47 protein-coding genes (1 of these 47 cut by a window edge) are annotated in these 57,671 nt (G+C 38.7%); 22 read left to right on the top strand and 25 right to left on the bottom strand.

Annotation, left to right across the window (positions count from 1 at the left end; translation table 11 throughout):
* Positions 1 to 212: 212 nt before the first annotated feature.
* The gene (locus COCH_RS10650) at positions 213 to 2,558 is read left to right on the top strand and encodes an alpha-ketoacid dehydrogenase subunit alpha/beta (protein WP_015783075.1); all 2,346 of its coding nucleotides are present in this window, start codon (positions 213 to 215) and stop codon (positions 2,556 to 2,558) included.
* Here COCH_RS10650 and COCH_RS10645 read toward each other — a convergent pair.
* Positions 2,553 to 2,939 (bottom strand): RNA-binding S4 domain-containing protein, encoded by a 387-nt coding sequence (locus COCH_RS10645; RefSeq protein ID WP_015783074.1) that lies wholly within the window; start codon positions 2,937 to 2,939, stop codon positions 2,553 to 2,555. The genes COCH_RS10650 and COCH_RS10645 overlap by 6 nt on opposite strands.
* 81 nt (positions 2,940 to 3,020) lie before the next feature.
* Between COCH_RS10645 and COCH_RS10640 the strand changes: the two genes are divergently transcribed.
* Both COCH_RS10640 and COCH_RS10635 read left to right on the top strand, forming a co-directional pair.
* Entirely contained in the window at positions 3,021 to 3,854 is an 834-nt protein-coding gene (locus COCH_RS10640) for an FKBP-type peptidyl-prolyl cis-trans isomerase (protein WP_015783073.1), read from the top strand.
* Between the two features lies 1 nt (position 3,855).
* On the top strand, positions 3,856 to 4,560 hold the full coding sequence (locus COCH_RS10635; protein WP_041546856.1) for a CDP-alcohol phosphatidyltransferase family protein: 705 nt from the start codon (positions 3,856 to 3,858) through the stop codon (positions 4,558 to 4,560).
* Here the strand turns inward: COCH_RS10635 and COCH_RS10630 are convergent.
* The 3 genes from COCH_RS10630 to COCH_RS10620 all read right to left on the bottom strand — a co-directional run bounded on the left by COCH_RS10630 (position 4,546) and on the right by COCH_RS10620 (position 9,958).
* Positions 4,546 to 6,456, bottom strand: a complete 1,911-nt coding sequence (locus COCH_RS10630) for a ComEC/Rec2 family competence protein (protein ID WP_015783071.1) — start codon at positions 6,454 to 6,456, stop codon at positions 4,546 to 4,548. The genes COCH_RS10635 and COCH_RS10630 overlap by 15 nt on opposite strands.
* Positions 6,453 to 7,361 carry a C40 family peptidase gene (locus COCH_RS10625; protein WP_015783070.1) on the bottom strand — a complete coding sequence of 303 codons (909 nt, stop codon included), beginning with the start codon at positions 7,359 to 7,361 and terminating at the stop codon, positions 6,453 to 6,455. The genes COCH_RS10630 and COCH_RS10625 overlap by 4 nt, the downstream gene beginning before the upstream one ends.
* A gap of 65 nt (positions 7,362 to 7,426) precedes the next feature.
* Complete coding sequence (locus COCH_RS10620; RefSeq protein WP_015783069.1) at positions 7,427 to 9,958, bottom strand: ATP-dependent Clp protease ATP-binding subunit; 2,532 nt, start codon at positions 9,956 to 9,958, stop codon at positions 7,427 to 7,429.
* Positions 9,959 to 10,159: 201 nt separating this feature from the next.
* On the opposite strand from COCH_RS10620, the gene COCH_RS10615 reads away from it, so the two are divergent.
* The 8 genes from COCH_RS10615 to rlmH all read left to right on the top strand — a co-directional run bounded on the left by COCH_RS10615 (position 10,160) and on the right by rlmH (position 19,156).
* Entirely contained in the window at positions 10,160 to 10,969 is an 810-nt protein-coding gene (locus tag COCH_RS10615) for a M48 family metallopeptidase (RefSeq protein ID WP_009410124.1), read from the top strand.
* 1,020 nt (positions 10,970 to 11,989) lie between these two features.
* Entirely contained in the window at positions 11,990 to 12,940 is a 951-nt protein-coding gene (locus COCH_RS10610; protein WP_015783067.1) for a membrane protein, read from the top strand.
* A 51-nt stretch (positions 12,941 to 12,991) separates the two neighbouring features.
* Positions 12,992 to 14,074 (top strand): undecaprenyldiphospho-muramoylpentapeptide beta-N-acetylglucosaminyltransferase, encoded by a 1,083-nt coding sequence (gene murG / locus COCH_RS10605; protein WP_015783066.1) that lies wholly within the window; start codon positions 12,992 to 12,994, stop codon positions 14,072 to 14,074.
* Between the two features lie 5 nt (positions 14,075 to 14,079).
* On the top strand, positions 14,080 to 14,988 hold the full coding sequence (locus COCH_RS10600) for a hypothetical protein (RefSeq protein ID WP_015783065.1): 909 nt from the start codon (positions 14,080 to 14,082) through the stop codon (positions 14,986 to 14,988).
* A 54-nt stretch (positions 14,989 to 15,042) separates the two neighbouring features.
* Positions 15,043 to 16,395 (top strand): UDP-N-acetylmuramate--L-alanine ligase, encoded by a 1,353-nt coding sequence (gene murC / locus COCH_RS10595; RefSeq protein WP_015783064.1) that lies wholly within the window; start codon positions 15,043 to 15,045, stop codon positions 16,393 to 16,395.
* Between the two features lie 60 nt (positions 16,396 to 16,455).
* On the top strand, positions 16,456 to 17,871 hold the full coding sequence (locus tag COCH_RS10590; protein WP_015783063.1) for a trypsin-like peptidase domain-containing protein: 1,416 nt from the start codon (positions 16,456 to 16,458) through the stop codon (positions 17,869 to 17,871).
* A 302-nt stretch (positions 17,872 to 18,173) separates the two neighbouring features.
* Positions 18,174 to 18,638, top strand: a complete 465-nt coding sequence (locus tag COCH_RS10585) for a macro domain-containing protein (RefSeq protein WP_015783062.1) — start codon at positions 18,174 to 18,176, stop codon at positions 18,636 to 18,638.
* 44 nt (positions 18,639 to 18,682) lie between these two features.
* The gene (rlmH, locus tag COCH_RS10580; protein WP_015783061.1) at positions 18,683 to 19,156 is read left to right on the top strand and encodes a 23S rRNA (pseudouridine(1915)-N(3))-methyltransferase RlmH; all 474 of its coding nucleotides are present in this window, start codon (positions 18,683 to 18,685) and stop codon (positions 19,154 to 19,156) included.
* On the opposite strand, the gene COCH_RS10575 is transcribed toward rlmH, so the two are convergent.
* The 3 genes from COCH_RS10575 to COCH_RS10565 all read right to left on the bottom strand — a co-directional run bounded on the left by COCH_RS10575 (position 19,157) and on the right by COCH_RS10565 (position 21,840).
* Positions 19,157 to 19,951, bottom strand: coding sequence for a lysophospholipid acyltransferase family protein (locus tag COCH_RS10575; RefSeq protein ID WP_009417311.1), 795 nt, complete (start codon positions 19,949 to 19,951; stop codon positions 19,157 to 19,159).
* Between the two features lie 185 nt (positions 19,952 to 20,136).
* A complete protein-coding gene (locus COCH_RS10570) occupies positions 20,137 to 21,087 on the bottom strand; it encodes an electron transfer flavoprotein subunit alpha/FixB family protein (protein ID WP_015783060.1) in 951 nt (316 codons plus the stop codon).
* Positions 21,088 to 21,093: 6 nt separating this feature from the next.
* Positions 21,094 to 21,840: an electron transfer flavoprotein subunit beta/FixA family protein gene (locus tag COCH_RS10565; RefSeq protein WP_015783059.1), complete on the bottom strand. Its 747-nt coding sequence runs from the start codon at positions 21,838 to 21,840 to the stop codon at positions 21,094 to 21,096.
* A 157-nt stretch (positions 21,841 to 21,997) separates the two neighbouring features.
* Between COCH_RS10565 and COCH_RS10560 the strand changes: the two genes are divergently transcribed.
* A complete protein-coding gene (locus tag COCH_RS10560; RefSeq protein ID WP_015783058.1) occupies positions 21,998 to 22,657 on the top strand; it encodes a class I SAM-dependent methyltransferase in 660 nt (219 codons plus the stop codon).
* Between the two features lie 15 nt (positions 22,658 to 22,672).
* Here the strand turns inward: COCH_RS10560 and COCH_RS10555 are convergent, their stop codons facing one another.
* The 8 genes from COCH_RS10555 to lepA form a co-directional block, all read right to left on the bottom strand.
* Complete coding sequence (locus COCH_RS10555; RefSeq protein WP_015783057.1) at positions 22,673 to 23,407, bottom strand: shikimate dehydrogenase family protein; 735 nt, start codon at positions 23,405 to 23,407, stop codon at positions 22,673 to 22,675.
* A 69-nt stretch (positions 23,408 to 23,476) separates the two neighbouring features.
* The gene (locus COCH_RS10550; RefSeq protein WP_015783056.1) at positions 23,477 to 24,457 is read right to left on the bottom strand and encodes a polyprenyl synthetase family protein; all 981 of its coding nucleotides are present in this window, start codon (positions 24,455 to 24,457) and stop codon (positions 23,477 to 23,479) included.
* Positions 24,454 to 26,304, bottom strand: coding sequence for a DNA topoisomerase IV subunit B (locus COCH_RS10545; RefSeq protein WP_015783055.1), 1,851 nt, complete (start codon positions 26,302 to 26,304; stop codon positions 24,454 to 24,456). Before COCH_RS10545 ends, COCH_RS10550 begins: the two co-directional genes overlap by 4 nt.
* Before the next feature lie 79 nt (positions 26,305 to 26,383).
* The gene (locus tag COCH_RS10540; RefSeq protein ID WP_015783054.1) at positions 26,384 to 27,289 is read right to left on the bottom strand and encodes a phospholipase D-like domain-containing protein; all 906 of its coding nucleotides are present in this window, start codon (positions 27,287 to 27,289) and stop codon (positions 26,384 to 26,386) included.
* Positions 27,290 to 27,322: 33 nt separating this feature from the next.
* Positions 27,323 to 27,604, bottom strand: coding sequence for a DUF6331 family protein (locus tag COCH_RS10535; protein WP_015783053.1), 282 nt, complete (start codon positions 27,602 to 27,604; stop codon positions 27,323 to 27,325).
* Between the two features lie 143 nt (positions 27,605 to 27,747).
* Positions 27,748 to 28,626 carry a hypothetical protein gene (locus tag COCH_RS10530; protein ID WP_015783052.1) on the bottom strand — a complete coding sequence of 293 codons (879 nt, stop codon included), beginning with the start codon at positions 28,624 to 28,626 and terminating at the stop codon, positions 27,748 to 27,750.
* A gap of 7 nt (positions 28,627 to 28,633) precedes the next feature.
* Complete coding sequence (locus tag COCH_RS10525; protein ID WP_015783051.1) at positions 28,634 to 29,479, bottom strand: hypothetical protein; 846 nt, start codon at positions 29,477 to 29,479, stop codon at positions 28,634 to 28,636.
* Between the two features lie 64 nt (positions 29,480 to 29,543).
* Entirely contained in the window at positions 29,544 to 31,340 is a 1,797-nt protein-coding gene (gene lepA / locus COCH_RS10520) for a translation elongation factor 4 (protein WP_015783050.1), read from the bottom strand.
* A 316-nt stretch (positions 31,341 to 31,656) separates the two neighbouring features.
* On the opposite strand from lepA, the gene COCH_RS10515 reads away from it, so the two are divergent.
* A complete protein-coding gene (locus COCH_RS10515) occupies positions 31,657 to 32,841 on the top strand; it encodes an alpha-hydroxy acid oxidase (RefSeq protein WP_009421800.1) in 1,185 nt (394 codons plus the stop codon).
* A gap of 91 nt (positions 32,842 to 32,932) precedes the next feature.
* On the opposite strand, the gene COCH_RS10510 is transcribed toward COCH_RS10515, so the two are convergent.
* The 3 genes from COCH_RS10510 to COCH_RS10500 are packed head-to-tail and all read right to left on the bottom strand — an operon-like array spanning position 32,933 to position 35,825.
* Positions 32,933 to 33,817, bottom strand: coding sequence for a Ppx/GppA phosphatase family protein (locus tag COCH_RS10510; protein ID WP_009417358.1), 885 nt, complete (start codon positions 33,815 to 33,817; stop codon positions 32,933 to 32,935).
* Between the two features lie 7 nt (positions 33,818 to 33,824).
* Positions 33,825 to 34,883 (bottom strand): 4-hydroxythreonine-4-phosphate dehydrogenase PdxA, encoded by a 1,059-nt coding sequence (gene pdxA / locus COCH_RS10505; protein WP_009417349.1) that lies wholly within the window; start codon positions 34,881 to 34,883, stop codon positions 33,825 to 33,827.
* Positions 34,884 to 34,907: 24 nt separating this feature from the next.
* Positions 34,908 to 35,825, bottom strand: coding sequence for a leucine-rich repeat domain-containing protein (locus COCH_RS10500; protein WP_002672389.1), 918 nt, complete (start codon positions 35,823 to 35,825; stop codon positions 34,908 to 34,910).
* Between the two features lie 66 nt (positions 35,826 to 35,891).
* Here COCH_RS10500 and COCH_RS10495 point away from each other — a divergent pair, with 66 nt between their 5' ends.
* Entirely contained in the window at positions 35,892 to 36,791 is a 900-nt protein-coding gene (locus tag COCH_RS10495; RefSeq protein ID WP_015783049.1) for a GYDIA family GHMP kinase, read from the top strand.
* Between the two features lie 328 nt (positions 36,792 to 37,119).
* Here COCH_RS10495 and bshA read toward each other — a convergent pair whose 3' ends face one another.
* Positions 37,120 to 38,244: an N-acetyl-alpha-D-glucosaminyl L-malate synthase BshA gene (gene bshA, locus COCH_RS10490; protein WP_015783048.1), complete on the bottom strand. Its 1,125-nt coding sequence runs from the start codon at positions 38,242 to 38,244 to the stop codon at positions 37,120 to 37,122.
* 100 nt (positions 38,245 to 38,344) lie between these two features.
* Between bshA and COCH_RS10485 the strand changes: the two genes are divergently transcribed.
* Entirely contained in the window at positions 38,345 to 38,773 is a 429-nt protein-coding gene (locus COCH_RS10485) for a hypothetical protein (RefSeq protein ID WP_015783047.1), read from the top strand.
* A 127-nt stretch (positions 38,774 to 38,900) separates the two neighbouring features.
* Here COCH_RS10485 and COCH_RS10480 read toward each other — a convergent pair whose 3' ends face one another.
* The 3 genes from COCH_RS10480 to COCH_RS10470 are packed head-to-tail and all read right to left on the bottom strand — an operon-like array spanning position 38,901 to position 43,258.
* Positions 38,901 to 41,270, bottom strand: coding sequence for an ATP-dependent helicase (locus COCH_RS10480; protein WP_015783046.1), 2,370 nt, complete (start codon positions 41,268 to 41,270; stop codon positions 38,901 to 38,903).
* 32 nt (positions 41,271 to 41,302) lie between these two features.
* Positions 41,303 to 42,514 carry a metallophosphoesterase gene (locus COCH_RS10475; RefSeq protein ID WP_015783045.1) on the bottom strand — a complete coding sequence of 404 codons (1,212 nt, stop codon included), beginning with the start codon at positions 42,512 to 42,514 and terminating at the stop codon, positions 41,303 to 41,305.
* Between the two features lie 18 nt (positions 42,515 to 42,532).
* A complete protein-coding gene (locus COCH_RS10470; protein ID WP_015783044.1) occupies positions 42,533 to 43,258 on the bottom strand; it encodes a copper homeostasis protein CutC in 726 nt (241 codons plus the stop codon).
* A 207-nt stretch (positions 43,259 to 43,465) separates the two neighbouring features.
* Between COCH_RS10470 and COCH_RS12225 the strand changes: the two genes are divergently transcribed.
* From COCH_RS12225 to COCH_RS10435, 7 genes are all read left to right on the top strand, one after another.
* Positions 43,466 to 43,924: a hypothetical protein gene (locus COCH_RS12225; protein WP_041546853.1), complete on the top strand. Its 459-nt coding sequence runs from the start codon at positions 43,466 to 43,468 to the stop codon at positions 43,922 to 43,924.
* 802 nt (positions 43,925 to 44,726) lie between these two features.
* The gene (locus COCH_RS10460; RefSeq protein ID WP_015783042.1) at positions 44,727 to 45,896 is read left to right on the top strand and encodes an AGE family epimerase/isomerase; all 1,170 of its coding nucleotides are present in this window, start codon (positions 44,727 to 44,729) and stop codon (positions 45,894 to 45,896) included.
* Positions 45,897 to 45,902: 6 nt separating this feature from the next.
* A complete protein-coding gene (locus COCH_RS10455; protein ID WP_015783041.1) occupies positions 45,903 to 47,159 on the top strand; it encodes a cyclically-permuted mutarotase family protein in 1,257 nt (418 codons plus the stop codon).
* A gap of 135 nt (positions 47,160 to 47,294) precedes the next feature.
* The gene (locus COCH_RS10450; protein ID WP_015783040.1) at positions 47,295 to 48,527 is read left to right on the top strand and encodes an MFS transporter; all 1,233 of its coding nucleotides are present in this window, start codon (positions 47,295 to 47,297) and stop codon (positions 48,525 to 48,527) included.
* 145 nt (positions 48,528 to 48,672) lie between these two features.
* Positions 48,673 to 49,596, top strand: coding sequence for a dihydrodipicolinate synthase family protein (locus tag COCH_RS10445; protein WP_015783039.1), 924 nt, complete (start codon positions 48,673 to 48,675; stop codon positions 49,594 to 49,596).
* Positions 49,597 to 49,665: 69 nt separating this feature from the next.
* A complete protein-coding gene (locus tag COCH_RS10440) occupies positions 49,666 to 52,998 on the top strand; it encodes a SusC/RagA family TonB-linked outer membrane protein (protein ID WP_015783038.1) in 3,333 nt (1,110 codons plus the stop codon).
* Between the two features lie 12 nt (positions 52,999 to 53,010).
* Complete coding sequence (locus tag COCH_RS10435) at positions 53,011 to 54,588, top strand: RagB/SusD family nutrient uptake outer membrane protein (protein WP_041546963.1); 1,578 nt, start codon at positions 53,011 to 53,013, stop codon at positions 54,586 to 54,588.
* Positions 54,589 to 54,759: 171 nt separating this feature from the next.
* Here the strand turns inward: COCH_RS10435 and COCH_RS10430 are convergent, their stop codons facing one another.
* The 3 genes from COCH_RS10430 to COCH_RS10420 form a co-directional block, all read right to left on the bottom strand.
* The gene (locus COCH_RS10430) at positions 54,760 to 56,466 is read right to left on the bottom strand and encodes a phospho-sugar mutase (RefSeq protein WP_015783036.1); all 1,707 of its coding nucleotides are present in this window, start codon (positions 56,464 to 56,466) and stop codon (positions 54,760 to 54,762) included.
* Positions 56,467 to 56,559: 93 nt separating this feature from the next.
* Positions 56,560 to 57,339 carry a carboxypeptidase-like regulatory domain-containing protein gene (locus COCH_RS10425; RefSeq protein ID WP_223375683.1) on the bottom strand — a complete coding sequence of 260 codons (780 nt, stop codon included), beginning with the start codon at positions 57,337 to 57,339 and terminating at the stop codon, positions 56,560 to 56,562.
* Positions 57,340 to 57,428: 89 nt separating this feature from the next.
* Positions 57,429 to 57,671 carry the 3' portion of a CCA tRNA nucleotidyltransferase gene (locus COCH_RS10420; protein WP_015783034.1) on the bottom strand. The gene runs 1,167 nt beyond the window's last position, so only the last 243 of its 1,410 coding nucleotides appear in the window; its start codon lies off the right edge, out of view — the gene reads right to left on this strand; it ends in the stop codon at positions 57,429 to 57,431.

The following is a 57,671-nucleotide window of genomic DNA, read 5'->3' as shown; positions in this document are numbered from 1 at the left end:
TGTTCAATTTAAAAAATAGTTTATCGAGATAAGAATACGCTTCATATGCAATGATTTCCCATTACTGAAATACAGCTTATAGATTGCAAAAGTAAAAATAAAAACTGTATTATGTTTGTATATTTAAAAAAAAGTAATACATTTGCCCGAGTTTTTATAACAAAACAAAAACGATTGTGAAATAAAACAAATATTATTTTAAGATATAACCAATGAAAAAAGAAGATGTTTTAGAAGACTATGGCATCGCTGTTCTCAGTAGAGAATGTAGCTTGATGGGAAAGAAAGAAGTGCTTACTGGTAAAGCAAAATTTGGTATTTTTGGTGATGGGAAAGAAGTCCCCCAAGTAGCAATGGCGAGAGCCTTTCAGTATGGAGACTTTCGGAGTGGTTATTATCGAGACCAAACCCTTATGATGGCTCTTGGGGTACATACAGTTGAAAATTTCTTTGCTGGACTGTATGCTCACGCTGATATAAAAGCAGACCCCACCAGTGCCGGACGCCAAATGGGTGGACACTTTGCTACTCATAGTTTAGATGAAGAGGGAAATTGGAAAGATTTATTAAAACAAAAGAATAGTAGTAGCGATATATCGTGTACTGCAGGGCAGATGCCTCGTTTATTAGGTTTAGCGCAAGCCTCTAAAGTATATCGTGAGTTACCGAATGCTGAAAGTAAAGGCTTCTCAAATCACGGTAATGAAGTAGCTTGGGGTACTATTGGTAATGCAAGCACCAGTGAAGGACACTTTTTTGAAACTCTTAATGCTGCGGGCGTAATGCAAGTGCCAATGGTAATTTCGGTTTGGGACGACGAATATGGCATTTCAGTCCCTAAGGAATACCACACTACCAAAGAAAGTATCTCTGAAGTGATGAAAGGCTTCCAGCGAGATGCCAACCACAAAGGCTTTGAGATATTCGTTGCTAAAGGTTGGGATTATCCCACTTTGTATGATATTTATCAAAAAGCAGCTAGAATTGCTCGTAAAGAGCACGTGCCTGTGTTGGTACACGTAAAAGAACTTACACAACCCCAAGGGCACTCTACCTCAGGCTCTCACGAACGTTATAAAAGTGCTGAACGTTTGCAATGGGAAAAGGATTTCGACTGTATTACCAAAATGCGTGAATGGATATTAGCGAAAGGATATGCTACTGAAGAGGAATTGCAGACAATAGAAGAAGCAGCTAAAAAGCGTGTACGTGATGGCAAGAAAAAAGCTTGGGAAGCGTATATGAAACCTATGGAAACAGAACGCAAGGAACTTTTACAATTACTCAATAGCATACAACCTAAAACTATCTTTGCTACTGAACTATCTCAGATTCCAACTCTTTCTCGTAAGGTAATAATGAATGTAGCACGTAAAGCATTGCGACAGTTCTTAAAAGAGAATAAAGAAGTATCGAACTTACGTACTTGGATAACTAACTATATAGCAACTAATGAACCTAAGTATAGCAAACACTTGTATACTGAAGGAACTCATAATGTTATGAAAATAGCAGAAGTAGCTCCTATATATGAACCAGATGCTAAACTTGTTGATGCAAGACTGATCTTACGTGAGAACTTTGATGCATTACTTACCAAGTATCCTAACCTTTTGATATTTGGCGAAGATGTAGGTAATATAGGCGATGTAAACCAAGGTTTGGAAGGTTTACAAAAGAAACACGGAGCTATAAAAGTAGCTGATACAGGTATTCGTGAATCGACTATCGTAGGACAAGGAATAGGCTTGGCTATGCGTGGTTTACGTCCTATTGCCGAAATTCAGTACTTAGATTATATTCTCTATGGGCTACAGACCCTCAGTGACGATTTAGCAACCTTACATTATCGTACCTTTGGTCGTCAGTTGGCACCGCTCATTGTGCGCACACGTGGGCATCGTTTGGAAGGAATATGGCATGCTGGTTCTCCTATGGGGGTATTGTTGCACTCTCTTCGTGGGGTTTGTATTCTTACTCCTCGTAATATGGTGAAGGCAGCAGGATTCTACAATACACTCTTAGAAGGTAATCAACCTGCGGTAGTGGTGGAATGTCTTAATGGTTACCGTCTGAAAGAACCAATGCCTACGAATCTCACCGAGTTCAAAACGCCTATTGGAGTAGTCGAAACACTTCGTGAAGGAAAAGATATTACAGTCGTATCTTATGGCTCTACTTTGCGCATCGTATGTGAAGTTGCCGATGAGTTAGCCTCTATGGGTATTGATATAGAGATTATAGATGCACAATCCTTAGCACCATTCGATGTGCGTCATGATATAGTGAAGAGTATACAGAAAACCAATCGACTATTAGTAGTAGACGAAGATATGCCTGGAGCTACTTCGGCATATATTTTGCAGAAGATAGTAGAAGAACAAAATGCTTATCAGTATTTGGACAGTGCGCCACAAACCTTAGCAGCAGGAGAACATCGTCCAGCGTATGCTACTGATGGTGATTACTTTTCTAAACCTAATGCCGATAGCATTATTGAGAAGATATACAGTATAATGCACGAAGCTAATCCTGAAAAATATCCAACCTTGCTATAATTCATTATCTTCTTGAAAGTCATTCAAGAGATTATCAATAGCACGGCGGTCTTTTTTAGTAGGGCGACCTTCACCTTTCTCGCGATAATAGTCTTGCGCAAGTTTTTGTATTTCGGCTTGTTCAAAAGCCTCAGGTGGCGTGTTGTCTTGGCGATAAAGGTCTACTAACTTAGCCCCCACACGGCTCTCAGGGATATCTAAGACCTCTATTTGGTAGTTGATTTGGTTCTTACGCACTACTATTTGGTCGTTTTTGTAAATTTCTCTTGAGGGTTTTGTAGTCTCACCATTCACTTTGATGTGTCCTTTTTTGCAGGCTTCAGTAGCTATATTACGTGTTTTGAAGTAACGCACACACCATAAGTACTTATCAATTCGCATTCTTTTGTGATTTTAGAAAAATAATAAGTGCAAAAATAATAAATTAATTATATCTTATACTAAGAAATAAAGAAATTTTATATGATGAATAAATTTATATTTACTATTAGCACAATAGGTTTACTATTTGCTGTTTCGTGTAAGAAAAATGAAAACTCTAATATAACACCTCCACGTGATGTTACAGAGGTGAGAAATGAGAATAATCAAAGTATTGAAACATTCTTGAAAACGCATACTTACACTTTTTCAGCAACAACTGCTATTTCTGAAACGGTTACCTTTGCAACAACCTCTAGTACTACAGCGTCTATCTTCAATGATAGCAAGCTAAAACGATTGGAATTAGATGTCTATGATGCTAATAATACTCTTGTACGTCATACGCTTTACTATCTTATTTTGCAAGAGGGGACAGGAACTACCACTACTATTGCTGATTCAGTATATGTGAATTATAAAGGACAATTATTAGATTTAAGTGTATTTGATGAAACAACAACACAATCTACTTCTAATTGGATAGATCTTATAGGTAATATTGTTACCAACAAGCCTTCAGGTACTATTAGAGGTTTTAGGGAGGGTGTAGCTCAACTAAGAGCATCGGCTACAGGACTTACAAATAATAGCGATGGTACTCTAAATGCTCCTACTGATGGAGGAGTTGGAGTTTTCTTTATTCCTTCAGGTTTAGGCTATTTCAATAACAGCCAAGCTAAAATACCTGCTTATTCACCTTTAATTTTTACAGTAAGACTTATTGCTACACGTCGTGCCGACCACGATCACGATGGTAAACCTTCTATAAATGAGATTGTGCGTAATGAATATGGCGTGGTAACTTATCCTGATTGTGATGCTAATAAGGATACTTCATACCTTCCAGATTATTTAGATGCTGATTGTAAGTAGAATGAAGAAGTATGTCCCTAATCTTATCACTTTATCCAATCTCTTTTGCGGAACAGTAGCGATTGTCTTTGCCGTAAGAGGAACGATTGATTGGGCTGCTTTGTTTGTGGCAATAGGCATCTTCCTCGATTTTTTTGATGGTTTCTTTGCTCGTTTGCTACACGTAAAATCCGAAATGGGCTTACAGTTAGATTCCTTAGCTGATATGGTTACTTCTGGAGTAGTTCCTGGTATTGCGATGTTTCAGCTGTTGAATAATAGTACCTATGTATTACAAACTGAAGGGACTTTTGTTATGTTGTTGCCTTATGTTGGTTTTCTTATTACTTTAGCTTCTGCCTATCGTTTGGCGAATTTTAATATAGATACACGGCAGACGTCTGGCTTTATAGGGCTTCCTACCCCAGCTAATACAATGTTTATTCTTTCTTTGCCTCTTATATTACAATATCAGCCTACTGAATTATTCGATAGTTTATTGCATAATATGTGGGTCTTGTTAGGGATTACTTTGTTGAGTGCTTACTTGTTGAATGCTGAAATAGCACTCTTTGCGTTGAAGTTTAGCGATTATTCTTTTAAGAATAATGCGTTGAAATATATATTCTTAGCACTTTGCGTCATTTTACTTCTAAGTTTAAAGATAATCGCTATCCCGCTAATTATTTTATTGTACATTATTCTTTCCTTACTACCTAAGCGATAAATCTTGCTTCATTCTATCCAAATTGATTTTAGGTTTTTGTAAGAAAATAACACTATCAATAACTACTTGCTTGGATTTTGGGTATACCCCTAAACTATCCATTAGCAAGTAGTTTTTTTGTTTGAAATGCAATATATAAGGTATCTTCTTAAGCTCGATATTGCTGATACCTTTATTTTTTATATAGTTCATTACTACAGGGTCAGGAGAAATTGTATCTGTTTGATAGATACTTAGTTTATCACCTTGTCTAATGGTGATTACTTTCTGTTTATATTTGCTGAAAACTAGCATTTCTTCAGTTGTTTCTAATTTATATTTGTGATAGAAAAGTACCCCTTGAAATAAAATAACAGATAAGAGAAGTGCTACCAATACTTTGTATTTCCTAAAATGTACAAAAATAATGAGTATGAACACCATCAATAAGGAAGAAAGAAGTAGGGGAGTAGTAAAAGGTATGTTGCGTATGATAAACATTTCTTGATGAGCTATAAATGCCACCAAAAAGTTCATCAAAGCGATTAATTTTTCTAAGATAAAGACTATTGCGTAAGGTAAAATTCCCAAACTTCCCAAACATAAAGAAATAATACCTCCTATGAGTATAGGTTGTAATAAAGGTACTACAACCAAGTTAGAAACGAAAAACAATATGGGAAATTGGTGAAAATAGTATAAACTGATAGGTAAAACTACTATTTGAGCGGATAATCCTACCAAAAAAAGTGACCATATCCATTGTAAGTATTTATTCTCAGGTTGCCACCATTTGCGCATCACAGGGTAGAATTTCATTATAGAAAATACCGCTGCATAACTCAGCTGAAAGCCTACATCATACAAATAGTAAGGATTGATAAGCAACAGAAATAACATTGAGAGCATTAACGCATCAAACCTGCCTTGTTTCCTACGTATAAGAGTGCTCAATCCTACAAAGCTGAACATTACAGTAGCCCTCAATACCGAAGGAGAGGTGCCTGCTATGAAAGCAAAAGCCCATAAGCCTGCTAATAGTATAAAGTATCGCAGTGGACGATAAAAACCTAAATTAGGCATCTTTTGCAGTAATAAAAGGAGTATAGCAGTAATAATCCCTACGTGTAATCCCGAAATAGCTAAGATATGCACCGCTCCCGCATCAACATAATGTTGATAGACTTCGTTATCTAAATCAGTGCGTTTTCCTAAGAGTAGTGTTTTTAACAGAGCAGAAGACTCTTGATTAAAATGTTTGTCTATTACAATAGCTAAATGAGAGTGTGTTCTCGCAATACTCCCCATAAAACCTGTTGTATTATTTTTAACAACAGAAAAAGCAACTACTTCTGTTCGCCCATATACACCTTTTCGCTCCATATACCGTTTATAGTTGAATTGATATGGATTTTTAGGAGGAGATATAGGAGTATATTTGCCTACAAAAACCAATCTATCTGTTGGAGCTAATGTTTTCACATCATCGGTAATTGTTTTAGAAGGAAAAAAGCACAGAATTTTTCCTTCTATACTTGTATGGTTAGCCGTTAAGAGCTCGGCTTTAAAGGTAGTACCGTAATCTGTTTGTGAAGTTTGCTCTATTATGTCAGCTTCTAAAGTGTAATATTCATTGGCATTTAGTTTTTGTGTGTAATGCTTAGGGTTATAGGTGGGGGTATGAAGGATAGTTATCAGTATACCCACTGCTACAGAAGTGAGGCCTACGTGTATTACAATTCCGTGACGAAGAGCATATCGTTTGGTAGCTAAAAACTGATGTATTGCCAAAGTGAGCAGTAAGCATATACAACTACTTATTGCAAATAAAAAAGAGGGAGCTATTACATCAGTAATAGCAATCCCTCCTATGAGTCCTAATAAGATAGTTAATATGGGAGTATTTACAAATCTCACATTACACGTTTTGCCATACGAAATGTTTTCTTGTAATATTCATCACTTAATGAAGAAATCACAACTCCTCTTTTAGAGGAAGAGTGTATGAATTTAATATCTCCATCTATATCTACTACCATACCTACGTGTGATATTCTGCTTTTCCTAGTTGTTCTGAAGAAAAGTAAATCGCCTACTTTTACATCTTCCAAGTCAATTTTAGTTCCTTGTGTAGCCATTTCTTGTGAGGAGCGAGATAATGGTACTGAAATAGATTTGAAAGTAGTACTTACAAAACCAGAACAATCCATACCATTACGGGTAACACCTCCGTGTCTGTAAGGAGTTCCTAAATATGAGAAAGCTGTATCTAATAATACTTTCTGTTGTTTGGTATCTGCTTTACTTTTAGAGAGTGCAGTAAGCGCTATATCGGTAGTTTCATAGCTTTCAGGTTCCTCAAATAGTTCTTCGTCTTCTAAGTCGTCTTCCAATTCAGTGTCTGCGAGAGTATTCTCAGCGTATTGTTTTAGGGCTTTATTACCGGTGTGTTTTTTAGGAGCATATCTCTTACTCTTAGCAACAGCTATATCTGCTTTTACAGGCTTTTTCTTTTTATCAGTTATAGCTAAAGCTCTCTTAACAGGAGCTTTTTTTACAGACTTTTTGGCAGAATGATGAGCTACACTGCGTTTAGGAGGTAACTTATGACGTTTTTTAGTTGTTGTAGCCACTCTAGTAGTAGCTTTTCTCCCTTTCTTAGGAGGAGAAAATGTTTTCTTTTTAGGCTTACTCTTATTTTCCACAGCCTTTGTGGTAGCTGTATTTACAACTACACTCTTTTCGGTATTCTTTACTGCCTCTGAAAAGGAAGATAAGCTGAGTAGTAGTGTAAATAAACCTAAAATTCTTAATACGTACATAGTAATTTGAGCGTTTAAATTCTGAACTTTGAGGGAACGCCTAAAAGTTCAAAAGGTTGATGTTATTAAATAAGTTCTTTTTGCGTTATTATGAGGTTTTCTCCTTTCTCATCTAAATCAAAGTGAATGCTATCGCCTTCGTGCACTTGGTTAGATACTATTTCTTCGGCTAATATGTCTTCTACATATTTCTGAATAGCGCGTTTCAAAGGTCGAGCACCATATTGTTTGTCATAGCCTTTATCTGCAATGAATTCTTTTGCTTTTTGGCTGAGTTGTACTCCATAGCCTAAATCGTTGATACGTGAGTATAGTTTAGAAAGCTCAATATCGATAATTTTAAAGATATCTTCTTTACTAAGAGGATTGAAAGTAATCACATCGTCAATACGGTTTAGAAACTCAGGAGCAAATACCTTTTTCAAAGCATTTTCGACAATAGATTTCTCATTAGCTTCGGATTGGGCTATTCTTGCTGAAGTGCCAAAACCAACACCTTGCCCAAAATCTTTTACTTGACGAGCTCCTATATTAGAGGTCATAATGATGATAGTATTTCTAAAATCAATCTTTCGTCCTAAACTATCAGTTAAAAAACCATCGTCAAGCACTTGTAAAAGCATATTGAAAACATCAGGGTGTGCTTTTTCTATCTCATCTAAAAGCACCACAGAATAAGGTTTGCGACGTATTTTCTCGGTGAGCTGACCGCCTTCTTCATAACCTACATACCCTGGAGGAGCTCCTATGAGACGAGAAACTGAAAACTTCTCCATATACTCACTCATATCAATGCGTACCATTGTTTCTTCTGAATCGAAAAGTTCTTTGGCAAGCACTTTAGCGAGTTGTGTTTTCCCAACTCCTGTTTGTCCTAAAAAGATGAAAGAGCCTATAGGTTTATTCGGGTCTTTTAAGCCTGTGCGATTGCGTTTGATAGATTTCACTACCTTTTCTACCGCTTCATCTTGACCAATGATTTTAGATTTCATTATCTCGGATAACCCTGAGAGTTTGCTCATTTCAGTTTGAGCAATTCTGTTTACAGGTACGCCGCTCATCATTGAGACTACATCGGCAATATGGTCGGCGGTTACTACATCACGGTGTTGTTTAGATTCTTCGTCCCATTTCTTATTCATTTCGACTAATGAATTTTCGATAATTTTCTCGTTATCGCGCAAACGGGCAGCTTCTTCAAACTGCTGACGTGAAACAGCTCTGTTTTTGGCTTGAGTAGCTTGTTCTAAACGTTCTTCCAATTCCACGATATATTGTGGAACTTTTACTTGCATAATATGTATTCTTGCACCAGCTTCGTCTAAGGCATCAAGAGCTTTATCGGGCAAATAACGGTCGGTAAGATAACGATTGGTGAGCTTTACACAAGCCTCGATAGCCTCATCGGTATAGGTTACGTTGTGATGTTCTTCGTATTTTCCTTTTATATTGCGAAGGATTTGTATGGTTTCATCTACACTTGTTGGTTCGATGATTACTTTTTGGAAACGGCGTTCTAAGGCGCCATCTTTTTCAATAGATTGGCGATATTCATCTAAGGTAGTAGCTCCAATACATTGTATTTCACCACGTGCTAAGGCAGGTTTAAACATATTAGAGGCATCTAAGCTACCTGAGGCACCACCAGCTCCCACTAAGGTGTGAATTTCATCAATAAAAAGAATGATATCTTTATTCTTTTCGAGTTCACTCATTATGGCTTTAAGGCGTTCTTCAAACTGTCCGCGATATTTAGTTCCAGCCACTAAGGAAGCTAAATCGAGTGTTACGACACGTTTGTTATACAATACTCGTGCCACTTTTTTCTGAATAATGCGCAAAGCTAATCCTTCGGCGATGGCACTTTTACCAACACCAGGTTCACCGATGAGTATTGGGTTATTCTTCTTACGGCGACTCAATATTTGGGATACGCGTTCTATTTCCTTCTCGCGACCTACTACGGGGTCTAAACTACCTTGTTCGGCTAAAGCAGTTAAATCTCTACCAAAGTTATCTAACACAGTAAGTTTTCTTTGCCCATATTGCCCCCCTTGATTGGGTTGCTGACCTTTGTAACCCGATTTGTTTTCGTGAGGTAAACTATAGTCTCGGTCGTATTCATCAACTTCATCGGTGGGTGATGAGACTTGATAATTATCGTCGCGTATGGGTTGGAATTTATCTCTTGCTACTTCATAATTTACGCCTAGCTTGTTGAAAACTTTAGTAGTAGGGTCGTTTTCGTTACGCAAAATGCTTAGTAATAGATGAGCTGTATTAATCATATCATTCTGGGAGCGTTTTGCTTCTAAGTAAGTAGCCTGCATTGCTCTTTCGGCTTGTACGGTGAAATGAACGGCATTGAAGTTAGGAGGGTTGAGACCACGTGCAGAAGTGAGCGTGTGGATGTTTTGGCGCAGTCTTTCCATATCGATATTTAAACTGTGCATTAAATCGATTGCACTACCTTCACCTTCTTGCAATATGGCTAACACAAAGTGCTCAGTGCCTACCGTAGATTGCCCTAAGCGAATGGCTTCTTCTTTGCTATATGTGAATATCCTTTTAACTCTTGGTGAAAAGTTATCGTTCATAAAATCTCCTCTTGTTTTGTATTAAATACTTCGGTAGTAATAGAAACTATTACATTTCTTCTTGTTAGGAAAAAAGGTAGTCTTCTACACTGCGGGCAAAGGTACGAAAAAAAATATTAATACGAAAGAAAAATATAAAAATATTTTGTTTTAACCATAGAAAAGCATAAATTTGCGCCATTATTATTAAAAGAATTTCAAATGAAAAATTTTATCTTAATTGCAATGTCTATAGGGCTATTTTCTATGGGACAAGCTCAAAAAATCAATTTAGGGAAAGCCGCAAGTGCTGTTACAAAAGGAGCACAAGCTTTATCATTTACTAATGAAGATGCTAAAAGGCTTTCAAAGGAATCAGTGGACTGGATGGATGCTCATAATCCGGTAGCAGGCAAAAACAGTCCGTATACTAAACGCTTGAATCGTGTGTTTGGGAAACACCAAAATGAGGACGGTTTGAAGCTCAATTACAAAGTGTATCTGGTAACCGATATCAATGCGTTTGCTTGTGCTGATGGGAGTGTGCGTGTGTTTTCATCGTTGATGGATTTGATGACTGATGATGAATTATTGGCAGTTATCGGTCACGAAATAGGTCACGTGAAGAATGAGGACACTAAAGATGCTATCAAATCTGCTTATATGCGTGCTGCTGCACAAGATGCTGCAAGCTCGGCTTCGGGGGTTGTAAGAAAACTAAGCGACACTGAATTGGGTGAGATGGCTAATGCTATCCTTGATGCTAAACACAGCAAAAAACAAGAATCACAAGCCGATGAATATTCTTACAATTTTATGAAGAAACACGGTTATAATGTGGTGGCTGTTTATACAGCATTTAAGAAATTGGCTTTGCTTTCAGGTGGAGCAACCCAAAGTAAATTCCAAAAGATGATGAGTTCACACCCTGATAGCGAGAAACGTGCTGAAGCGGCTAAAAAAAGAGCTATCAAAGATGGGCTTTGGAAAGACCCAGGAGAAGTTACCTTGCCTAAAACGCCTATCAAATAAACTGTTTTATCAGTAAAAAGTACGATAAAATAAGAATACCTCCAAAAAGCGAATAGCTTTTTGGAGGTTTTTTTATTAGTGATTAATGATTAGTGGTTAATGGTTAATTAGGTGGGTGCTTATACAAAGCTTATAGGATAGATGAATAAAGAGTGGGTCTACAGTGGGTCTACAGTGGGTCTACAGTGGGTCTATAGTGGGTCTATAGTGGGTCTATAGTGGGTCTATAGTGGGTCTATAGTGGGTCTACAGTGGGTCTATAGTGGGTCTATAGTGGGTCTATAGTGGTTTAAGAATGAACAAAAAACAAATTCAAAATAAGGATATAATGGAGATAAGAAAGAGACTATTGGGAGCTTTCAACTTTGCCAAAAATACCAAATCAATGACGAGTGACAGTGTGGCGAAAGCCCCCGAACCCCCGAAGGGGGACAAGCTTTAAAAAAAAACCGATGCGAGGTCGTAGTACGATAGGCAGTGCGAGCCGCACGGGCAGTCGTAGCACGACAGGCAGATAATGAAAAGACGAACAAAAGACGGTGCGAGCCGCACAGGCAGGTGTAATTAGCAAATTAGCAAATTTGAGAATTAGCAAATGGGGGCGAGAGAATGAAATAATGTAGATATGGAGAGCTTATAGGAAAGACGAACAATGAACGAAGAAAAGACGAACAAAAGACGGTGCGAGCCGCACGGGCAGATAAACAAAAGACGAACAAAAGACGAACAATGAACGAACAATGAACGAACGAAAGACGAACAATCAGCGAAGGTAAGTTAGAGTTGAAATAGAGATAAAAAGAAGGTTAGTGGAAGGCTTCAAGTTTGCCAAAGCTTCAAATTTTGGTAAAGTTCATAACACTAAAGCGAAGAAAGAATGGGGTAAATGCGAAAGCTGAGGGGGAAAGGGTAGATTTTGATTTTTCAGATGATTTTTTGAAGCAGTTTGCAATAAAAATAGTACCTTTGCACTTTCAAAATTAAATTATTTATCAAATGAAAAGAATATTATACTTATGTATGGCAATCGTTTTTATAGCTTGCCATAAAAACAATGACGAAGTTCCCCAACCAGACCCTAATAAACCTACCCCTGATAAGCCAATTCCAGACAAACCCAAGCCTGATAACCCCAAACCTAATACCCCTACGAATGCCTATTTGTATGGTATTACTATAGATGATAGTTGGGATAAAACCAAAGTTACTGTTCAGCAGATTGTGAGTGCTATCAAGGCGATGCCTGTAAAGCCTACGGTGCGCATTGTGATGTCCAAAGGTACAGCGATAGCTAATTACAAACCGCTTTTTTCGGCTGTTCATCAAGTAGCTTATGTGATGGCAACACCTGCCGATTCAGAAGATATGAAGGGTTACAAAACTGTGGATAGTTATGTAAAGAGATTTCAAGATTCGTATAAAGAACTCTCGGCATATACGGATTTTTGGGAAGTGGGCAATGAAATTAACGGAGAAGGTTGGATGGGTGACAACCCTCAGTTTATTGCCGATAAGGCTTATGGTGCTTATAAGTTTATCCGCAGTAAAAATGCGAAAACAGTGCTTGTGAGCTACTATTTTAAACCAGGTGACCAAAAGGTGACGATGGAGGATTGGCTAAAAAGATATATCCCCGAAGATATGAAAAAGCAGTTGGATTACGTGTTAGTAAGCTATTACGAAGATGATAACGACAATTACCAGCCTAATTGGCAAGAGGTATTTAACAATTTAGAGTCTATTTTCCCGAATGTTAAATTGGGCATAGGGGAGTGTGGCAATAACGATTATAAGAAGTACTCTGTACAGAGTAAAGTGCAAAGAGCTAAGCACTATTATTCGATGCCTAAATATGTAAAGAACTACGTGGGCGGTTATTTTTGGTGGTATTGGGTACAGGACTGTGTGCCTCATCAAAACAGTGAAGTTTTTAAGGCTATCAACAGCAGTATTAAGCAAACGCTTAAATAATATTGCTTTTTGTGAAGATTTGCGTACCTTTGCACCAAATTAGAACGAGAAATGAAAAAGTTTATCATATCAGGAGGAGGTACAGGCGGGCATATTTTTCCTGCTATCGCTATTGCCGATGAATTGAAAAGACGTATTCCAGATGCCGACATTCTGTTTGTGGGCGCCAAAGACCGTATGGAGATGCAAAAAGTACCACAGGCGGGTTATCCTATTGAAGGGCTTTGGATTTCGGGCATTCAGCGTAAAATTACCTTGCAGAACTTGCTATTCCCCTTAAAATTCATCAGTAGCTTGCTGAAATCTCGGAGCATTATCAAGCGTTTTAAACCCGATGCCGTGATAGGTACCGGAGGTTTTGCCAGCGGTGCTGTGGTGAAGGTAGCAGGCGGAATGGGTATTCCTACTTTCATTCAAGAACAAAATTCGTATGCGGGTATTACCAACAAAATGCTTTCCAAAAAGGCAAAAAAAATATGTGTGGCTTACGATGCAATGGAACAGTTCTTCCCCAAAGAGAAAATCGTAAAAACAGGTAATCCTATTCGCGATGGGCTCTTGGATATAGCAAAGCACCGCACAGAAGGACTGACATATTTTCAGCTGAACCCTGAGCAAAAAACGTTGTTGGTATTAGGGGGTAGTTTAGGAGCTAGGCGTATCAATCAGCTAGTAGAAGAGCAGTTGCCTTTATTTGAAAAACTTGGGGTGCAAGTGTTATGGCAGTGTGGCAAACTGTATTATGAAGAGTACAAGAAATATGAAAGCGAACGAGTGAAAGTTTTAGCTTTTATTGACAAAATGGAGTTGGCTTATGCTGTTGCCGATGTAATTATCTCTCGCGCAGGAGCCAGCTCGGTGAGCGAATTGTGTGTAGTGGGAAAACCTGTGATATTTATTCCTTCGCCCAATGTGGCAGAAGACCACCAGACCAAAAATGCACGAGCTATTGAGCAAAAACAGGCTGCTATTTTGATACGCGAAACAGATTTAGGCACTACTTTTGCTACTACTTTTACCGAACTCATAAACGACGAGGCAAAACAGCAGAGCCTGTCCCAACACATTAAGACGTTGGCTTTGCCTAATGCTACTGAGGAAATAGTAAATATTATCTTAGAAAATAAGAATTAAAACAGATGAAGAGACTTTTTACATTTATAGCACTGGTGTGTGCCGCATTTACTTTTGCGCAAAACCAATTGGGAAAACAGTTTTTTATAGATACTAAAAGCGATGAATTTAAAAGAGGCATCGTGGAAGTAAAGGAATACGTGAATTACGACGCATATTTGCAGTTACAAAGAAACCTTAAATCGGGCAATTCGGCAGGTATTAATAGCGATATGATTCGCCAAGCGTATATGACGCGAAAGGTAGCTCTGCCGAAAGGAAATTACGTTATTGACAACGATGAACAGCGCTTTGAATTCGAGATAGGCAACAACGGGCAGTTTGTAGGTGAAGGACAGTTTGAAAACAAGGAAAAAAACCTAAAATCTACCTATATCTTCGCTAATGGGAAGCTCTCGGAAATACACATATTCAATACCGAAGGTAGATTGCGCAAGAAAAACATCTTCAAAGGGAACATTATTGAAGGACACGTGTTTGACCACGCTGGTAAGCTCGCCCAAAAGATAGAAATACACACCAACTTGAAGGAAGGAGCCGACCAGGTAGTTACTACTTACCACAAGAATGGCAATCCTAGCAAAGAAGTGAATGCTATCAAGAGTACTACAAAGGAATTTTACCAAAACGGGAAGCTGAAATTAGACCAAGTGGATAGCAAAATCACTACTAAATATGACCCAACTGGTAAAATTACTGAAAAATGGTATGTTACTGAAAACGGCAATTGTCGTGAAACTTATGACAAAGGAGTAATTAGCCAAAAAACTTGTGAAGACCGCAGTACAAAAGAGACTACTGTTTTCATCTACAAGAATGGAAAATTAGACAATTACACTGTAACTGATACTAAGAAAAAGGAAGTTCGCAAATACGATGCTTCAAAAAAGCTAATAGAAACTAAAAAATTATGAGGTAATTGAGTGAAGAACTAAAAACTCTTACCTCTTACTTCGCATTTTATACAAATGGATTTACAACCTATACAGAACGTTTATTTTATAGGCATAGGGGGCATAGGAATGTCTGCCCTTGCTCGTTATTTTAATGCCAATGGCAAAAAGGTATGTGGTTATGACCGTACCCCCACTGAAATTACTGAAATGCTCGAAAAAGAAGGTATAAAAGTACATTTTACCGATGATGTGAATGCTATTCCCGCCTCTTTTAAAGACAAGCACACTACGCTGGTAGTCTATACACCTGCCGTACCCAAAGACCATAAGGAATTAAACTATTTTCAGCAAAATGGCTACGAAGTAGTAAAACGTTCGGAAGTATTAGGGTTTATCACCAAAAATACATTCTGCCTTGCAGTGGCAGGTACGCACGGTAAGACCACTACTTCAAGTATTCTCGCCCATTTATTAGTGGAAGCAGGAGCCTCAGTAAGCGCGTTTTTAGGAGGGATTGCTGAAAACTTCAACAGCAACTTAGTACTGAAAGGCAGTGAGTACACTGTGGCAGAAGCCGATGAGTTCGACCGTTCCTTCTTGCGACTCTCGCCCAATATAGCTTGTATCACCTCTATGGATGCCGACCATCTCGACATTTATGGCGATAAAGAACACTTGATAGAAGGTTTTAGAGAGTTTGCAGGTAAGATAAAACCAGGAGGAAGTCTTATAGTGCGCAATGGTTTAGATATAGAAGGTGAGACCTACGGATTAGAAGATAATGCCGATTATACTTTCCAAAATATAACCGTAAAGAACGGTATTTACCATTTTGATTTTCATTATAAAGGAGGCGTCTATAAAGACTATACTTTATTGAAGCCAGGAAGACACAATCTACTCAATGCCTTAGCAGCCGTATCGATGGCGGTAAAAGCAGGATTTGCCCCTGAAAAGTTACTCCCTCATTTGGCTACATTCAAAGGTGTGAAAAGGCGTTTCTCATATATTATCAAGGAAGACAACTTTGCTTTTATAGACGATTATGCACATCACCCTTCGGAAATTAATGCGTTGTTCCAAGCAGTAGAGGAGATGTACCCCCACACTCCTAAAACTATTGTCTTCCAACCCCATTTGTTCACCCGTACACGTGACTTTTTAGACGATTTTGCAAAAAGCCTGTCACAGTTTGACGATGTAGTTCTATTGGACATATACCCAGCTCGAGAACTGCCTATTGAAGGTATTACTTCACAAGTATTGTTAGACAAAGTGACGGCTAAACAGAAAATATTGGTGAGCAAAGCAGAATTGATACCTTTATTGCTTAAAAAACAACCAAAATTATTACTTGCTGTAGGAGCAGGCGATATAGGTGCTGAAGTAGAGAAAATTAAAGAAGCTTTTACCGTCGGTCATTAAAATGGCACAATTGTTGCCTAATCGTTTTACGATATAAAACAAATTAGTAAAACAAAAAATATGATGAAAAATTATGCAACAATGATAGCTACTGCCTTTCTCGGCGGGGCTATGACCTTAGGAGGGTATAAACTCTTTATAGATAAACACGACGCCAAACAAGAAGCGCTAGAGCTACTCTCACGTCCTGCTTTGGTACAAACTAATCACACTACTCCTGAAAGAACGGTAGCAGGTGAAACCAACTTTGTGGAAGCAGCTAACAAAACGGTGAATAGCGTAGTGCACGTAAAGAACACTGTAAAATCACAAGGAGGCGTTACCTCTATCTTCGACCTTTTTTACGGTAATGGTGGAGGCGAACAAACCCAAGTAGGTACAGGCTCTGGGGTTATCATTACCCCCGATGGCTATATAGTAACCAATAACCACGTGATTGCCAACGCTACTACTTTGGAGGTTACTCTCAACAACAATAAAACTTATACTGCTAAACTTATTGGCACAGATGCTTCTTCGGATATTGCCCTACTGAAAATAGAAGCCGACGAAAAGCTACCTTTTCTCACCTTTGCCGACTCCGATAACACACAAGTAGGCGAATGGGTGCTCGCAGTAGGGAATCCTTTTAACTTGAATTCTACCGTTACTGCGGGAATCATCAGTGCGAAAGCGCGTAACATCAGCGAGCGCGGTAGCGATAAAATAGAATCATTTATACAAACCGATGCCGTGGTGAATATGGGAAACAGTGGGGGAGCTTTAGTAAACCTCAACGGTGATCTCATTGGTGTCAATACAGCTATCTCATCTACTACGGGTGTGTATATGGGCTACTCGTTTGCAGTGCCTAGTAATATCGCTAAGAAAGTGGTGGAAGACCTTATAGAGTACGGAAATGTACAACGAGGAGTGATGGGCGTGCGCGGACAAGGGTTAGACTCTGAAGTAGCTAAAAAACTCAACATCAAAGAAACTGAAGGATTCTATGTAGATTCAGTAGACGATGAGTCAGGGGCTGGTAGTGCTGGACTTAAAAAAGGTGACATCATCAAGCAAATTGACAATGTGAAGATACATAAATACTCTGATCTTAGTGGTCACATCGCTTCTAAACGTCCTGGTGATATGTTAAAAGTAACTTACGTACGCGAAGGTAAAGAACGCACCGCCAATATTACCCTTAAGAAAAATACTACTTATGTGATACAATCCTTAGGTTTGGAAGTGAAAAACCTTTCAGATGCTGACCAAAAGCGATTTAGAACTAAAAACGGAGTGAAGGTAACCGCTGCTGGACAGTTCTATGAGTACAATAATATCAATATAGTGGGGAAAGTGTTACTTTCAGTGAATGGAAAGACCATTAAGGATGTAGATGAATTGAAAAATGTAATGTCTACCCTTTCTTCACGCAATCGTAACTCGTTAGAAATCTTGAACGAAAAAGGAGAAAAAGAAAGATTCTTTTTCTAATGATAAAACAATAATGATAATCACTCTTGCATTATAAAAAAGAGATGAGAAAAGTCTCCAATCTTCTTCACATCACAAACTTTGTCAAAGTACTTAAACTCTGACAAAGTTTTTTTATGAATCTGAATAGTGTACTTGTATAATTTATTATAAGTATTCTGTTCCCTTATAAAAGTTTTTAATATAGAATTTGCCTTAAATAGTAAAAAAAGAGTTGTTTATTGTGATGAAGGTAATAAAAATGTTTTTGTAGTGTTAATAAAAATTAGTTATCTTTGCCAAAATAACAAAAGATTTAAGCGATGATACATTATTTAAAAGCAGATGCTACGGTGCCACAAGCCGAAGGAAACATTGTTATCGCCCATATTTGTAATGATATAGGCGCTTGGGGGAAGGGATTTGTGTTAGCACTTTCCAAACGCTGGAAATACCCCGAAAAACAATACAAACAATGGTATAAAGAAGGTGATAATTTTGCCCTGGGAGAGGTACAATTTGTGTCGGTAGAAGAGAAGATATGGGTTGCAAATCTCATTGGGCAACACAACATATATAAAGATGAAAACGGTGACCCGCCTATTCGTTATGAGGCAGTGGAAAAAGGTTTGCAACAAATAGCCGATTTTGCTTATGAAATAAATGCCAAAGTGCAAATGCCTCGCATAGGTTGCGGATTGGCAGGAGGCTCTTGGGACAGAATTGAGAAACTTATAAGGCAAACACTTTTAAGGAAAAACATCGAAGTATTTGTTTGTGATTTATAACCTTATTTTTATTTTTTACCTTTTAGCTTTTATCCTGAAAAATAATGAACATCAAACTTCTCGCAGTGGGCAAGACCGATAATCCTGCTTTGCAACAGCTCATTGATATGTATGAAAAACGACTTTCGTATTACATCAATTTTGAATCGCAACTCTTGCCCGATATTAAGAATAGCAAATCACTATCGAAAGAGCAACAAAAAGCAAAAGAAGGGGAGCTTATCCTCGGCAATGTAGCCTCGTCTCATCATCTGATACTCTTAGACGAACGTGGCAAAGAGTTTACCTCAGTGGCTTTCGCCGATGAATTGCAAAAGAAAATGAATGCCGGCATCAAGCAGCTCACCTTTGTGATTGGGGGACCTTATGGTTTTTCAAAAGAAGTATACGACCGTGCTAATGGCAAGTTGTCACTTTCCAAACTCACCTTTTCACACCAAATGATACGCCTATTTTTTGTAGAACAGCTCTACCGTGCTTTTACGATTCTCCGTAATGAGCCCTATCATCATCAGTAATTAGGGTTGTGGTGTTGTTACTGTTTTAGGAGCTTCTTCACCATCTAATTTCTTAACTTTAAGGAATGATTCGTGTTGTTCGATAGCCATTTCTATTTTAGCTACAATTTCTTCAACCGTATCATTTTCGTAATCTATTTGCAAAGGCGATTTGATAATCATCGATTGTTGCACTCCTTTCTTTTTGATGTTTATTCCCTTTTTATCAAACGAGCGACGGAATCCATCGATTACGATGGGCACCACCACAGGTTTGTATTGCTTGATGAGGTGTGCAGTACCCTTGCGGATAGGTTTCCACGGCGAGGTAGTGCCCTGCGGGAAAGTAATCACCCAACCATCGGCAAGGGCGATACCTATGTTTTCTACATCGGCTTGGCGGACTTCGCGATGTATTTCTTTCCCTTTTTCGCGCCAAGTTCTGTTCACCGGTATAGCTCCTGCGTAACCTAATATTTTGGGCAGAATCCCTGATTTCATAGTCTCGGAAGCCGCCACGTAATAAATGTTGAGTTTTGGGTTCCACAGATAACCCATATTATCCAAGGTATCTTTACGACCTTTAAGACTTGCGTTGAACACGTGAAACATAGCCGTTACGTCGGCGAAATAAGTCTGGTGATTTGAAATGAACAGTACATTCTGTGGTGGCAACTCGCGAATAACGTCCGAACCCTCAATCTTCAGTTGGTTAAAACCATCATACCTGCTATGAGTAAGGATACCAAAAACGCGGATGAGCCATCGTTTTACGAAAAGTGTATGTCCGAAAGGGTCTTTTTTAAATAAAGGCATTGTTCAATTTTTTGATTAGGTGATGAGCTAAAAAGTCAATTAGTATAGTAACAAATTAACTCATTAACTCATCAGTTTAGTTTATTGAAAAGTCTCTCTTGCTATCTGCATAGTATTCTTTGTATTTGTTGTAAATCTTCACAGTTTCTTGGGCATTTCCCAGCCGTGAAAAGTTATTACAAATATTAAAGTTTAGCTTTTAGTTTTTCTATAAGCTTGGGAACAACTTCAAAAGCATCGCCTACCACGCCGTAATCGGCAGCTTTAAAGAAAGGAGCCTCGGCATCGGTGTTGATAACCAGCTTTACTTTTGAGGCATTAACCCCCGCCAAGTGTTGTATAGCTCCTGAAATGCCAATGGCAATATACAAGTTAGGCGCAACGGGTTTTCCTGTTTGTCCTACGTGCTCAGCGTGTGGACGCCACCCCATATCAGCCACAGGCTTAGAACAAGCGGTGGCAGCGCCGAGTACTTCGGCAAGATCTTCGATTATGTGCCAATTCTCGGCGGCTCTTAGTCCGCGTCCTCCTGATACCACAATAGAGGCATCGTCTAACGGTACTTTGCCTGTAGCCTTCTCGGTAGCGATTATCTTTATATCGAAATCACTATCTGAAAGGGTAGGGGAGAAGGGTTCTACAATTGCCGGAGTAGGATTTTCTTTTACTCCGAAGGCATTAGGAGCTAATCCTACTATTTTTATAGCTGTTGTGATTTTGTTTAAACTTACGGCTTTGTTAGAAAAGGCATTACTTTTAATAGTAAAATCGTTTTCAGGGAGTGAAATGGCGTTAGGTACATAACCTGCTTGTAAAGAAGTGGCTAATAAAGGGGCAATATTCTTGGCTTGCGACGAGGCGCTGAAAAGCACCGTTGTACTCCCTTCTTTCTTCACTGCCTGTTGTAATATTTGTGCTACAGCCTTCGCCGAAAAGTGTTGTAGCTTTTCATCGGCTACGTTCAATACTTTATCAATACCATAAGTGCCTAACATTTCAGGATTATCAATGTTGATAGCTACTGCTACTATTTTGGTATTTTGTTTCTGAGCAAGAGTTTTGGCATAAGTAGCCACTTCATAACTACTTTTCTTTACTTTTCCGTTTTCGGAATCTATATATATGAGTATGGACATTTTTTATTAAATTACTTTAGCTTCGTTGTGTAATAAATCGATAAGAGTATCTAAATCATCAGCCGATACCATTTTTACAGGTTTTTTGGCAGGAAGTTTCTCAAAACCTATGGTTGTTACTCTCGTATCTGTATTTTCAGCAGGCAACACGGTAATTACTTTAGTGCGAGCTGCCATTAGGTTGCGCATATTTGGTATACGAAGGTCTTTCTCTTGGGTAAGTCCTTTTTGTCCCGCAATTACTAACGGAAGAGTTGCGGAGAGTTTTTCCTTACCGCCGTCTATTTCTCGTTCAGCAGTTACCTCTGTCCCATTGATATCTAAACCTATGCATTTGTTGATAAAGGGTAGATTTAGTAATCCTGCCAAAAATCCTCCCACCATTCCGCCGTTATAATCAATAGACTCCTTTCCTGTAATGATAAGGTCGTAATTCCCTTCTTTAGCTACCTTAGCCAACTGAGTAGCTACAAAAAAAGCATCGGTAGGAGTGGCATCAATACGGATAATATCATCAGCACCAATGGCGGAAGCCTTGCGCAATACGGGTTCTGTTTCTTGGGTGCCTACATTCACAAGAGTGATAGTAGTGCCTAATTTTTCTTTAAGTAAGATTGCCTTAGTGAGGCAGAATTCATCGTTAGGATTGATGATAAACTGCACTCCTGTAGGGTCAAACTTCTTATTTTCATCAGTAAATTTTATTTTCGAAGTAGTGTCGGGGACGCTACTGATACATACTAATATCTTCATAATCTTATAGATAATATAATTAAAATGATATATTAATAACCAAAAGGTGGTTATTTTTGAAGCGGTAAAAGTACTTCCTTTTGTATAACTGTGCAAGCTATTATGCGAAAAAAATGTATCTTTGCCGTCTAACTATTTGAAATACTAAATAGAAATAATGAATCCTCCAGTAACCGATATGCAACTTTTAGGACAGTTATTGCGTTGCCCCAGCGGAATATATGCAAAAGAAGTAGGTGAATATACTTTCTTTTCCAATCGCACTATGATTTTCAATACGATTGACTGTTTATCACTTTTGCCCAATAGCAATGTTTTAGAAATTGGCTTCGGCAATGCCAGCCATTTACCTTATTTATTTGAAAAAGAGCCAACCATTCACTATACAGGAGTGGAAACTTCTGTGGAAATGATAACTGAGGCTACTGTAAACAATCCCGAATTGGTAGCGCAACAATCTGTTTCTTTTCTGCAAGTACAACCCGATGAGAAACTTGAGTTTAATATACTTTTTGATGTTTGCTTTTCAGTCAATACACTTTACTTTCTCAAAAGCCCTACTCGCTATTATCGCAATATTTGTCAGTTGCTCAAGCCTATGGGAAAGGTAGTGATTACTCTTATTGACAAGTCAGTAGGTGAGAAAGCTCCTTTTGCACAAGTGGGTTTTAAGTTTTATACTGTTCCCGAAGTGCGAAAAATACTCTCCCGCATAGGGCTTAAGAATATCAAAGAGTATACTTTTGAAGAAACACTTGTTTCTAAGAGTGGCAAGAAAATACGTCGTCCTTATTGCATAATGATGGGAGAAAAATAAAAACTTCTCTGCTTTTTATTCTTTATTCCATATTTCCCACGCTTTTTCAGCTTGAAGTTCTAACATTAGTTGCCCATTACAAGTAGTAGCTCCCTGCTTTTCCCCTCTGTGTAGAAATGTAGTTTGTGAAGGATTATAAATAAGGTCATAAAGCAAGTGCTCAGGAGTGAGATATTCATAAGGAATAGGAGGACAGTCGTTAATATTAGGAAATGTACCTAAGGGAGTACTGTTAATAATAAGGTGATAATTTTCTATAATCTCTTTGGTAAGTTCTGCGTAAGTAAACTGATTCATCTGTGGTGTGCGGGATACAAAACGATAATCAATATTTAGTTGCTTGAGCGCATAAGCAACAGCACTCGATGCACCTCCCGTACCTAAGATAAGAGCGTGAGTATGATGTGGTTGCAATAAAGGAGATAATGATTTGCTAAAGCCATAGTAGTCGGTATTATAACCGACAAGTCCATCAGGGGTAACTTTTATAGTATTCACAGCTCCAATGGCTTGTGCAGTAGCATCAACGGTAGTAAGTAGCTTCATTATTTCTCGCTTATACGGAATGGTAACATTCATTCCTCGTAAGTTAGGAGTGTTTTTTAAGAGAGCGGGTAATTCATTGAGATTTTGTATATCAAAATTGATATATTCACAATCATTAATACCTTCTCGTTTAAATTTCTCAGTGAAATATTTTCGAGAAAAAGAATAGCCAATATTACGACCCACAAGAGCAAAAATTGTCATAAGAAAACGTTTTTTTAATAGATAAACTATACATATTATCTATATATAGAATGTTACCTCTTACCTAACTTAAATTTTCCTATCAATCACGTAATTTACCATTAGAGTTAAGGCTTCTTTATAAGGTGAGGTTGGGAATTCATCCAATATATTTAGGGCTTTTTGTTGAAACTCTTTCATTTTAGTCGTAGCGTATTCCAGCCCTTTATGATTCTTTACAAATTCAATTACTTCCTTTACGCGTTTTTTGTCTTTGTTGTATTTTTTTACCGAATTGATAAGCCATTGTTTTTCTTCTTCGGAACAAGTATTAAGTACATAAATAAGTGGTAGGGTCATTTTTTGTTCTTTAATATCTATACCCGTAGGTTTACCAATCGCGTCTTCGGTATAATCAAAGAGGTCGTCTTTTATTTGGAAAGCCATTCCTATGTATTCGCCAAAGAGTCGCATTTTCTCTATCAGTTCGGTTTGTTCTGGCTGTACCGAACAAGCTCCCATCGCACAACAAGCGGCTATAAGCGTTGCGGTTTTCTGACGGATAATCTCGTAGTACACCTCTTCTACAATGTCTAACCGACGAGCTTTTTCTATCTGCAAGAGTTCACCTTCACTCATTTCACGTACGGCTACCGAGATAATACGTAATAGGTCGAAATCACCGTTGTCTATAGAGAGTAGTAAGCCTTTAGAAAGTAGGTAATCACCCACTAATACAGCTATTTTGTTTTTCCATAAGGCATTGATTGAGAAGAACCCTCGGCGCTTGTTGCTGTCGTCCACTACATCATCGTGTACAAGGGTAGCAGTGTGTATGAGCTCTATTACCGATGCTCCCCGATAGGTGCGTTCACTCACCTTACCTCCCGATACCATCTTGGCTACTAAGAACACAAACATCGGTCGCATTTGCTTGCCTTTGCGATTTACAATATAGTAGGTAATACGATTCAGTAAGGCAACCTTAGACGACATCGAGCTACGGAACTTCTGTTCAAAGAGTTCCATTTCTTCACGGATAGGTTCTTTTATTTGAGCTGTTATCTTCATTGCTCGAAGTTATCAATTTCTACTTTTAGATTGTTGATGATAAATTCTTGACGGTCAGGAGTATTTTTGCCCATATAGAACTCCAAGAGCTGTTCGGTATGGATAGTTTTGTCCATCATTACAGGGTCTAAGCGTATATCTTCCCCTATAAAATCTTTAAACTCATCGGGGGAGATTTCTCCCAATCCTTTAAAACGAGTAATTTCAGGTTTGCCCTTTAACTTGTCTATGGCTGCTTCCTTTTCTTCTTCGCTGTAACAATATATTTTTTGCGTTTTGTTGCGCACACGGAATAGAGGTGTTTGCAGTATATATAAATGCCCTTCTTTGATGATTTCGGGGAAGAACTGCAAAAAGAAAGTGATAAGCAAAAGACGAATGTGCATACCGTCTACATCGGCATCGGTGGCTACCACGATGTTATTGTAGCGAAGGTCGTCCATAGAGTCTTCAATATTTAGAGCGGCTTGTAATAGGTTGAACTCTTCATTTTCATACACTATTTTCTTACTCATTCCGTAGGTATTCAAAGGTTTACCACGTAGTGAGAAAACGGCTTGTGTGGTTACATCACGCGATTTGGTAATAGAGCCCGAAGCTGAATCTCCCTCAGTAATGAATAAGGTGCTTTGTAGGGCACGCTCGTCTTTGGTATCGGTGAGGTGCACGCGACAGTCGCGTAGTTTACGATTGTGTAAGCTTGCTTTTTTAGCTCTTTCTTTAGCTAATTTGCGAATACCTGCCAAGTCTTCACGTTCGCGTTGTGCCTGCATAATCTTCCGTTGTAGCGCATCGGATATCTCAGGGTTTTTATGTAGGAAGTCATCTAAATGGCGACTGATGAAATCATTGATATAGGTGCGCACAGAAGGCATTCCTTCTCCCATTTCGGTAGAACCGAGCTTGGTTTTTGTCTGACTCTCAAACACAGGTTCCATCACTTTGATTGAGAGACCCGCGATGATAGACTTACGCACATCGGAGGCATCATAGTTCTTTTTATAGAAGTCGCGAATGGTCTTTACATAAGCCTCTTTGAAAGCGTTGAGGTGCGTACCTCCTTGTGTAGTGTTCTGACCGTTTACAAAAGAGTAATACTCCTCACTGTACTGAGTTTTGCTGTGAGATATGGCAATCTCAATATCTTCACCTCTAAGGTGAATGATAGGATAAAGAAAATCCTCTTCATTGTTGTTTTCGGTGAGGAGGTCTTTGAGTCCGTTTTCAGAATAGTACTTTTCACCATTGTAGTTGATAGTAAGACCTGGGTTGAGGTATACGTAGTTTTTGAGCATACGCACCACATACTCATTACGGAACTTGAAGTTCTTAAAAATAGTGTCGTCTGGAATAAAAGCTACGCTGGTACCGCGCCTTTTCTGGCTTTCCTCAATAGCGCTTTCTTCTTTTAGCAGACCTCTCTCAAAAATAGCCGATTTGCATTGACCATCGCGCACCGATTCCACTTTGAAGTAAGTAGAAAGGGCATTCACAGCTTTTGTACCCACCCCATTGAGTCCGATAGATTTCTTAAAAGCTCGGGAGTCGTACTTACCCCCCGTATTCATTTTCGATACTACATCTACTACCTTTCCTAAGGGGATACCGCGCCCATAGTCGCGTACTTCTACCTGGTTATCGGTGATTTTTACGTCGATGGTCTTACCAGCTCCCATCACGAACTCGTCTATACAGTTATCGATGACCTCTTTGAGAAGGATGTAAATACCGTCGTCGGCTGAAGAGCCATCGCCCAGCTTCCCGATATACATACCAGGGCGTGTGCGAATGTGTTCTTGCCAGTCCAAAGAGCGGATACTATCCTCGTCATATCTAATTTCTTCCATAAAGTTTACTTTCGTTTTTAGATGTGCAAAAGTATTAAAAATTATTCATATCCAAAAAATAAAAATCTGTCTCTTTTGCTTACAATTGTCTTGAAAAACAATTATAACATAAAGGTGTCGCTACCGTTACTTTCTTCTCCTCACCACAGCAATGGCAGTACTTCTCTTCATAGAAACGGTTGCCGAACTTCACCCACTCTTCATAACAGCTGTTGTACAAAGGCTTCGAAGGGTCAAAAGGAATAGCGGTATTACAACGGATACAATGTCCTTTTTTCTCTTCTTGTACGGCATTTTCCTGAGGTGTTTCGGTTTCTATAGCTCTTTCAGAGGTAGGCTCGCGCTCTGCGGGTGGTCTGTTCTCGGCATTTGCATAGTTTTCGGGTACAAAAGAGGAGTAGCGGATAGGCTTCACCTCTCTGTTAGACAATACATCGTCTACCAAATCCAAATGCACGGTAGAGCCAGCGTAGTCTTTCGCCAGACCTAAAAACTTCTTGTTGTAGTTAGGACGTTTGGCAAAGATAGTGTAACCGCTGTCGAGTACACTCATAATGGTATTTTTGGAAGTTTCGAAGAAGTTGTTTTTGTTTACAAGGTCGGTAAGGGCTTTTTCGGCAAGTACGCCAAACTCTACCTTGTTTTCCAGCGAGTAATCCAAAAGGTTCATAGAGGTAATCACCGATTGCTTTTCGTTGGCATAATATTGTCCGTGTAACTGTGGAATATACACCATTGTGATATTCGGGAAGCCCAAGAAGTACTCAATATCTTCACGCTTACAATTTTCTTCTCCATTAGAGGTATTTTTGCCAAACCCAATGAGTATATGTAGTTTGGTGTTGTTTAAAAGCTGTTTAAAAACATTGTCTTTGAGGTAATCTCCCAGCTGAATATAAGGCGAAATGATAATAAGTTCCTTTTCCGCCTTAAAAAGGGTATCGTAAATAGTGTCGGATAGTGGTTTTCCTGTTAAAAAGTCCATAAGTATATTGTTATTTTTTCTGCAAAATTATAACTATTCTCCTAAAAAAGCAATATTTCCTTCAGTGGTTTTTATAATATGCGCTAACAGTTGCAAAAATACTTTTCTATTAAAATTATTGTTTAGAATAGTGCTACCTACAATGTTGTACCACCATTGTTCCTCAATAGCAGTTTGCATTGCTTTGAGTTGTGTTACAACAGTTTCAACAGGGAGTCCTACAAGCGCCTTGTGGATATCCTCAAGCATAAACGAAAACACCTGAATGCTGCAACACTCCCTAACACATTTTACCTCTAACTTATTTAAAAACACATTTAGCCGTGCAATATAAGGGTTGAGATCTGAGATCTAATAGCTTCCCATTGTAATCTACTGGGAGCTCTTTGATGAAAAGATTATTTTCGAAGAGGATGGGCATAGAGGGAGATTAATGTTTTTATAGAATGATAGAATCACTATATATCATATTTTTCTCTTAGTTCTAATTTTTTTATTCGGGATAAAATAGCTCCCCTATTTCTTCCAAAGATGTCACACAATTCTTTTACTGTTGTCTTTTCACAATAGAGTAACTCTAACTTATCATCATCTTCTTTTGCCCATTTAGCATAAGCATTAGGATGGGCTTCCCTTATTTTTTCAACAGAATAGGACTTTTCATTGTATTTGTCAAAATTTTTTATGTAATCAAAACTTTGAACAGTGAGGCTAAGAGGAATTAGATAGCTTTCACCTGTATTTATCTCTTTATTTTCTTCTTTTTTTAATAAACCTATGTTTCTATAGATCTCATTTATAGAAATAAAATAAGGGTTATCTTCTTTCAAAATGTTATTTTCTCTTTTATAAATTGCGATTATAACAGGAGAATTTATTATTTTTTGCATATTGAAATGCTTTTCAAATTCGTTACAATTAAAATAGAAAACATCTTGATTATTTTTTTTATAAAAAGTTTTGCATTTTACTTCTATCTCAATATTACCATAATTTCTAACTAGAAAATCCCCTCTTTTAATTGCTTCAAATGGTATTTTAGAAATTATATATTGCTCAAAACTTTTTTGATCCTGGGATATTTGTTCTAAAATAAGCCCATTTTCTTTACCTTGATTTTTAAAAAGTTCTTGAGCTCTTAGGCCTGCAATAAACCAAGATTGAGAATAATTTTTAAATTTTGATTCTTTTAGCTTTATGGGAATATTTGTAGGATCTCCTTGATAAATAATAGAATTTTCAGTAATTGTTATCTCTGAAGAAAGTAATTCAGTTTCATCTTCAAAGAAGTGATGAAAAAAGCCTTTTTCTGTAATATTTATAATATGATACCCCATAATCTTATCATTTTAGTTTACCATTCAATTGTGCAATTCTTTTCTTAGCCTCCTCTTCTTTTTCTTTTTGCTTTTTCTTTTCAAGTTTTTGATCCAAAATTATTTCAATCCCCAACTTCATAGTTTCAAAATATTCTAAGCAAGTATTTTCGTCAAGCTCGTGAATACCTTTACTCAATATAGAGTATATAGATTTATTTTCAACAAGAAAAGAGGGAAGATAGTCTTCCAAAAGCTCTATTTTTTCATCCATCCTTGACCTACTAAAAGTTTCTTCTTCAACTTTTCCTTCCTGCTTTGCTTCTTCAAAAGATTCTAAAATTAAATTTTCAAAAATTCTTCTTAAATACACAAATGAACCTATACCAACACCATTTGCAGCTAAACCAATTGCTTTTGTAAATTCCTTTAAAACGTCTTTAGATAGTAACTTATCATATTGCTTAATTTCATATATATGAAAGTCTGCTATTGAGGGATATTGACCTATTTTTAGCAAAAGTCTCTTTTCAGCATTATAAAAAATACTAAATGTGAAAATATTATTGTATCTCTTACATTTAACATTAATAGTTCTATATCCTCCTGTTTCCCAAAAGATTTTTATAGGATCTTTATAACTTTCAGAAAGATTAAAAGTATGACTTGCTAATTTATCTTTAAATTCCTTTTCTATGATGAAAGTAGAGTCAACTTTCTCTAAAGGATTATAACCTTCAAAAGAAATTTGTTCTTTCCGAAAAAGTAATATATCTTCAAAAATACTTATATTTTTATCTGTAATTTTGATTGTCGTATATAAAGGGATATCAAAAAAGAATTCAGAAATAGTAAAATCTTCTATTTGCTTCATTTTTATTTGTTTATAATCAGCTATTTTTCAACTTTACCAAAGCAACCGCCCGACCGTGCTACGGTCAATCATTCAGCTTCAACACCGCCATAAATGCACTCTGTGGTATTTCCACATTCCCCACTTGGCGCATACGTTTTTTACCGACTTTTTGCTTTTCTAAGAGCTTACGCTTACGCGAGATATCCCCTCCGTAACATTTAGCCGTAACGTCCTTACGCAAGGCTTTGATAGTCTCACGTGAGATGATTTTAGCCCCAATAGCTGCCTGAATAGGAATATCAAACTGCTGGCGTGGTATGAGTTCGCGGAGCTTCTCGCACATCTTCTTACCTATGTTGTAAGCATTATCAGCGTGAATAAGGGCAGAGAGTGCATCTACCGATTGTGAGTTGATAAGGATATCCACTTTTACAAGGTTAGAAGCACGCATCCCAATAGGTGAATAGTCAAATGAGGCATAGCCCTTGCTCACTGTTTTGAGGCGGTCGTAGAAGTCGAATACGATTTCGGCAAGAGGCATATCAAAGTTCAGCTCTACACGCTCAGGGGTGAGGTAGTGCTGGTTAGTTATCTGTCCGCGTTTCTCAATACAGAGCGACATCACCTGGCCTATAAAATCCGATTTGGTGATGATACTCGCCTTAATATACGGCTCTTCCACGCGGTCTAATTTCGACGGGTCGGGTAGGTCAGAAGGGTTATTTACGATAATCGCTTTTTCGGGTTCTTTTTTGGTATAGGCGTGGTAACTTACGTTGGGCACGGTGGTAATCACGGTCATACCAAACTCGCGTTCCAAGCGTTCTTGCACGATTTCTAAGTGTAGCATCCCTAAGAATCCACAGCGGAAACCAAAGCCCAAAGCGGCAGAGCTTTCGGGGGTAAACACCAGCGAAGCATCGTTCAGTTGGAGTTTTTCCATAGAGGCGCGTAGCTCTTCGTAATCTTCGGTATCTACTGGATAAATTCCTGCAAATACCATTGGCTTTACGTTCTCAAAGCCGTCAATAGCTTCTTTACAACCGTCTACTGCCGAGGTAATAGTATCACCCACTTTCACCTCACGCGCATCCTTAATACCGGTGATAAGGTAACCCACATCACCGGTGCCAATCACTTGCTTGGGCACTTGGTTGAGTTTAAGCGTACCCACCTCATCAGCATCATAGATTTTGCCGTTGGACATAAACTTGATTTTCTGCCCTTTGCGTATTTCACCGTTCATCACCCGGAAGTAAGTCTCCACCCCGCGGAAAGAGTTGTATACCGAGTCGAATATCAACGCTTGTAGCGGTGCCTTAGGGTCGCCAGTAGGGGCAGGAATACGCTCTATAATCGCCTCTAAAATAGCCTCTACGCCCAAACCTGTTTTACCACTGGCAGGGATAATATCATCGGGCGAACAACCTAATAGGTCTACTATATCGTCTTTCACCTCTTCAGGATTAGCGCTGGGTAGGTCTATTTTGTTGAGTACGGGAATGATTTCAAGGTCGTTTTCGAGAGCTAAGTAGAGGTTAGAAATTGTCTGTGCTTGTATGCTTTGGGCAGCATCTACGATCAGGAGTGCCCCTTCGCAAGCAGCAATAGAACGCGATACCTCATAAGAGAAATCCACGTGACCGGGGGTATCGATAAGGTTGAGGATATACGTTTCGCCTTTGTACACATATTCCATTTGTATCGCGTGGCTCTTGATTGTGATGCCACGCTCACGCTCCAAGTCCATATTGTCGAGCAATTGGTCTTGTTTTTCGCGTTCGGTTACGGTTTGGGTAAAGTCGAGCAAACGGTCGGCTAAGGTACTCTTCCCGTGGTCGATATGTGCAATAATGCAGAAATTACGTATGTTCTTCATTTGTTTCTTAGTGTTTAGTTTTTAGTGATGAGTTGTGAGTTGTCTGTACCGAGAGACAACGAACTAATAATTAAAGGTGCAAAGATAGAAAATAATTGTCAATTCACAAATAGAAAGTTCTATCGTGCTTCAAAGAGGTTCTCATTTGTAGTTTATCGGATTATTTGTAATATATTTTTGATTGTAAATTTACTTTTTCAAAAGAAAAAGTTGCTAAATCAAAATTATTGTTTATATTTGCGACCAAATTAGAAAAAGAAAACAATATCTATTTTTTTTAAAGTATTAAGATTATCAATTTAAAAAACTTATCCAAATGAGAGATTTAACTAAAATGACAAACATTGAGGACTTGCGTGTGGTGTGTAAACGCAACGTCCCTAAGATGTTCTATGAGTATGTAGACACCGGCTCTTGGACTGAATCAACTTACAGAGAAAATGTTTCCGATTTTAACCCTATTAAATTCCGTCAACGCATATTAGTGGATATGGATAACCGTACCCTCGAAAGTACTCTTTTAGGGCAAAAGGTAAAGTTTCCCGCTATGACGGCTCCTGTTGGCTTTATGGGAATGATGTGGGCTGATGGAGAAATCCATATGGCAAAAGCCGCTCAAAAATTTGGAATCCCTTTTACGCTTTCTACGATGTCTATTTGCTCTATCGAAGATTTGGTAGAAGCAGGAGTAGAGCCCTTTTGGTTTCAGTTGTATGTAATGCGCGACCGCGATTTTATGAAAGACCTTATTCGTCGTGCTAAAGATGCTAAATGCTCTGCTTTAATGATAACCGTAGATTTGCAGGTGCTCGGCAATCGTCATCGCGATATCAAGAATGGACTTTCCACCCCTCCTAAGTTCACTATCCCTAATATGATTAACCTTTCTACTAAAATTCCTTGGGGGTTGCGCTATGTGTTTGGCAATCGCCGTTGGACATTTCGCAATATTGCAGGTCACGCGAAAAACGTATCCGACCTCTCTTCACTTTCCTCTTGGACAAAAGAGCAGTTCGACCCAAGTCTTAGTTGGAAAGATATCGCCGAAATTAAAGAATTGTGGGGGGGACCTATCATCTTAAAGGGTATTATGACTCCTGAAGATGCTATCGAAGCTGTAAAATATGGTGCCGATGCGATTATTGTGTCTAACCACGGTGGTCGCCAAATGGACGATACTATTTCCACTATCAAAGCACTCCCCGATATTGTAAGTGCCGTAGGTAGCCAAACCGAAGTATGGATAGACTCTGGTTTCTATACAGGGCAAAATATGCTCAAAGCGTGGGCGTTAGGAGCCAAAGGTATTATGCTTGGTCGTGCTCCTGTATATGGGCTCGGTGCTTATGGCGAAGAAGGCGTAACACGTGCTTTGCAAATATTATATGACGAAATGGATACTACTATGGCTTTTTCAGGTCATCGTAACCTCCAAGATGTAGATAGTAGTATTTTAGTAGAGGGTACTTATCCTCTACCAAGCAATAATTTCCGAGTTTAGTTTAACTTTCATTGTAAAAAGAAAGAGCTTAATACGAATGATGTATTAAGCTCTTTCACTTTTTATTACAAACTATTAAAATTTAAACCACTTATTCTTCATTATAAATGCTCCTTACAATCCCGTCGGCAAGACCAATACGGGGTACGTGTACAATTTCTGCTCCTGACCATTTCATCGCATTGATGAATACTGTAAGTGCATACAGAATTACGTCGGCACGGTCGGGATTAAAGCCTAAGAGCCTGATGCGTTCATCATAAGTAAATCCCGATACATAGTTAAGGTAATCGGTGAGGTACTGATAGCTCAGTGGTTCTCCTTCTCTGCTGTTGGAGTTCTTGTGTATCTTGTTGATGTTCCCTCCTGAACCAATGGCTTCTATATGCTCACAGTCTTTCGTGTGCTTTTTTATCCAGTGTTCTACTTCTTCCCACGTTTTATTGCTTACTTTGTTGTCTAATAAACGCACTGTACCTATGGGGAACGAACGCGACTTCTTTACCTTCCCCTTCGAGAAGACCGTAAACTCAGTACTACCCCCGCCTACGTCTATGTATAGGTAATCTTTATCTTTTTGTATTAAACTTGAAATATCGGTAGAAGCAATAATGCTCGCCTCTTCGGCACCATCGATAATATCTATGCGCACTCCTGTGCGTTTGTATACCTCATCGGCTACTTGTTGCCCATTGGTAGATTCTCGCATTGCCGAGGTCGCACAAGCGCGATACTTTTCCACTTGGTTTACTTTCATCAGCAAACTGAACGCTTGCATCGTGTCTGCCAATCTATCGGTGTTTTCTTCTGAGATGAGCCCGTCTAAAAACACATCAGCTCCCAAACGGATAGGTACACGCACCAAGCTGGCTTTGGTAAATTTCGGAGCTTCGTTAGGCTCTTCCAATACGTTCGAAATAAGCAATCTCACCCCGTTCGATCCTATGTCTATCGCTCCTAATTTTTTGATATTCATTTCGTAATTATTTGTCTTTGTCCATTTCTAAAGAGCGCACTTTTAGCGGGTTTTTGGTCAGTTCAGCGTACTCTTCACGGTTTCTAAACACATCTAAAGCAGTGAAAATAGCGTGACGGAACGACTCAGGGTCGGCAATGCCCTTGCCTGCTATTTCGTAAGCCGTACCGTGGTCGGGCGAAGTGCGTACTTTGCTAAGTCCTGCTGTATAGTTCACACCACTACCAAAGGCAATGGTTTTGAACGCGATAAGCCCTTGGTCGTGGTAAGGTGCTAATACCGCATCGTAGTTCCGGTAGGTTTGTGAACCGAAGAAACTATCGGCAGCAAAAGGTCCAAATACCAATATATTCTCATCGAAATACAGCTTTTTCAAGGCTGGGCGTAACACTTCGTCATCTTCGTTACCTATCACGCCTTTATCTCCGCAATGTGGATTAATGCCCAATACGGCTATTTTAGGGCGTTGTAAGCGGAAGTCCTTAATGAGTGATTCGTTCATCAGGCGCGCTTTCTCCATAATGAGGGCTTCTGTAATAAGAGAAGAAACCTCTTTCAAAGGCACGTGGTCAGTAAGTAAACCCACTTTCAAGTCTTCGCTCACCATAAACATCAGGCTAGTACCGTTGAGCTCTTGTGCCAAATAATCGGTGTGACCAGGAAAGTGAAACGCGTCCGACTGTATGTTGTTCTTATTGATAGGAGCGGTTACCAGCACATCAATACTGTTGTTTTTTAACGCTTCCACCGCAGCTTGTAATGATAAAAAGGCATATTTGCCACCTTCTTCGGTTTCTTGTCCAAAGGTGACCGTAGGTGTTTCTTTCCAGCAGTTTAGCACATTTAGCTTGCCGTCAATAGCAGCTTCCACGCTCTCAATTCCTTGAAAATTGGCAGTGGTATTGAAATGTTTCTTCTGAAAAGAAACTAACTTGTTCGAAGCAAAAATAATAGGCGTACACAATTCCAATATTTGGTGGTCTTCAAAGGTTTTTAGGATAATTTCAAGTCCTACACCGTTCATATCACCAATGGAAATTCCTACTTTTATGGGTTTTTCTTTCATAAAATGAAATGCATTTTAGGGTACTTATTCTTCTCTCTGAGTGTAGAATACGCTTATTCTGGGCAAGCGTTTTTCTACTTCTTCGTATTGCTGAGTAGTGAAATTACGGTTGTTGATGTACAAAACACCCTTCCACTGTATTTTCTCTATCGATTTTATAAACTGTTTGAAATCAAGCGGATTGTCGTTGATATTCACGTAAGTTAATCGTGGATTTTCAGCCAATGCTTGTGGTAATTTAGTGAGGTTGTTCGCATTGAAGTATACGTTTTCTAATTTTGGCAAACGTCCTACTGAGGCAGGCACTTCGCTAAGCGCAGCATTGCGCAACGATAGTTCTTCAAGTAGTGGCAACTTGTCGAAGTTATCAGGAAGTACTTTTATTTTGTTCTTCGTGTCAAACTGACTGATGATAAGTGATTTCAACTTAGGTAAGGCAAACACTTGCTCTGGGAAATCTGTAAATTCAGCTCCTTCAAACTTCAAATTTTCTAACTGTTTTAAGTTCATAAGTGACGCAGGCACTTCAGTAATCGGGTTATAGATATCTATAGTTTGCAAAGCCGAAAGACTGCCGATGTTCTCAGGTAATTTGCTGAGGTTATTGAGGCGTAATACCAATACTTTTAGTGTTTTATTTTCAACACTTAGCTCAGGAAATGAAGCTATCCCCACTTCCTTTATTTCCAATACTTCAAGTTGCTGTGCTTCACTGAAAAGCCTTCTCAATAAAGCCTCACTTACTTGCACTTCATTATTTGAATTGCTATAAATTCTAACTTCTTTTAGCTTAGCAAAGTTAGTCTTCATAAGCTCTTCAGCGCTCCTGAAACTTTGTTCATCTCCGCTGGTAGTGGCAATTCTTATTTGCATAGATTGTGCCCCTGCAACAAACGGAATTGCGAGGGCAAACACGCATAAAAGTTGTTTTATTTTTTTCATTATTCTATTTTTTATCTGTAAATAATTATTACTTTTGTCCTTTCAGAGTGCAAAGATATAAAAAATATGGGAGTAACACAAACTTATTCTTTTCATAGTAATGGTAAATTGCTCATTACGGGCGAATATGCGGTGCTCGACGGCGCGCTCGCTTTTGCTTTACCCACCCAGAAAGGACAGACATTGAAGGTAACAGAAGGAGCAAACGAAAGCCGATGGCAAGCCTTTGATGCCGACGGTGATTTGTGGTTCGACAGTGCGACACTCACTACTGAAACCCACCAACAAATAGCACAAACATTGCAAAAAATACTCACTACGGCTACTCACCTCAACCCCAATTTCAAAGATAAATGGCTATACTCTCAAGTGCAAACTCATTTAGAGTTCCCTCGTTTGTGGGGCTTAGGCACTTCGTCTACACTCATCAACAATATAGCACAGTGGGCAACCGTAAATCCATACGAACTGCTTTTTAAGAGTTTTGGTGGCAGTGGTTACGATATCGCTTGTGCCAAAAGCAATACTCCATTGTTGTATAAGTTAGAAGGAGGCAAACCACATAGTTACCCTTTGCGCTTTCTTTTTCCTCATACACATCAAATCTACTTCGTTTATCTCAATCAGAAACAAAATAGCAAGGACGGAATTGCGCGTTATCGGTCAGTAACTAAAAGTAAACGCAAACTTGCTGAGAGCATTACTCGCCTTACTGAACAGTTTGTTTTAGCGCACACCGTAACCGATGTTTGTCAGATATTAAACGAACACGAAACCCTCATTAGCAACTATTTGAGTATGCCCACCGTTAAAGAACGCCTTTTCCCCGATTTCAATGGCACAGTGAAGAGTTTGGGCGCTTGGGGTGGTGATTTTGTATTAGCCATTTCCGAAACCGAAGATACCCCCGCTTATTTTGCCTCCAAAGGTTTTGATACTTGCGTCCCTTACAACGAAATGATATAACATAAACCTCTGAATTGCTATTGTTGCATTTTTTCTGTTAAAATTGAGGTTTTACCCTTAATTTATTCAATATTTTAAAATCGTCTTATCTCCCTCTGATATTCAGTATAGTAAGCTCATTCCTTCGTCTTTCCTTCGTCTTTTGTTCGTCTTACCTTCGCTTTAGCTTCGAGTTTCCTATAAGTTACCTATAAGATACGATAATGTTTAGTTGTACTGTTTTTCAGTACTTTATAAATTTAGAGCTAAAAAATATTTTACTGTCCTATTTTGAAGAAAAATAGCTGTTTTAACTATTTTTAACAGAAAAAACGCAAAAGCACTTTCCCTATTTATTGTCGATAGCACTGTAGTAAAGTGCTTCATACATTGGCACTATTCTATCCTCGTCAAAACGTTCGGCTACTTTTCGGGCATTCTGTTTAAATTGTGCCAATCGGGTTTTGTCTTCAAGTATGTAAATAGCCTTCTCAGCCATTGCTTTTACATCGCCTATGGGGCACAGATAGCCCGATACGCCCTCTTCATTCACTTCTGGAAGTCCTCCCGTATTGCTCGATACTACCGGAACGCCTGCTGCCATTGCTTCTAATGCCGAAAGTCCAAAGCTCTCAGAGGCAGAAGGGAGTAAGAATAAATCGGTGAAACACAAAATGCGGTCTATATCAGAAGTATTACCTAAAAACAGCACTTTGCTCTTGATGCCTAAATCCTTGCAGAGCTGGTCGGCTATCTCGCGCTCAGGTCCGTCGCCTACCATTATGAGCTTAGCAGGAAGTTTCTGCTGAATGCCATAAAAAATTCTCACCACATCGTCTATGCGTTTTACCTTCCTAAAATTACTAATGTGTGTAACGATGAGTTCCTCAGGATTTGCCATTACAGTACGTTTGCAAGGAGAAGTTTCTTTGGATTTTTTTATATTTGTGAAGTTAGGAATTACCTTAATATCTTTATCTATACGGAAAAGTCTTAGAGTATCTTGCTTTAAACTCTCGGACACTGAAGTTACAATATCCGATTCGTTAATGCTAAACGTTACTGCCTCTTTGTAAGTAGGGTGGTTGCCCACAAGGGTAATATCGGTGCCGTGAAGGGTCGTTACCATAGGTACTTCTATCCCTTCCCGTTTGAGCATTTGTTTAGCCATATAACCTGCATAAGCGTGCGGAATGGCATAATGCACGTGCAAAATATCTATGTGATAGGTTTTTATCACATAAGCCATTTTGCTGGACAATGCTAGTTCGTAAGGCTGGTAGTGAAACAAGGGGTATTCTTCTACGTGCACTTCGTGAAAGTGAATGTTCATCTCCAAGAAGTCTAAACGCACGGGGTAACTATACGTAATAAAGTGCACCTGATGACCTTTGCGAGCTAAGGCAAGCCCGAGTTCGGTAGCTACAACACCACTCCCCCCAAAGGTAGGGTAACACACTATGGCTATATTCATATTTGATATATATTAGAGAGGCAAAGGTACTAATTTTTCTGTGGGTATTGAAAATATTAACAAAAAATTATATCTTTGTACTCAGTAAACAGCGTTCTATATGAAAACTTTAGATTCTTTTATAAATATTAAAAACGGCAATTTTCTCCTTATAAAAGGAGAGACTATCACTGCTGATACTACTTTTACAATTCTTAGAGAACGTTTTCCTAATAACGAAGTATGGGATGTAGGGACAGGCTATTATTGGTTGTATTTCAGCGATTGTTCTTTTGAGGGGAAGTTATTTAATGTGTCGCTTTGTTTTGAAGGAGAACAGCTAAAATTCTTAGGTTTTGCAATGAAGAATGAAAAACAAACCTCGTGGGACGATTGGAGTGAAGCATACGAATTGCAGACTGAAAAATATTATGAGCAATGGCTTACAGCACATATAGGCAAGGAACGCACTTTCTCTTGGGGAACTATTAAATCTATTTACGACCACAAAGGAGGGGGTACAGCTATTTGGGTGAATTATAACAAATAAAAGAGGCTTTCTATAAAGCTATAGAAAACCTCTTGTTATCGAGTAAGCCTCTCAGTGAGAGGAATTCGTACCTCAGCTTAAAAGCTATAATGCTCTTTAATTCGAAATGACGAATAGGTAACGCGGGTTATAAATCTTCGTTCAAACTATCAATAATAGTTAGTTTAGCAAAGCGTAATAATATATTTTTTAAGCCTCCTGTCTCGAAATTTATTTGCGCCTTTTTATCATTTCCTGTTCCCTCCAATGAAATTACTTTACCACGTCCAAAACGTTCGTGATAAACTACTGTTCCTATATCCAGTCCGTTATAAGTATTTTTATTATTACTATTAGAATTATACAAAGCATTTACAGGTTTTAACTTCCTGAGTTTTTGTTGTTCTTCTCCTATTGGGGCATTTTTATGAGGAGGTATTCCACTTATAGGTTTCTGCAAACGTAGTTTACTTTTATCTACTTCACCAAAAATATCTCTATCAACAAGTGGTTTATAACGATAATTAGGATTAGAAATAGAAGGTGTAAGATACTGCAAATAGCGTTCATCTATTTCTTCGATAAATCTACTTGGCTCGGCATCAGAAAGTTTTCCCCAACGATAACGGTTTTCTGCATAAGTTAAATAGGCTTGTTTCTCAGCACGGGTGAGTGCTACATAAAATAACCTTCTTTCTTCTTCCAAATCATTACGCGATTGTATGCTCATTGCCGAAGGAAACAAATCTTCTTCCATTCCTACCACGTATACATACGGAAACTCCAATCCTTTGGCTAAGTGAATAGTCATCAAAGCTACACGGTCATCATCACCTATCTCTTTATCCATATCAGTAGCCAACGCAACATCTTCTAAATATTCTGAAAGACTTGCCCTGCTATCTGCTACATCTTCTTGTCCTTCTACAAAATCTTTCATACCATTAAGCATCTCTTCGATGTTTTCCATTTTGGCTATACCCTCGGGAGTACCATCTTTTTTAAACTCTTGCAAAAGCCCTGTTTTCTTTGCGACTTGTTCGGCAACTTCAAAAGCATTTGCTTTTTGATTGAGAGCTTGAAAGTTAAGAATCATTACCACAAAATCAGTAAGTTTCTGCTTTGTAGTAGTGTTGATGTGCAATTCTGGAAGTTTATTGATGTTATACATTATCTCGAAGATAGACTTCTTATAATGATTTGCTGCCAAAGTAAGCTTTTCCATTGTAGTTTCTCCAATGCCTCGTGCAGGAAAATTGATAATGCGCACCAAAGCTTCCTCATCATTTGGATTGATGATAAGTCTTAAATAAGCAAGCATATCTTTGATTTCCTTGCGTTGGTAGAATGACAATCCGCCATAGATGCGGTATGGAATGTCACGTTTTCTAAGAGCATCTTCAATAGCACGCGATTGTGAATTAGTACGATAAAGCACCGCAAAATTACCATTAGGAAGCTGGTGTTGCATCTTGTTTTCAAAGATAGAGCTCGCTACAAAACGACCTTCATCAGCATCAGTAGGGCTTCTATGCACTTTAATAGGTTCACCTAATTCATTTTCGGTGAAAACTACCTTTTCCAATCGTATTTTATTGTGTTCTATCACGCTATTAGCTGCTTCCACAATGTTTTTTGTAGAACGATAATTTTGCTCTAACTTATATTCTTTTGCCTCTGGATAATCATTTTTGAAATTGAGAATATTATTGATGTTTGCTCCCCTAAAAGCATAAATACTTTGCGCATCATCTCCTACTACACAAATGTTATGAAAACGGTCAGCCAAAGCCTTCACGATAAGATATTGAGAGTGATTGGTATCTTGATACTCATCTACGAGAATATACCTAAACCTATTTTGATATTTTGCCAATACATCAGGATATAGATTGAGGAGTTCATTTGTTTTCAGCAGTAAATCGTCAAAATCCATTGCTCCTGCTTTAAAACACCTGTCTACATATTCTTGATAAATTTCTCCTAAACGTGGTTGTCTTGCCATTGCATCAGCTTCCATCAGTTCAGGATTATTAAAATAGGCTCTCACGGTAATAAGACTGTTTTTAAAGGAAGAAATACGCGATTGTATTCGTTTATACTTATAGATATCCTTGTCCAACTCCATCTCCTTAATGATGCCATTAATAAGGCGCTGAGAGTCTTGGGTGTCATATATAGTAAAATTTTGAGGATATCCCAATTTATCGGCTTCGATGCGCAAGATTTTAGCAAAAACGGAGTGGAATGTACCCATCCATAGGTTCTTTGCTTCGTTGTTGCCTACAAGACTAGCAATACGCTTTTTCATTTCGTTGGCAGCCTTATTAGTAAAGGTAAGAGCAAGGATATTGAAAGCATCTACACCTTCTCTCATCAAGTTGGCTATACGATAAGTAAGCACGCGAGTTTTACCAGAGCCTGCTCCTGCTATCACGATGATAGGTCCATCTTTTTGAAGCACGGCAGCACGTTGAGGGGCATTTAGACTTTCTAATTCCTTTAAAAATGTATCCATAATAATCTTCGCAAAAGTATGATGTATGTATATTATCCTCGTTTGAGTTCTATGACAGTAATTTCAGGCCATACGCCTAACCTTCCAGGGAATGCGTGATACCCAAACCCACGATTTACGTTTAAATATTGCGCTCCTTCTTTATACATACCTCCCCAATATTTATAAATATATTGTGAGGGACTCCACCGCCATTGGGGTATTTCAATCCCGCACTGCATTCCGTGTGTATGACCGCTAAGGGTGAGCGCTATGTTCTTTCTCTCGGGCAAAACAATTTCTTGAAAATGAGTAGGGTCGTGGCTCATCAGTATTTTAAAATCTTCTTCGTTTACTCCCTCCATAGCTTTATTGAGGTCGCCGTATTTAGAGAACCTACCGCGCCCCCAGTTTTCAACGCCTATAAGGGCAATCTTTTCGCCATTGCGTTCTAAATAGCGATGTTCATTTAGGAGCAAGTCCCAACCCATTTCCTTTTGTAAATCAAACAAGTGTTCTAAGTTTTTGCGCTTAGCTTCAACGCTTTCCCAAGAAGAGTAATCGCCATAATCGTGGTTACCCATAATAGAAAAGACACCATCAGGAGCGTGCAACGTAGCAAACAAGCTTTTCCAAACGTGAACCTCCTCTGCCAAGTTATTTACCAAATCGCCCGTAAAAAGAATGACATCACTCTTTTGAGCATTGATAAGTTCTACCCCATAACGTATCTTTTCATAATTGTCGAAACTTCCACAGTGAATATCCGAGATTTGAGTAATTCGATAGCCATCGAACGCCTTAGGAAGGTCGGGAAAATAAAGGGTATACTTCCATACCTTGTAATTGTACTTTCCTTTAAAAATAGCGTAGAGGATAGAGGCAAAAGGAATTGCCGCCAAGCCCCAACCCAGCATACTGATAAACTTGCGTCGCGAGGGGATACGAGGAGCGTTTTGCTTTTTCTTGCTGAAAAAAGCGCGTATAAGCCGAGTAATATCTTCTATAAGCAAAGGCAAACTGACAAATAAGCAGATGATGAGCCACGTAAGTAGTCCTGCCACAGCATATTGCTGAGGAGCACTCCACACCGTTTTACCTCTGTTGAACCAATGATAAAGAAGGTTGAGAACAATCGCTACTGCTATTCCCCAAAAAGTCCAATGTATCCATCGTGCTGCGACAAGAGTCTTTAAACTTCTGCTAGCATAAAAACTCAATAAGAAATACAGCGTAAAGATACTGATAAGTATAATATAAATCATAGAATATTTGCCTATTCGTTAATTTGCTAATTTGCTAATAATCTCACGAATAACTTTAACGTTAGAAATAGGTCTTTTGGTTTCATCTAAAAAACTTTCTGTTTTGAACGAGAAAGGTAAGGTAGTACCTAAATCTTCGAAAACAGTACCTGAGAAATGTACTTCGGTAAAACCGGCAGCTTTTATCTGCACGATACTTTGCGCATTGATGCCACCACCGGGCATAATAGTAGGTCGTCCTCCGCCAATGCGATTGAGTTCTTTTAGAAGAGCGAGCCCCTCAATAGCCGATTTCTTACCTCCTGAGGTGAGAATGCGTTTTACTCCCAAACGTTTCAAGGTTTGAATAGCTACAATGGGGTCGGGGGTACAGTCGAAAGCGCGATGATAGATAAATTCCATATCGCCAGAGGCTTCAATGAGGCGTGCGGTGCGTTCTTCATCAATGGTATTATCGCGGTGCAATACACCCGTTACTACGCCCATACAACCCAACTCACGGCAAAGAACAATATCGCGCAACATTACATCGAATTCTTCTTCGGTATAAGTGAAATCGCCACTGCGTGGACGTATCAGCACACAATTGCCGATGCTCAGTTCGTCCATTACTTTTTTAATCAATCCGTAGCTGGGAGTGATGCCTCCTACTCCCAATTCACTGCATAATTCAATGCGAGTAGCACCTGCTTCTTGTGCATTTTTAGCCGACTCGAATGAGCTGGCACATATTTCGTAAATCATAATGTCTTTGTTAATTTGGAGTGCAAAGGTAGAGAATAATTAGCAAATGAGCAAAATTTTAATTAATGGTTAGTGGTTAGTGATTAATGATGAATGTAATGCGGAGGGGATTTCAACTTTGATAAAGACAGTAAGGGAGGTGTGACGACGGAAAGGCGAATGATGAGTGGGTTTACAGTGGGTCTACAATAGATGATAAACGACCGAATGACAAATAAAACCTCCCCCTTACACATACCCAGCTTTCGCTGGCTTCCTCCAAAGGGGGAACTACGACGACATAAAGACGAACAAAAGACGAACAAAAGACGAAGGAAAGACGAACAAAAGACGAACAAAAGACGAACAAAAGACGAACAAAAGACGAACAAAAGACGAACAAAAGACGAACAAAAGACGAACAAAAGACGAACAAAAGACGAACAAAAGACGAACAAAAGACGAACAAAAGACGAACAAAAGACGAACAAAAGACGAACAAAAGACGAACAAAAGACGAACAAAAGACGAACAAAAGACGAACAAAAGACGAACAAAAGACGAACAAAAGACGAACAAAAGACGAACAAAAGACGAACAAAAGACGAACAAAAGACGAACAAAAGACGAACAAAAGACGAACAAAAGACGAACAAAAGACGGTGCGAGCCGCACGGACAGATATAGAAAAGACGAACAAAACCTCTCCTTAACCTGCTCCAAAGGGGGAACTACAGCGACGTAAAGACGAACAAATGACGAACGAAAAAAGAAGGTAAGCTAAATCTAAGAGGGAGATAAGAAGAAGGTTATTAGTGGATTTTAACATTGCCAAAGATTTGAAATTTTGGCAATGTTCATACAAACAACGGTGCGAGTGATACGGGCTGATAATGGAACAATGAAGGAGAATAGGTTTTGAGAAGTAATATAAGTGTTGAAATATAGGGAGTGGTTTGTAAGCGATTGATATATAATGTGTAATAAAAAAGGGAGAGACTCTTTTGCAATAGGAAAATGATGGATTTATTCTTGGAAATAAATTATAGTACGAAGCTGTTTGCTTTGCTTTATACATATTAATATAACCTTTCTATTTTATTATTATGCGCCTTATTTTCTATTTCGAATAAATTAATAGGCTGTTATTAATTAAAAGTTTTATTATTGTAGTTTTTATACTATGTAGAATTTGTAAAATAAAATATTTTAAATTATTCTTTATGATAGATTTTTGAATGAAATAGAAAATAAAAAGATTGTTTATAGTTGTTTTTTCGAAATAATACGAAAATGTAATATTTTCTATTCAATTCAAATATATATGTAAATCAGTTTATTATAACTAAAATCAACATTTCATAAAATTTATATATAAAAAAACTTTATTAAATATTTGGTCATATCATTTTTTATTTGTTATTTTGCCCCGTCGATTAAAGAAGAATAGAAACTAAATCGCAATTAGAACTAAGATACTATTTTAATAATGGATTTTAAACAATTAGAAAAACAATATCGCGATGAATTGTTACAAAACGTGATTCCGTTTTGGTTAGAGAAATCGCAAGACAAAGAATATGGTGGTTATTTTACTTGTCTTGACCGCCAAGGAAATGTATTTGATACCGATAAGTTTATTTGGTTACAAGGGCGTGAAGTATGGTTCTTTGCAATGCTTTATAACCGTGTAGAAAAACGACAAGAATGGTTGGATTGCGCTATACAAGGAGCAGAGTTCCTCAAAAAATACGGACACGACGGAAACCTAAACTGGTATTTTTCATTAGACCGACAAGGTAACCCTCTTGTGGAACCATATAATATTTTCTCTTATACCTTTGCTACGATGGCTTTCGGTCAGTTGAGCATTGCCACAGGCAATCAGGAATATGCCGATATAGCCAAACGCACTTTTGATATTATCCTTTCTAAACAAGATAATCCTAAGGGGAAATGGAGCAAAGCCTACCCAGGCACTCGTTCGCTTAAAAACTTTGCCTTGCCTATGATTCTCTGTAATTTGGCATTGGAGATAGAACCCTTATTGGACGAGGCTTTCATCGAGAAAACGATGGATACTTGTATTCACGAAGTAATGGACGTATTTTTACGCCCTGAACTGGGTGGCATCGTAGTAGAAAATGTAAATGCTGATGGTTCGCTATCTGATACTTTTGAAGGTCGTCAGCTTACCCCCGGTCACGCCATTGAGGCAATGTGGTTTATAATGGACTTAGGCAAACGTCTCAATCGTCCTGAGCTTATCGAAAAGGCGGTGCAAACTACCCTAAAAATGATTGACTACGGTTGGGATAAACAGTATGGCGGTATCTACTACTTTATGGATAGAAAAGGCTGTCCGCCCCAACAATTAGAATGGGATCAGAAACTGTGGTGGGTACATATAGAAACGCTTATTTCGCTGATAAAAGGATATCAACTCACTGGTAATAAAGAGTGCTTGCAGTGGTTTGAGAAAGTGCATCATTACACTTGGGAACATTTTAAAGACCCTAAACACCGCGAATGGTGGGGGTACCTCAATCGCCAAGGCGAAGTGCTTTTAGACCTCAAAGGCGGTAAATGGAAAGGCTGTTTCCACGTACCACGTGGCTTATATCAAGTGTGGAAAACAATTGCAATGATTAATGGTTAATTGTTAATGGTTAATGATAAAAAACAAATAATGAACAGAAAAACTTTGACAAAGTCTAAGCTACTTTGCCAAAGTTTCCTGCCCGTGCGGCTCGCACCTTTGGCAAAGTCTGCTCTATTCGTTTTATCTCTGACGGCTTGTACAGAAACCCAAAAAGAACAACCTATGAAAATTAATATTACAACACTTACCACCCAAGGCTTGGAAGGCGATTTGCAGAAAGGCGTTTCGGCTTCTTATGCTGCCCTGCTCAATGGTGAATTATTGGTAGCAGGAGGGTGTAACTTCCCTGATAAATTGGGTTTTGAAGGCGGAAAGAAAGTGTTTTACGATGAAATACTTCACTTCAATAAAACACAAAACGAATGGCAAACAGTGGGCAAGCTTCCTGAGGCAGCAGCTTATGGGGTATCGGTAGCGATTCCTGCTGGCTATCTGTGGATAGGAGGACAAACGGCTACACACTCTTTAGCTAATTGCTATAAGGTGCAGTATTCAAAAGAAAAAGGCATTACACTTACTTCTTTTCCTTCTTTGCCTGAACCACTCGACAACTTTGCAGGAGCGAGCATAGGTAGCAAGGTGTTTGTAGCAGGAGGTAGTGCTTCGGGAAAGCCCTCTAACAAACTGTATTATATCGATACTGCTACTGATAAAGAGTGGCATCGCTTGCCTGATTTCCCCGAAGAGCCCAGTGTACAACCTGTATTAGTAGCGATGGAACAAGAGGGTGATACACACTTATTCTTGTTAGGAGGCTTTTTCGGAGGGGATACTACCCGCGTGCCTGCCCTCTCTACTGCTGTGTGGAGGTATAGTGTGCAACAACAGCAATGGCAAAAAGTAGCTACACAAGGAAGTCCTGATAAAGTGCCATTTTCGCTCACAGGAGCTACAGCTTTGGCTATTGATAACCGCTATATTGCTTGTTTTGGAGGTGTAAATGCAACACTTTTCTTAAAAACCATCACCGACCTCTATGACATAGGTCGAGATACTACCCTCACTGATGAGACACGCAAGCAGAAAAACTACGACTATATGTTGCATTATATGACACAGCCTATTGAGTACTATCGTTTCAATAAAGAGTGTTATCTGTTCGATACTCACACGCAAGAGTGGTCGGTGCTCGATACACAAACTGATTTTGCTCGAGCAGGTGCTACCTTAGTAGGTTCTCCAGATGAGTTTTACCTCGTGCAAGGAGAACTAAAACCCGGTGTACGTAGTAATAAAACTTTTAAAGTTGTGGTAAAATAGTATATACTTACTTAAAGGGTGAGGCTATGCCTCAGAAATCAATCAAAAAAACAAAATCAAACAAACTTTTGTTAATCTGTTAGATTTCCCGACCGTAGGGAGGCTCTTTAACAAACTAATATAACAATTGATACTATGAAAAACAGTAAAATATACCCTTGGATAGTAGTGGCATTGCTATGGGTGGTGGCACTACTCAATTATTTAGATCGACAAATGCTCTCCACGATGCAGGAGTCGATGAAAATGGACATCAAAGAGCTTGCTGTGGGAGAAAACTTTGGTAGGTTGATGGGAGTGTTCCTTCTTATCTACGGATTGATGAGCCCTGTGGCTGGTATTATTGCCGACCGCGTGAATCGCAAGTGGATGATTGTAGGAAGCCTGTTTGTATGGTCGGCAGTAACTTATGGTATGGGTTATGCGACAACCTTTAATCAGGTGTATTGGCTACGTGCCTTAATGGGACTCAGTGAGGCGCTTTACTTAGCTACTGCTCTTTCTATGATAGCCGATTACCATACTTCAAAAACACGCTCTTTGGCTATAGGTATTCATATGTCGGGGCTTTATGCAGGACAAGCCTTAGGAGGCTTTGGTGCTACTATTGCCTCTAACTATACTTGGCATACTGTGTTTCACTGGTTTGGTATGGTAGGGATAGTGTATGCTTTTTTCTTGGTATTTACTCTCTTTGATATAGAGCGTAAACCACAAGCAACTACACAAACAACATCAGCACCGAAAAACTCATTGTTGTCGTCGCTTGCCCTTGTGTTTGGCACTTTCTCTTTCTGGATACTCTTGTTCTACTTTATGGCATCGAGCTTTCCAGGCTGGGGAACTAAGAACTGGTTGCCTACGCTCTTTGCAACCAACTTAAATGTACCGATGGCTACCGCAGGACCTATAGCAACAATTTCTATCGCTATATCTTCTTTCTTAGGCGTGCTCATAGGAGGTACATTGTCCGACCGCTGGGTACAGACAAATATCAAGGCGCGCATCTATACTAGTACTATTGGTTTAGGGCTTACCATTCCTGCCTTGATACTCATAGGCTTTGGAGAGTCGTATGTAGCAATGATAGGGGCAACCTTGCTTTTTGGTATTGGTTACGGAATGTTTGATACCAACAATATGCCTATCTTATGCCAAATTATTCCACAACAGCAACGCGCTACGGCTTATGGCATTATGAATATGGGAGGCGTATTTTCGGGCTATGCTGTTACCTTAATGCTTGGTACTTCTACCGATGCGGGTAACTTAGGAGCTGATTTTAGCAAACTCTCGGTGATTATCTTAATAGCCATTGTACTGATGTTGCTATTCTTAAAACCTAAGAGAGAATTGTGTGGAGAATAATAATCCCCAACCCCTCTCAAGGAGGAGCTAATTGAAATAGAATTATTAATAAACACTCTCCTTATTATTGCTTTTGAGGTTCCCCTTCCCCTTCCTTTTTGGAAGGGGAAGAAAGGAGAGGGAGAGGAATAAATAACTAAATAAAATGACATTTGAAAAAATTAATGGGCTGATAGTAGCGCCCTTTACACCTTTCGACAAGAAAGGAGAAGTAAATTTAGACCCTATTGATCAGTATGCAAAACTCTTGCAAAAAAATGGATTGATAGGGGTATTTATCAATGGTTCGTCAGGTGAAGGCTATATGATGACGGTTGAAGAACGTATGAAGATAGCCGAAAAATGGGTGTCAGTAGCTCCCAAAGGCTTCAAAGTGATTGTACACTGTGGGGCTACTTGCATAAAAGATAGCTACAAAATGGCACAACACGCCCAAGAAATTGGGGCTTTCGGTATAGGGGCAATGGCTTCACCTTTCCCCAAAGCGGGTAGGGTAGAGGAGCTGGTGAAATACTGCGAGGAAATAGCTTGTGGAGCGTCTAATCTGCCTTTCTATTTTTACCATATCCCTGTGCTCAATGGGGTGTACCTTCCTATGTTGCCTTTCCTTAAAGCAGCTGACGGACGTATTCCTAACTTAGCGGGTATCAAATACACCTACGAACCACTTTATGAGTACAACCAATGTATGTTGTACAACAATGGTAAATACGATATGCTCTACGGCTTAGACGAGACTATCCTCAATGCTCTTGTAATGGGGGGTGCTCGTGGTGGCATTAGCGGTACTGGTAGCTATATAGGCAAGGTATTGGTAGGTATCATAGATGAATACCACAAGGGCAATATTGCCAAAGCTGCTGAGTTGCAAAACTACGCCCAAGACGTGATAAATGTAATTGCTAAATATCGTGGCAACATAGTGTGCGGCAAGCGTATAATGAAGTTGCTTGGTTTAGACTTAGGTATCAACCGTACGCCTTTCCAAAACATTACTGATGAAGAGGAAGCAGTCATTAAGAAAGAATTGGAAAGCATTGATTTCTTTAACAAATGTAACCAAATGTAGTATATATAAAATGTAATTAACCTACCACCCCATTGTATTTATAAAATCAATCAGTAAAAATTTAAAGTAATGAAGCAAAAGTATTTATTTAATGTATTCTTTTTGTTGTTCTTCACAATAGGTTGGGCACAAGAGATAATGGTGAAAGGGACGGTTTCTTCTGATGAAATGCCGTTGCCAGGTGCTGCTGTAGTTGTGAAAGGTACCACACACGGTACCCAGACCGACTTTGAAGGGAACTATACCCTCACTGCAAAGGAGGGTGATATTCTTGTATTTAGCTTTGTAGGGTATACTACCCAAGAGAGAAGAGTAACAGGTAGTCGCCCTATTAATGTGTCGTTAAAGGAAGAAGCGAATGTATTGGAAGAAGTAGTGCTTACTGCTTATGGAGGTACACAAAAGAAAGCAAAAGTAACGAGTTCTATTGCTTCAGTGAAAACAGAAGTATTATCAACCGGTTCTTTTTCTAACCCTGCTCAAGCCCTTTCAGGAGCAGTGGCAGGACTCAGGGTAGCACAGACTTCAGGAAGTCCAGGAGCAGCTCCTACCTTAGTACTTCGTGGAGGTACTAATCTTGATGGTTCAGGCTCACCCCTTGTTATCATAGATGGACAAATCAGAGGGGGATTGAATGACATCAACCCCGATGATATAGAATCAATGGATATATTAAAAGATGCTGGTGCTACTGCTATTTATGGAGCAAGAGCTAGCAATGGGGTAGTATTGGTAACTACTAAAAAAGGTAGATTAGGTGTTTCGTCACTGAATGTAAAATTGAAGCACGGATTTGCTTATATGAATAACCAAGTGGAGTTTCTTAATGCACGTGATTATCTTTATTGGCAACGTACAGCGGTACGTAATAGTGCCCGTGTATGGCAAAATGCTTCAGGTGATTGGAAAGGATTTACTAACGAAGCGAGTTTAAGTGGTGCGCAACCTTACGGTACTGGTAATATACACTTCAAAAGTATGACCGATGATACGGTATTAAATCCTAATGAAAGTGCTAATTCATATTGGTCTACTATGTTCTCAGAAAGCCTTTCTCCTTCTCAAAAACAAAAACTTCTTTCAGAAGGATGGCAAACGATGACTGACCCTATTACGGGTAAAGAACTTATTTTTTATGATTTTGATTTCAAAAAGGCAGCTTTCCGTCCTTTTGCTCTTACAAGAGACTATTCGTTATCAATGACAGGAGGTAATGACAAAGGAAAATATTATGCTGGTTTGGGCTATTATAACCAAGAGGGTTTGCCTATTAAGAGTTGGTATAAGCGACTTACTGGTACTTTGAATGCTGAGTATAAGTTAAAACCTTGGCTTACTTCCACCAGCAACTTTTCAATAGCCTATGCTACTTGGTATAAAAATGTGAATACTTCTGCAGATGATGCCTATTTTGGACGTATGCTTTCAGCTCCTCCCACTCAAAAAGAAAAAGTAAATGGACAGATAGTAATGGGACGTGGTGGTGCTGACGGTAATCCACGTTTTTATGAAAATATATTTCTTCGTGATAATAATACCAATAAAATTAATTTCGGACAAAGCCTCAGGGCTGATTTGTATAAAGGGCTTTCATTAACAGTGAGTGGACAAGTGATGTTTGATGAAGAATATTATGAAAGCTTTAATAAAGACCACCAAACCTCACCAGGTAAAGCTGCTAATAACTGGAGTAGAACTAGAAGTACTTCAGCCAGCTTTGGAAGAACTATACGTCAAACTTATAATAGTATCTTAAACTACAAGTTTGATATAAAATCTCATCACTTTGATGCTATGGCAGGTTATGAGTATTACGACAGCTATACACGTGGGCTTAGTGCTTCAGGATCAGAAGCACCTACCGATGAATTCGAAGACTTAGGTTTGACTTCTAATAAAGAAGGTAAACGTGGAATAGATTCATATCATTATGGCAATAGAATCAAATCATATTTTGGACGTTTAAACTATGATTATGCTGATAAATATTTGTTTTCATTTACTATTCGCCGTGATGGATATTCTCGATTGATTAATAACCGTTGGGGTAACTTCCCAGCAGCCTCTCTGGGTTGGATTATTACTCGTGAAGAGTTTATTCCTGACAATATAAAACGAGTACTTTCGTTTGCAAAACTCAGAACCAGTTTTGGTTTGAATGGTAATGTGCCAGATAAATTTATAGGTGATTATACCTTACAAGGTTCTTATGGCACTAATAAGTACAATGGGGCAGTAGGTTATGTCATAGGTACTTTTCCTAATAAAGGACTTCGTTGGGAGAAAACGCGTACCTTTGAAGTTGGATTAGATTTAGGTTTTATCCAAAACCGTATCAATGCTAATTTTACATTGTACGATCGTTTGACAAGTGATAAGATACAGTCAATGACACTTCCACACTCATCAGGAGCTTCTGCTATCAATACTAATAATGGGTCTTTCAGAAACAGAGGAGTAGAGATAGAAACCAACTTCCGGATTATTGATAAGAATGATTTGCATTGGAGTTTAGCGATAAATGCTGCTTATAACAAAAATACGGTAGTAAAACTACCTCATAACGGTTACCCTAATAATAGGCAAGATGCTATTGAGGTCTATAATCCTACCACAGGTGAAAAAGAATGGGTAGGAGGTTATCAAGAAGGACAAGAGCCTGGTGATATGTATGCTCACGAAGCGTTAGGTATATACCAAAATGAAGAACAAGTAAAACGCTTGGCTGATAATTTGGTTGATGAAACCGGATCTAAAAAACTATACGGACCTGCCGCTTGGGCAAGACTAAGCGATGCTGAAAAAGAAAAAGGACTTCCTATCCAGCCTGGAGATGTAATTTGGAGAGATGTGAATGGAGATGGTAAAATTGATAATTATGATTTAGTGAAAGCTGGTAATATTTACCCTAAATGGACAGGAGGTATCAATACTACCTTAAGTTATAAAAATATCCGACTCTCTGCCCGTATGGACTATGCGCTCAACTTTAAACAGCGTATCTCAATAGGTAACTCATTACCTTGGTACTTAGGTAATATGCAAGGTACTTTTAACACTGTTAAACAGGTAAATGATACTTGGACACCTGATAACCCTACTGCTAAATATCCTAAATATTATTGGGCTGACCAGCTTGGTAAACGTAATTACTACCGCAGTTCAACAATGTTTATTTATGAAGGAAGTTACTTAGCCTTCCGTGAGATAGCTCTTAGCTATAATTTCCAAAAAGATATAGTGAGTAAAATGGGACTTGATAATTTAGAACTATCTTTGATAGGTCAAAACTTAGGTTACCTTACTAAAGCCGAAACTTACTCTCCTGAGGCTTTAGGGCAATCAAACTCAGGCTATCCATTGCCAAGGACTATTATCTTAGGATTGAATCTAACCTTTTAAAAAATGCAACATATGAAAGTTTTAAAATATATAACAATTATCGCAGGACTATTGTTTACAGTCTCTTGTAATGATTTAGACCTTGTTCCAAAGGACTATAACGGTAGTGGTAACTTCTGGAAAAATGAAGCCCAAATAGTAGGGGCTATCGAGGGAGTACATAACCAATTTAGAAGCAATGATTTTAACTATTGGATAATGGGTGAAGCACGTGGAGGTACTATGGTGCCCGGTGGTACATCATCATTAGAGCAGAATATATATTATTCGGATATAAAAATACAGAACTTTTCTGCTCAAAATCCTAACAATAGTTCTTGGTTTGACTTTTATGGAAAGATTTTTAATATTAACAATGCTATTAAGAATATTCTAGAAGCCAATTATTTAACTGAAACCAATAAGAATTATTATTTAGGGCAAATGTATGGAATGCGTGCGTGGTACTATTTTTGGCTTTACAGAACCTATGGGGGTGTACCCATTAAAACTGGAACTGAAATATTAGACAAGACACCTAGTAGTGGTAAAGAATTATTTACGCCTCGCAGTACTCCAAAAGCTACTTTAGATTTCATAAAGACCGATATTAATAACTCTGAAAAATATTTTACAGATTCTAACAGAGTGAATAATTTTGATAGAATACATTGGTCATATTATGCCACCTTAATGCTGAAAGCTGAGATTTATCTTTGGTCAGCCAAAGTCACTACCGGTGACCAAGTTCCTTCTGCATCTGATTTAGACACTGCAAAAGAAGCATTAGACAAGGTAGCTAGTTCAGGTAAATTTAGCCTTTTGCCTAACTATGCTGATGTATTTGCTTACAATAAAAAGCAAAATAATGAGATTATATTTGCAATGGCTTTTTTAGAAAATGAAGCAAGTACTCCGTTCAACTCATTTATGTATTACCCGCCCAATTTTATCAATAAATACGATGAAACTGGGAAAGCTTTTCCTAATAACGACCCCTTGAAGATTCAGTCAGGGTTCTTATTCAATGAGTATAAATTTGAATTGTTTCAGGCTTTTGATGCTACTGATACCCGTAGAGCTACTACATTCCTATCGTTCTACTCTAATGCAGCTAAAACACAAGGGAGAGGGATAGCTCTCATCAAATATATAGGCTTTATAAACTCAGCGAACACTCGTGTTTTCTCTGATGATATACCTGTATACCGCTATGCCGATGTACTGTTGATGTATGCTGAGATAGCTAATAAGCAAGGCTCTGACCCCTCTACTTATATCAACCAAATTAGACAGAGGGCTTATGGTTCAAATTATACTTCAGCTAATGCGTATACACATACTAACTTTGCTGATGGTGAGTTAGCTATCTTGAAAGAACGTGATAAAGAGTTTGTAGCCGAATCTAAACGCTGGTTTGATGTTCGCCGTCTACAAGATGCCTCTGGTAAACCTCTTGTATTTTCAAAAGAGGCAAGTTATGGTACAGTGGCAGGCAATGTAGAGCCTATACTGAACCAAAATACAGAAGCACATAAGCTACTTTGGCCTATCAATTCTGATATTATCAGCAGAGATACACTCGTTACTCAAACCCCTGGTTACAAATAAAGATAAAGATTTTTAGCTTTATTGAAGATGAAAACGGAGTTCCTTGTAAAAGGGGCTCTGTTTTCTGTTTTTATATATTTCTTTCTCAAAAAAAGTACCTCTACATTCAATTGTTGAATGCAGAGGTACTGTCTATTTGCAGACTCTATATAGAGTATATAGAGTGGTTCACTATTTTAGCTTCAACTCTTCTACTATCTTTTGGATTTTGCTATCCAAAACCTTTTGAGTTGCTTCAAAAGCGTCTACACTGCTCAAAGATGTATTTACACTGAAATAAAACTTAATCTTAGGCTCTGTACCGCTGGGGCGCGCTGCCACACGAGTGCCTTTATCGGTGTGGTAGATGAGTACATTCGATTTAGGAACGTCTATATCTTCTACTTTGCCAGTAAGTGGGTGGAATGCCTTAGACGATTGGTAATCGCAAATTAGCGTTACTTTTTCTCCGTTAATTTCCTTCAACGGATTTTCGCGCAAGTCTTTCATCATCTTAGCAATCTCTTCTGAGCCCGAAATGCCTTTTTTCACTAAGGAAATGAGGTACTCTTTGTAGAATCCGTATTTGGTATAAGCGTGTAGCAATTCTTTGTAGAACGAACTGCCTTTAGCTTTAGCAAATGCAGCAATCTCACAAGCCAATAGGGTCGCAGTTACGGCATCTTTATCGCGTACGAAATCACCAACCATATAACCGAAGCTTTCCTCTCCACCGCCTATGAAAGTAAGCTTAGAGAAATCTTTAATCATTTTGGCAATCCATTTAAAGCCTGTGAGTCCTTCTTTATATTGCACTTTGTATGCATTAGCAATTGCGTGAACCATAGGAGTTGAAACAATAGTAGAAGCTACAAACTCGTTGCCTTTAAAGCCTCTTTTGCTTTGTTGTGCCAAGAGAAAGTCGGTCATCATTACCATTGTTTGGTTACCGTTAAGTAGCACCATTTTGCCGTGAAGGTCGCGAACGGCTATACCTATTCGGTCACAATCGGGGTCGGTACCTATTACGATATCAGCTCCTATTTCGTCTGCTTTTTTGAGTGCCAACGTAAGAGCTTCGGGCTCTTCGGGGTTAGGTGATTTTACGGTAGGAAAATTACCATCAGGTACAGCTTGTTCCTCTACGATGTGTACATTGGTAAAGCCAGCGCGTTTGAGCACATCGGGAACCATAGTGATAGACGTTCCGTGCAAAGAAGTAAATACAATTTTTAGCTTGTCTTTCTCAGGAGCATTGAAGTCTCCGTGTTTGATAGATGCTTCGGCAAAAGCATTGTCAAGTTCTTTGTCGATGTAGTGAATAAGACTCTCATCGGCGTTGAATTTGATGTCTTTGAAGTCAATTGCTTCAATAGCTTTCATAATATCACCGTCTTCGGGCGGTACGGTTTGTCCGCCGTCTTCCCAATACACTTTATAACCGTTGTATTCTGGGGGGTTGTGAGAGGCGGTAAGCACGATACCCGCTTGACAGCCTAAGTAGCGTACTGTAAACGAAAGCTCTGGGGTAGGACGGAGGTCAGAGAAGAGGAATACTTTTATGCCATTAGCCGCAAACACATCGGCTACTATTTTGGCAAACTTCTTAGAGTTGTTGCGACAGTCGTGAGCGATAGCCACTTTAATCTCTTGGTTAGGGAAGCATTTTTTGAGGTAGTTGCTCAATCCTTGGGTGTTTTTGCCTAACGTGTATTTGTTGATTCGGTTAGTACCAATTCCCATAATACCACGCATACCACCAGTACCGAACTCTAAGTTCTTGTGAAAGGCTTCGTTGAGCTCATCGGGATTTCCGTCGATGAGGGCTTGAACCTTGTTGCGGGTTTCTGCATCAAAAGTGTCAGAAAGCCACATTTTTGCTGTTTCAATACTTTTCATAAAATTAATTTTATATAGAGGCTGACTCTTGTTATATATTTTATCAGCGTTGTTTTTCGTTAGCAAAGGTACAAATTAATTATTAAATAACAATTAATTATTAACATTTTTTTTTGTTTCTTCTTTCTGTAAATTAGTTAATTCATTCCACCATTCGTATAACATAAATTCTAATTGCTTGTTGTCTTTTCGCTCTACAAGCCGATGTGCTTCGGGTTTTTCCATTACATAGAAAGCTAAGGTGCCTATTTCTTCTTCCGTTAGGTGATGTTCATTTTTGAGGTAGTTGCCCATCTCATTTACGATGTAATGTGCCACCCTTAGGTTCTTTTCATTGATAACTTGTTGCTTTATAATCTTTGCCTTTCCGTTCAGGTGGTTGATAATTGCATTGAAATTAAAACTCACATTTCCTACTAGTAGTTTGTAGAGGGAGAATTTGTCTATTTGAAGAATATCTGTATTAGCGTACTTCCGTTTCTCTTCCCAAGTGCGTTCTTTTGGAGTATGTTGTAAAATACCCAAACTCTGAGCAGTAATCTTAGGTTTTTCAGTAACACTCACTTCTTCTAATGCAATGGTAATATCAGCCATTTTTAAAACAACCAGTCGCTGTAAATCCACTTGTGTAAGGCTGTGGTAAAGTGTTTTCTTGCCTACATACGTAGCTTTTAAGCTCTGTCCTTTGGTAGCGTCTATCGAAAAAGACCCCTCAGCATCGGTAGTAGTATAGTGCTGGTTGTCTATGTTTTGAATATGCACCCCTTCCAAAGGCGCATTGTTGTAGAATATCTTTCCTCTGATACGCGTCATTTCTTGCCCCCTCATCAAAAGCGGACTCATCAGCAATAATATGAAAAACCATAATCTCATTACTAAATTAATTGCCTGTCTGGCTCACACTGCCTGTGCGACTCACACTGCCTGTGCGGCTCGCACCTCGCACCTCGCACCTCGTACCTCTAAATCAATTTCATCTTCTTTGCTTTCTCCATCATAAAGGCTTTGGCAGCCTCGTATTCATTGGGGATTTTACCTTCTAAAATCGCTTCTTTTATCGCTTCTTTTAGCATTCCTACCGGTTGTGAAGGAGGTAAGTTGAACGTCTGCATTATCTCTTCACCACTTACCGGAGGTTGGAAATTGCGAATGTGGTCTTTCTCTTCTACTTCCACTACCTTTTGGCGTACTATCTGGAAATTGTC

Origin of the sequence: Capnocytophaga ochracea DSM 7271, from assembly GCF_000023285.1 — a bacterium.
In the GTDB taxonomy this organism is placed as follows: Bacteria; Bacteroidota; Bacteroidia; order Flavobacteriales; family Flavobacteriaceae; genus Capnocytophaga; species Capnocytophaga ochracea.
The sequence above is the reverse complement of the archived record's forward strand: the minus strand, read 5'-3'. Positions and strand labels throughout refer to the sequence as shown.

Excerpts from the sequence above, each read along its gene's own strand:
- COCH_RS10620 (WP_015783069.1), bottom strand. The coding sequence starts at position 9,958 with ATGAACGATAACTTTTCACCAAGAGTTAAAAGGATATTCACATATAGC.
- COCH_RS10515 (WP_009421800.1), top strand. The coding sequence starts at position 31,657 with ATGAGAGATTTAACTAAAATGACAAACATTGAGGACTTGCGTGTGGTG.
- COCH_RS10430 (WP_015783036.1), bottom strand. The coding sequence starts at position 56,466 with ATGAAAAGTATTGAAACAGCAAAAATGTGGCTTTCTGACACTTTTGAT.
- COCH_RS10590 (WP_015783063.1), top strand. The coding sequence starts at position 16,456 with ATGATGAAAAATTATGCAACAATGATAGCTACTGCCTTTCTCGGCGGG.
- COCH_RS10570 (WP_015783060.1), bottom strand. The coding sequence starts at position 21,087 with ATGTCCATACTCATATATATAGATTCCGAAAACGGAAAAGTAAAGAAA.
- COCH_RS10645 (WP_015783074.1), bottom strand. The coding sequence starts at position 2,939 with ATGCGAATTGATAAGTACTTATGGTGTGTGCGTTACTTCAAAACACGT.
- COCH_RS10585 (WP_015783062.1), top strand. The coding sequence starts at position 18,174 with ATGATACATTATTTAAAAGCAGATGCTACGGTGCCACAAGCCGAAGGA.
- COCH_RS10640 (WP_015783073.1), top strand. The coding sequence starts at position 3,021 with ATGATGAATAAATTTATATTTACTATTAGCACAATAGGTTTACTATTT.
- COCH_RS10450 (WP_015783040.1), top strand. The coding sequence starts at position 47,295 with ATGAAAAACAGTAAAATATACCCTTGGATAGTAGTGGCATTGCTATGG.
- murG (WP_015783066.1), top strand. The coding sequence starts at position 12,992 with ATGAAAAAGTTTATCATATCAGGAGGAGGTACAGGCGGGCATATTTTT.
- COCH_RS10435 (WP_041546963.1), top strand. The coding sequence starts at position 53,011 with ATGAAAGTTTTAAAATATATAACAATTATCGCAGGACTATTGTTTACA.
- COCH_RS12225 (WP_041546853.1), top strand. The coding sequence starts at position 43,466 with ATGACAAATAAAACCTCCCCCTTACACATACCCAGCTTTCGCTGGCTT.
- COCH_RS10565 (WP_015783059.1), bottom strand. The coding sequence starts at position 21,840 with ATGAAGATATTAGTATGTATCAGTAGCGTCCCCGACACTACTTCGAAA.
- COCH_RS10425 (WP_223375683.1), bottom strand. The coding sequence starts at position 57,339 with ATGAGATTATGGTTTTTCATATTATTGCTGATGAGTCCGCTTTTGATG.
- COCH_RS10460 (WP_015783042.1), top strand. The coding sequence starts at position 44,727 with ATGGATTTTAAACAATTAGAAAAACAATATCGCGATGAATTGTTACAA.
- COCH_RS10625 (WP_015783070.1), bottom strand. The coding sequence starts at position 7,361 with ATGTACGTATTAAGAATTTTAGGTTTATTTACACTACTACTCAGCTTA.
- COCH_RS10510 (WP_009417358.1), bottom strand. The coding sequence starts at position 33,817 with ATGAATATCAAAAAATTAGGAGCGATAGACATAGGATCGAACGGGGTG.
- COCH_RS10575 (WP_009417311.1), bottom strand. The coding sequence starts at position 19,951 with ATGCCTTTATTTAAAAAAGACCCTTTCGGACATACACTTTTCGTAAAA.
- COCH_RS10445 (WP_015783039.1), top strand. The coding sequence starts at position 48,673 with ATGACATTTGAAAAAATTAATGGGCTGATAGTAGCGCCCTTTACACCT.
- COCH_RS10545 (WP_015783055.1), bottom strand. The coding sequence starts at position 26,304 with ATGGAAGAAATTAGATATGACGAGGATAGTATCCGCTCTTTGGACTGG.
- bshA (WP_015783048.1), bottom strand. The coding sequence starts at position 38,244 with ATGAATATAGCCATAGTGTGTTACCCTACCTTTGGGGGGAGTGGTGTT.
- rlmH (WP_015783061.1), top strand. The coding sequence starts at position 18,683 with ATGAACATCAAACTTCTCGCAGTGGGCAAGACCGATAATCCTGCTTTG.
- COCH_RS10540 (WP_015783054.1), bottom strand. The coding sequence starts at position 27,289 with ATGGACTTTTTAACAGGAAAACCACTATCCGACACTATTTACGATACC.
- COCH_RS10550 (WP_015783056.1), bottom strand. The coding sequence starts at position 24,457 with ATGAAGATAACAGCTCAAATAAAAGAACCTATCCGTGAAGAAATGGAA.
- pdxA (WP_009417349.1), bottom strand. The coding sequence starts at position 34,883 with ATGAAAGAAAAACCCATAAAAGTAGGAATTTCCATTGGTGATATGAAC.
- COCH_RS10485 (WP_015783047.1), top strand. The coding sequence starts at position 38,345 with ATGAAAACTTTAGATTCTTTTATAAATATTAAAAACGGCAATTTTCTC.
- COCH_RS10610 (WP_015783067.1), top strand. The coding sequence starts at position 11,990 with ATGGCAATCGTTTTTATAGCTTGCCATAAAAACAATGACGAAGTTCCC.
- COCH_RS10470 (WP_015783044.1), bottom strand. The coding sequence starts at position 43,258 with ATGATTTACGAAATATGTGCCAGCTCATTCGAGTCGGCTAAAAATGCA.
- COCH_RS10440 (WP_015783038.1), top strand. The coding sequence starts at position 49,666 with ATGAAGCAAAAGTATTTATTTAATGTATTCTTTTTGTTGTTCTTCACA.
- COCH_RS10615 (WP_009410124.1), top strand. The coding sequence starts at position 10,160 with ATGAAAAATTTTATCTTAATTGCAATGTCTATAGGGCTATTTTCTATG.
- COCH_RS10475 (WP_015783045.1), bottom strand. The coding sequence starts at position 42,514 with ATGATTTATATTATACTTATCAGTATCTTTACGCTGTATTTCTTATTG.
- COCH_RS10455 (WP_015783041.1), top strand. The coding sequence starts at position 45,903 with ATGGTTAATGATAAAAAACAAATAATGAACAGAAAAACTTTGACAAAG.
- COCH_RS10635 (WP_041546856.1), top strand. The coding sequence starts at position 3,856 with ATGAAGAAGTATGTCCCTAATCTTATCACTTTATCCAATCTCTTTTGC.
- COCH_RS10555 (WP_015783057.1), bottom strand. The coding sequence starts at position 23,407 with ATGACAATTTTTGCTCTTGTGGGTCGTAATATTGGCTATTCTTTTTCT.
- COCH_RS10600 (WP_015783065.1), top strand. The coding sequence starts at position 14,080 with ATGAAGAGACTTTTTACATTTATAGCACTGGTGTGTGCCGCATTTACT.
- COCH_RS10650 (WP_015783075.1), top strand. The coding sequence starts at position 213 with ATGAAAAAAGAAGATGTTTTAGAAGACTATGGCATCGCTGTTCTCAGT.
- COCH_RS10525 (WP_015783051.1), bottom strand. The coding sequence starts at position 29,479 with ATGAAGCAAATAGAAGATTTTACTATTTCTGAATTCTTTTTTGATATC.
- COCH_RS10480 (WP_015783046.1), bottom strand. The coding sequence starts at position 41,270 with ATGGATACATTTTTAAAGGAATTAGAAAGTCTAAATGCCCCTCAACGT.
- COCH_RS10500 (WP_002672389.1), bottom strand. The coding sequence starts at position 35,825 with ATGAAAAAAATAAAACAACTTTTATGCGTGTTTGCCCTCGCAATTCCG.
- COCH_RS10495 (WP_015783049.1), top strand. The coding sequence starts at position 35,892 with ATGGGAGTAACACAAACTTATTCTTTTCATAGTAATGGTAAATTGCTC.
- COCH_RS10560 (WP_015783058.1), top strand. The coding sequence starts at position 21,998 with ATGAATCCTCCAGTAACCGATATGCAACTTTTAGGACAGTTATTGCGT.
- murC (WP_015783064.1), top strand. The coding sequence starts at position 15,043 with ATGGATTTACAACCTATACAGAACGTTTATTTTATAGGCATAGGGGGC.
- COCH_RS10530 (WP_015783052.1), bottom strand. The coding sequence starts at position 28,626 with ATGGGGTATCATATTATAAATATTACAGAAAAAGGCTTTTTTCATCAC.
- lepA (WP_015783050.1), bottom strand. The coding sequence starts at position 31,340 with ATGAAGAACATACGTAATTTCTGCATTATTGCACATATCGACCACGGG.